The 56317-nt window shown below is 74.0% G+C and carries 51 protein-coding genes and 1 pseudogene (1 of these 52 cut by a window edge); 33 read left to right on the top strand and 19 right to left on the bottom strand.

The window, feature by feature from the left end; genetic code table 11:
* From dnaJ to ACWEQL_RS07495, 3 genes are all read left to right on the top strand, one after another.
* Window positions 1–789, top strand: partial view of a molecular chaperone DnaJ gene (gene dnaJ / locus ACWEQL_RS07505; protein WP_452149245.1) — the 3' portion only. The gene continues 351 nt to the left of window position 1, outside the view; only the last 789 of its 1140 coding nucleotides appear in the window; its start codon lies beyond the left edge, outside the window; the stop codon is at window positions 787–789.
* Window positions 790–876: 87 nt separating this feature from the next.
* Window positions 877–1626: a 16S rRNA (uracil(1498)-N(3))-methyltransferase gene (locus tag ACWEQL_RS07500; RefSeq protein ID WP_452149244.1), complete on the top strand. Its 750-nt coding sequence runs from the start codon at window positions 877–879 to the stop codon at window positions 1624–1626.
* A 149-nt stretch (window positions 1627–1775) separates the two neighbouring features.
* On the top strand, window positions 1776–5021 hold the full coding sequence (locus ACWEQL_RS07495) for a S41 family peptidase (protein ID WP_452149243.1): 3246 nt from the start codon (window positions 1776–1778) through the stop codon (window positions 5019–5021).
* A 104-nt stretch (window positions 5022–5125) separates the two neighbouring features.
* Here ACWEQL_RS07495 and ACWEQL_RS07490 read toward each other — a convergent pair whose 3' ends face one another.
* A complete protein-coding gene (locus tag ACWEQL_RS07490) occupies window positions 5126–5452 on the bottom strand; it encodes a hypothetical protein (RefSeq protein WP_452149242.1) in 327 nt (108 codons plus the stop codon).
* On the opposite strand from ACWEQL_RS07490, the gene ACWEQL_RS07485 reads away from it, so the two are divergent.
* The 11 genes from ACWEQL_RS07485 (at window position 5441) to era (ending at window position 12991) form a co-directional block, all read left to right on the top strand.
* Window positions 5441–5845, top strand: a complete 405-nt coding sequence (locus tag ACWEQL_RS07485) for an RDD family protein (RefSeq protein ID WP_452149241.1) — start codon at window positions 5441–5443, stop codon at window positions 5843–5845. The two genes, ACWEQL_RS07490 and ACWEQL_RS07485, sit on opposite strands and share 12 nt — an antisense overlap.
* A 64-nt stretch (window positions 5846–5909) precedes the next feature.
* On the top strand, window positions 5910–6263 hold the full coding sequence (locus ACWEQL_RS07480; protein ID WP_452149240.1) for a histidine triad nucleotide-binding protein: 354 nt from the start codon (window positions 5910–5912) through the stop codon (window positions 6261–6263).
* A 2-nt stretch (window positions 6264–6265) separates the two neighbouring features.
* Window positions 6266–7183 (top strand): ribonuclease Z, encoded by a 918-nt coding sequence (locus tag ACWEQL_RS07475; protein ID WP_452149239.1) that lies wholly within the window; start codon window positions 6266–6268, stop codon window positions 7181–7183.
* Between the two features lie 217 nt (window positions 7184–7400).
* The gene (locus ACWEQL_RS07470) at window positions 7401–8519 is read left to right on the top strand and encodes a PhoH family protein (protein ID WP_452149238.1); all 1119 of its coding nucleotides are present in this window, start codon (window positions 7401–7403) and stop codon (window positions 8517–8519) included.
* Window positions 8520–8533: 14 nt separating this feature from the next.
* Window positions 8534–9028: an rRNA maturation RNase YbeY gene (gene ybeY, locus ACWEQL_RS07465; RefSeq protein ID WP_452149237.1), complete on the top strand. Its 495-nt coding sequence runs from the start codon at window positions 8534–8536 to the stop codon at window positions 9026–9028.
* A 12-nt stretch (window positions 9029–9040) separates the two neighbouring features.
* Entirely contained in the window at window positions 9041–10369 is a 1329-nt protein-coding gene (locus ACWEQL_RS07460) for a hemolysin family protein (RefSeq protein ID WP_452149236.1), read from the top strand.
* A 66-nt stretch (window positions 10370–10435) separates the two neighbouring features.
* On the top strand, window positions 10436–10672 hold the full coding sequence (locus ACWEQL_RS07455; protein ID WP_452149235.1) for a hypothetical protein: 237 nt from the start codon (window positions 10436–10438) through the stop codon (window positions 10670–10672).
* 27 nt (window positions 10673–10699) lie between these two features.
* Complete coding sequence (locus ACWEQL_RS07450; protein ID WP_452149234.1) at window positions 10700–11239, top strand: DUF4383 domain-containing protein; 540 nt, start codon at window positions 10700–10702, stop codon at window positions 11237–11239.
* A 57-nt stretch (window positions 11240–11296) separates the two neighbouring features.
* Window positions 11297–11650 (top strand): cytidine deaminase, encoded by a 354-nt coding sequence (locus tag ACWEQL_RS07445; protein WP_452149233.1) that lies wholly within the window; start codon window positions 11297–11299, stop codon window positions 11648–11650.
* Between the two features lie 171 nt (window positions 11651–11821).
* Complete coding sequence (locus tag ACWEQL_RS07440) at window positions 11822–11983, top strand: hypothetical protein (protein WP_452149232.1); 162 nt, start codon at window positions 11822–11824, stop codon at window positions 11981–11983.
* Between the two features lie 75 nt (window positions 11984–12058).
* On the top strand, window positions 12059–12991 hold the full coding sequence (gene era / locus ACWEQL_RS07435; protein ID WP_452149231.1) for a GTPase Era: 933 nt from the start codon (window positions 12059–12061) through the stop codon (window positions 12989–12991).
* A 39-nt stretch (window positions 12992–13030) separates the two neighbouring features.
* On the opposite strand, the gene ACWEQL_RS07430 is transcribed toward era, so the two are convergent.
* Complete coding sequence (locus ACWEQL_RS07430; protein ID WP_452149230.1) at window positions 13031–13297, bottom strand: protealysin inhibitor emfourin; 267 nt, start codon at window positions 13295–13297, stop codon at window positions 13031–13033.
* A 68-nt stretch (window positions 13298–13365) separates the two neighbouring features.
* Window positions 13366–14388, bottom strand: coding sequence for a M4 family metallopeptidase (locus tag ACWEQL_RS07425; RefSeq protein WP_452149229.1), 1023 nt, complete (start codon window positions 14386–14388; stop codon window positions 13366–13368).
* A 365-nt stretch (window positions 14389–14753) separates the two neighbouring features.
* On the opposite strand from ACWEQL_RS07425, the gene leuA reads away from it, so the two are divergent.
* The 4 genes from leuA (at window position 14754) to ACWEQL_RS07405 (ending at window position 19174) form a co-directional block, all read left to right on the top strand.
* Window positions 14754–16550 (top strand): 2-isopropylmalate synthase, encoded by a 1797-nt coding sequence (gene leuA, locus ACWEQL_RS07420; RefSeq protein WP_452149228.1) that lies wholly within the window; start codon window positions 14754–14756, stop codon window positions 16548–16550.
* 229 nt (window positions 16551–16779) lie between these two features.
* Window positions 16780–17472: a TerB family tellurite resistance protein gene (locus ACWEQL_RS07415; RefSeq protein ID WP_452149227.1), complete on the top strand. Its 693-nt coding sequence runs from the start codon at window positions 16780–16782 to the stop codon at window positions 17470–17472.
* Between the two features lie 111 nt (window positions 17473–17583).
* The gene (gene recO, locus ACWEQL_RS07410; RefSeq protein ID WP_452149226.1) at window positions 17584–18330 is read left to right on the top strand and encodes a DNA repair protein RecO; all 747 of its coding nucleotides are present in this window, start codon (window positions 17584–17586) and stop codon (window positions 18328–18330) included.
* Window positions 18331–18334: 4 nt separating this feature from the next.
* Complete coding sequence (locus ACWEQL_RS07405; protein ID WP_452149225.1) at window positions 18335–19174, top strand: isoprenyl transferase; 840 nt, start codon at window positions 18335–18337, stop codon at window positions 19172–19174.
* Between the two features lie 89 nt (window positions 19175–19263).
* Here ACWEQL_RS07405 and ACWEQL_RS07400 read toward each other — a convergent pair whose 3' ends face one another.
* Genes ACWEQL_RS07400 through ACWEQL_RS07385 form a run of 4 tightly spaced genes read right to left on the bottom strand, consistent with a single transcriptional unit; the run spans window position 19264 to window position 22371 of the window.
* On the bottom strand, window positions 19264–19674 hold the full coding sequence (locus tag ACWEQL_RS07400; RefSeq protein ID WP_452149224.1) for a Fur family transcriptional regulator: 411 nt from the start codon (window positions 19672–19674) through the stop codon (window positions 19264–19266).
* A gap of 35 nt (window positions 19675–19709) precedes the next feature.
* Window positions 19710–20642, bottom strand: coding sequence for a metal ABC transporter permease (locus ACWEQL_RS07395; protein WP_452149223.1), 933 nt, complete (start codon window positions 20640–20642; stop codon window positions 19710–19712).
* Window positions 20639–21403, bottom strand: coding sequence for a metal ABC transporter ATP-binding protein (locus tag ACWEQL_RS07390; protein ID WP_452149222.1), 765 nt, complete (start codon window positions 21401–21403; stop codon window positions 20639–20641). The genes ACWEQL_RS07395 and ACWEQL_RS07390 overlap by 4 nt, the downstream gene beginning before the upstream one ends.
* 17 nt (window positions 21404–21420) lie before the next feature.
* Window positions 21421–22371, bottom strand: coding sequence for a metal ABC transporter substrate-binding protein (locus tag ACWEQL_RS07385; RefSeq protein ID WP_452149221.1), 951 nt, complete (start codon window positions 22369–22371; stop codon window positions 21421–21423).
* 224 nt (window positions 22372–22595) lie between these two features.
* Here ACWEQL_RS07385 and ACWEQL_RS07380 point away from each other — a divergent pair, with 224 nt between their 5' ends.
* Window positions 22596–23978 carry a glycine--tRNA ligase gene (locus ACWEQL_RS07380; protein ID WP_452149220.1) on the top strand — a complete coding sequence of 461 codons (1383 nt, stop codon included), beginning with the start codon at window positions 22596–22598 and terminating at the stop codon, window positions 23976–23978.
* 88 nt (window positions 23979–24066) lie between these two features.
* Here the strand turns inward: ACWEQL_RS07380 and ACWEQL_RS07375 are convergent, their stop codons facing one another.
* From ACWEQL_RS07375 to ACWEQL_RS07355, 5 genes are all read right to left on the bottom strand, one after another.
* Window positions 24067–25284 (bottom strand): hypothetical protein, encoded by a 1218-nt coding sequence (locus ACWEQL_RS07375; RefSeq protein WP_452149219.1) that lies wholly within the window; start codon window positions 25282–25284, stop codon window positions 24067–24069.
* 194 nt (window positions 25285–25478) lie between these two features.
* Window positions 25479–26057, bottom strand: coding sequence for an NADAR family protein (locus tag ACWEQL_RS07370; protein WP_452149218.1), 579 nt, complete (start codon window positions 26055–26057; stop codon window positions 25479–25481).
* A gap of 50 nt (window positions 26058–26107) precedes the next feature.
* The gene (locus tag ACWEQL_RS07365; RefSeq protein WP_452149217.1) at window positions 26108–26536 is read right to left on the bottom strand and encodes a PIN domain-containing protein; all 429 of its coding nucleotides are present in this window, start codon (window positions 26534–26536) and stop codon (window positions 26108–26110) included.
* A complete protein-coding gene (locus ACWEQL_RS07360) occupies window positions 26533–26808 on the bottom strand; it encodes a hypothetical protein (RefSeq protein ID WP_452149216.1) in 276 nt (91 codons plus the stop codon). The genes ACWEQL_RS07365 and ACWEQL_RS07360 overlap by 4 nt, the downstream gene beginning before the upstream one ends.
* 179 nt (window positions 26809–26987) lie before the next feature.
* Window positions 26988–28475, bottom strand: coding sequence for an MFS transporter (locus ACWEQL_RS07355; RefSeq protein WP_452149215.1), 1488 nt, complete (start codon window positions 28473–28475; stop codon window positions 26988–26990).
* Window positions 28476–28576: 101 nt separating this feature from the next.
* Here ACWEQL_RS07355 and ACWEQL_RS07350 point away from each other — a divergent pair, with 101 nt between their 5' ends.
* Window positions 28577–29482, top strand: a complete 906-nt coding sequence (locus tag ACWEQL_RS07350) for a helix-turn-helix transcriptional regulator (protein WP_452149214.1) — start codon at window positions 28577–28579, stop codon at window positions 29480–29482.
* Window positions 29483–29886: 404 nt separating this feature from the next.
* Here the strand turns inward: ACWEQL_RS07350 and ACWEQL_RS07345 are convergent, their stop codons facing one another.
* Window positions 29887–30399 carry a hypothetical protein gene (locus ACWEQL_RS07345; protein ID WP_452149213.1) on the bottom strand — a complete coding sequence of 171 codons (513 nt, stop codon included), beginning with the start codon at window positions 30397–30399 and terminating at the stop codon, window positions 29887–29889.
* A 134-nt stretch (window positions 30400–30533) separates the two neighbouring features.
* On the opposite strand from ACWEQL_RS07345, the gene ACWEQL_RS07340 reads away from it, so the two are divergent.
* From ACWEQL_RS07340 to ACWEQL_RS07310, 7 genes are all read left to right on the top strand, one after another.
* Entirely contained in the window at window positions 30534–31898 is a 1365-nt protein-coding gene (locus tag ACWEQL_RS07340) for a histidine kinase (protein WP_452149212.1), read from the top strand.
* Window positions 31886–32530, top strand: a complete 645-nt coding sequence (locus tag ACWEQL_RS07335; RefSeq protein ID WP_452149211.1) for a response regulator — start codon at window positions 31886–31888, stop codon at window positions 32528–32530. The genes ACWEQL_RS07340 and ACWEQL_RS07335 overlap by 13 nt, the downstream gene beginning before the upstream one ends.
* Window positions 32527–33357, top strand: a complete 831-nt coding sequence (locus tag ACWEQL_RS07330) for a DUF4097 family beta strand repeat-containing protein (protein WP_452149210.1) — start codon at window positions 32527–32529, stop codon at window positions 33355–33357. The genes ACWEQL_RS07335 and ACWEQL_RS07330 overlap by 4 nt, the downstream gene beginning before the upstream one ends.
* A 110-nt stretch (window positions 33358–33467) precedes the next feature.
* A complete protein-coding gene (gene dusB, locus ACWEQL_RS07325) occupies window positions 33468–34649 on the top strand; it encodes a tRNA dihydrouridine synthase DusB (RefSeq protein WP_452149209.1) in 1182 nt (393 codons plus the stop codon).
* A gap of 563 nt (window positions 34650–35212) precedes the next feature.
* The gene (ppdK, locus tag ACWEQL_RS07320) at window positions 35213–37921 is read left to right on the top strand and encodes a pyruvate, phosphate dikinase (protein WP_452149208.1); all 2709 of its coding nucleotides are present in this window, start codon (window positions 35213–35215) and stop codon (window positions 37919–37921) included.
* A 317-nt stretch (window positions 37922–38238) separates the two neighbouring features.
* Complete coding sequence (locus ACWEQL_RS07315; protein WP_452149207.1) at window positions 38239–38709, top strand: hypothetical protein; 471 nt, start codon at window positions 38239–38241, stop codon at window positions 38707–38709.
* Window positions 38709–39029, top strand: a complete 321-nt coding sequence (locus ACWEQL_RS07310) for a transcriptional regulator (protein WP_452149206.1) — start codon at window positions 38709–38711, stop codon at window positions 39027–39029. Before ACWEQL_RS07315 ends, ACWEQL_RS07310 begins: the two co-directional genes overlap by 1 nt.
* 19 nt (window positions 39030–39048) lie before the next feature.
* On the opposite strand, the gene ACWEQL_RS07305 is transcribed toward ACWEQL_RS07310, so the two are convergent.
* The gene (locus tag ACWEQL_RS07305) at window positions 39049–40119 is read right to left on the bottom strand and encodes a hypothetical protein (RefSeq protein ID WP_452149205.1); all 1071 of its coding nucleotides are present in this window, start codon (window positions 40117–40119) and stop codon (window positions 39049–39051) included.
* 109 nt (window positions 40120–40228) lie between these two features.
* Between ACWEQL_RS07305 and ACWEQL_RS07300 the strand changes: the two are divergent.
* Window positions 40229–41059: pseudogene (locus ACWEQL_RS07300) on the top strand (ADP-ribosylglycohydrolase family protein); the annotation flags it as partial.
* Between the two features lie 277 nt (window positions 41060–41336).
* Here ACWEQL_RS07300 and ACWEQL_RS07295 read toward each other — a convergent pair.
* On the bottom strand, window positions 41337–42251 hold the full coding sequence (locus ACWEQL_RS07295) for a GNAT family N-acetyltransferase (protein ID WP_452149204.1): 915 nt from the start codon (window positions 42249–42251) through the stop codon (window positions 41337–41339).
* Window positions 42252–42911: 660 nt separating this feature from the next.
* Between ACWEQL_RS07295 and ACWEQL_RS07290 the strand changes: the two genes are divergently transcribed.
* A complete protein-coding gene (locus tag ACWEQL_RS07290; protein WP_452149203.1) occupies window positions 42912–43856 on the top strand; it encodes a PAC2 family protein in 945 nt (314 codons plus the stop codon).
* A gap of 245 nt (window positions 43857–44101) precedes the next feature.
* The gene (locus ACWEQL_RS07285) at window positions 44102–45091 is read left to right on the top strand and encodes an SGNH/GDSL hydrolase family protein (protein ID WP_452149202.1); all 990 of its coding nucleotides are present in this window, start codon (window positions 44102–44104) and stop codon (window positions 45089–45091) included.
* A 145-nt stretch (window positions 45092–45236) separates the two neighbouring features.
* Here ACWEQL_RS07285 and nirD read toward each other — a convergent pair whose 3' ends face one another.
* The 4 genes from nirD to ACWEQL_RS07265 all read right to left on the bottom strand — a co-directional run bounded on the left by nirD (window position 45237) and on the right by ACWEQL_RS07265 (window position 51704).
* The gene (gene nirD, locus ACWEQL_RS07280) at window positions 45237–45623 is read right to left on the bottom strand and encodes a nitrite reductase small subunit NirD (RefSeq protein ID WP_452149201.1); all 387 of its coding nucleotides are present in this window, start codon (window positions 45621–45623) and stop codon (window positions 45237–45239) included.
* Window positions 45620–48181 (bottom strand): nitrite reductase large subunit NirB, encoded by a 2562-nt coding sequence (gene nirB / locus ACWEQL_RS07275; protein ID WP_452149200.1) that lies wholly within the window; start codon window positions 48179–48181, stop codon window positions 45620–45622. The genes nirD and nirB overlap by 4 nt, the downstream gene beginning before the upstream one ends.
* Window positions 48178–49428 carry an NAD(P)/FAD-dependent oxidoreductase gene (locus tag ACWEQL_RS07270; protein ID WP_452149199.1) on the bottom strand — a complete coding sequence of 417 codons (1251 nt, stop codon included), beginning with the start codon at window positions 49426–49428 and terminating at the stop codon, window positions 48178–48180. Before ACWEQL_RS07270 ends, nirB begins: the two co-directional genes overlap by 4 nt.
* A gap of 209 nt (window positions 49429–49637) precedes the next feature.
* Complete coding sequence (locus ACWEQL_RS07265) at window positions 49638–51704, bottom strand: molybdopterin oxidoreductase family protein (protein WP_452149198.1); 2067 nt, start codon at window positions 51702–51704, stop codon at window positions 49638–49640.
* 160 nt (window positions 51705–51864) lie between these two features.
* Between ACWEQL_RS07265 and ACWEQL_RS07260 the strand changes: the two genes are divergently transcribed.
* The 3 genes from ACWEQL_RS07260 to dnaG all read left to right on the top strand — a co-directional run bounded on the left by ACWEQL_RS07260 (window position 51865) and on the right by dnaG (window position 56008).
* On the top strand, window positions 51865–52602 hold the full coding sequence (locus tag ACWEQL_RS07260; RefSeq protein WP_452149197.1) for a sirohydrochlorin chelatase: 738 nt from the start codon (window positions 51865–51867) through the stop codon (window positions 52600–52602).
* A 146-nt stretch (window positions 52603–52748) separates the two neighbouring features.
* On the top strand, window positions 52749–54056 hold the full coding sequence (locus ACWEQL_RS07255; protein ID WP_452149196.1) for a deoxyguanosinetriphosphate triphosphohydrolase: 1308 nt from the start codon (window positions 52749–52751) through the stop codon (window positions 54054–54056).
* 41 nt (window positions 54057–54097) lie between these two features.
* Window positions 54098–56008, top strand: a complete 1911-nt coding sequence (gene dnaG, locus ACWEQL_RS07250; protein ID WP_452149195.1) for a DNA primase — start codon at window positions 54098–54100, stop codon at window positions 56006–56008.
* Window positions 56009–56317 lie beyond the last annotated feature (309 nt).

Here is a 56317-nt window from a genome sequence, read left to right as displayed (position 1 = left end):
ATGATCCGCCTGGAGGTGACCCTGGAGGAGGCCGCCTTCGGCACCACCAAGGAACTCCAGGTCGACACCGCCGTCACCTGCACCACCTGCAGCGGCGAGGGCGCCGCGCCCGGCACCTCCGCGCAGACCTGTGACATGTGCCGCGGCAAGGGCGAGGTCTCCCAGGTCACCCGGTCCTTCCTGGGCCAGGTCATGACCTCCCGCCCCTGCCCGCAGTGCCAGGGCTTCGGCACCGTGGTGCCGACCCCGTGCCCGGAGTGCGCCGGCGACGGCCGGGTCCGCGCCCGCCGCACCCTGACCGTCAAGATCCCGGCCGGTGTCGACAACGGCACCCGCATCCAGCTGGCCGGCGAGGGCGAGGTCGGCCCCGGCGGCGGCCCGGCCGGCGACCTGTACGTCGAGATCGCCGAGACCACCCACACCGTCTTCCAGCGCCGCGGCGACGACCTGCACTGCACGGTCACCATCCCGATGACGGCGGCCGCGCTCGGCACCCAGGTGCCGCTGCAGACCCTGGACGGCCTGGAGGAGGTCGACATCCGGCCCGGCACCCAGTCCGGCCAGTCGATCCCGCTGCACGGCCGGGGCATCACCCACCTGCGCGGCGGCGGCCGGGGCGACCTGATAGTGCACGTCGAGGTGCAGACGCCCACCAAGCTCGACCCCGAGCAGGAGGAGCTGCTGCGCCGGCTCGCGGTGCTGCGCGGCGAGGAGCGGCCGGCCGGCCAGTTCGCGCCGGGCCAGCAGGGCCTGTTCTCCCGCCTGAAGGACGCCTTCAACGGCCGCTGACGGCCCCCGCGGCGCCCGGCGCCCCCGCGACCCGCGGGGTGGCCGGGCGCCGTCGTTCCACCGCCCGACCAGCCCCCGAGGAACCCCATGACCGCGCCCGTGTTCGTCGTCGAGACCGAGCGGATCGCCACCGCCGCCCCCGGCGCGGTGATCCGCCTGGACGGCCCGGAGGGGCGCCACGCGGCCGCCGTGAAGCGGCTGGAGCAGGGCGAGGCGGTCACCCTCGCGGACGGGCACGGGCTGGGCGTGGACGGCCTCGTGGCGGCCGTGCACGGCAAGGACGCCGTCGAGGTGACCGTGGCCGCCGTCCGCCGGGAGCCCGAGCCGGGCCCGCGCCTGGTCGTCGTCCAGGCGCTGCCCAAGGGCGACCGCGGCGAGCTGGCCGTGGAGACCATGACCGAGGTCGGCGTGGACGTGGTGATCCCCTGGGCGGCCTCCCGCTGCATCACCCAGTGGAAGGGCGAGCGCGGCGCCAAGGCGCTCGCCAAGTGGCGGGCCACCGCGCGGGAGGCCGGCAAGCAGTCCCGCCGGCTGCGCTTCCCCGAGGTGCGTGAGCTGATGACCACCCGGCAGCTGGCCCCCCTGCTGGCCGGGGCCGCGTTGGCCGCGGTGCTGCACGAGGAGGGCGGCGCGCCGCTGGCGAGCGCCGCGCTGCCGGTGGCCGGGGACATCGTCCTGGTGGTCGGCCCCGAGGGCGGGGTGTCGCCGGAGGAGCTGGCCGCCTTCGCCGGGGCCGGCGCCGCGCCGTACCGGCTCGGGCCGTCCGTGCTGCGCACCTCCACCGCGGGCGTCGCCGCCGGCGCGCTGCTGCTGGGCCGCACCGGCCGCTGGGGCTGACGCCCGGGAGCGCGGGCGGGACGCGGGCGACCCCGGCCGGGCCCCAGCCGGCCCCAGTCGGGCCCCAGCCGGGACACGGGTAGCCCGTGCGGGTTCGCCCTCGCCGAAATACGGCGCGCGCCGTGGGTGCGCCTGCCTAGATTGGCGGCGTGAGCGAATCCCTGAGCACCGATGCCCCCGGCACCTCCGTCGGCGCCTACCTGCGCCACCCGCACCTGCACGGTGACCTGGTCACCTTCGTCGCCGAGAACGACGTCTGGCTCGCCCCGCTGGACGGCGGCCGGGCCTGGCGGCTGACGGCCGACCAGGTGCCGGTCCGCCGCCCGAGGTTCTCCCCGGACGGCCGGCACATCGCCTTCACCTCCACCCGGGACGGCGCCCCCGAGGTGCACGTCGCCCCGGTGGACGGCGGGCCCTCGCGCCGGCTGACCCACTGGGGCAGCCACCAGACCCAGCTCCTCGGCTGGACCCCGGACGGCCGCCCGGTCGCGGTCACCACCGCCGGCGAGGCCACCCTGCGCCGCACCTGGGCGAACGCCGTGCCGCTGGACGGCGGCCGGCCGGAGCGGCTGCCGTACGGGCCGATCGGCGGGCTCGCCCTGGAGCCGGGGGGCGACCGCGCGCTGCTGCTGTCGGCCTTCGGCCGGGAGCCGGCCTGGTGGAAGCGCTACCGGGGCGGCCAGGCGGGCAAGCTCTGGATCGGCACCGAGGAGTTCACCCGGGTCCACGCCGACCTGGACGGGCACCTGGAGTCGCCGATGTGGGTCGGCGGCCGGATCGCCTTCCTCTCCGACCACGAGGGAGCCGGCCGGCTCTACTCCAGCCTCCCGGACGGCAGCGACCTGCGCCGCCACTCCGACGCGCCGGACGGCTTCTACGCCCGCGGCGCCACCACCGACGGCACCCGGGTGGTCTGGCACGGCGGCGGCGACCTGTGGCTGCTGGACGACCTCGACGGCGCCGAGCCCCGCCGCCCCGACGTCCGGCTGGCCGGCCCCCGGGGCGGCCGCCGCCCCCGCCCGGTGTCCGCCGCGCACTGGCTGGAGACCGCCGTCCCCGACCGCACCGGCCGGGCCGGCGCCGTCGTGGTGCGCGGCGGCGTGCACTGGCTGACCCACCGCGAGGGCCCCGCCCGGGTGCTGGACGAGACCCCCGGCGTACGGGCCCGGCTGGCCCGGGTGGTGCCGGGCGAGGACGGCGCCCAGGGCGTGCTCTGGGTGACCGACGCCGAGGGCGACGACGCCCTGGAGTACGCCCCCGAGGTGCTCGGCGCCGAGCGCCGCCGACTGGCGTCCGGCCGGCTCGGCCGGGTGCTGGGCCTGGCGGTCTCCCCGGACGGCAAGCAGGCCGCGGTGGCCGCGCACGACGGCCGGGTGCTGCTGGTGACGCTCGCCGACGGCGCCGTGCACGAGCTGGCGCACAGCACCGACGGCGAGGTCAGCGGGCTGGTGTTCAGCCCCGACTCGGCGTGGCTGGCGTGGTCGCGTCCGACCCTCGGCCCGTGGTCGCTGCGCCAGATCATGCTGGCCAACCTGGCCACCCGGACGGTCGGCGAGGCCACCCCGCAGCGCTTCGTGGACACCTCGCCCGCCTTCACCTCGGACGGCAAGCACCTGGCGTTCCTGTCGCTGCGCAACTTCGACCCGGTCTACGACTCGCACGTCTTCGACCTGTCGTTCCCCAACGGCTGCCGCCCGTACCTGATCACGCTGGCCGCCGACACCCCGTCGCCGTTCGGGCCGCTGCGGGCCGGGCGGCCGGTCGCCGGCGAGGAGGACGAGCCCAAGGGCCGCAAGTCGGAGGGCGAGGAGGGCGGCACGGACGGCCCGCCCGCCACCCGGGTGGACCTGGACGGCATCGCCGACCGGATCGTGCCGTTCCCGGTCGAGGGCGGCCGCTTCGGCACCCTGAAGGCGGTCAAGGACGGCGTGCTGTGGACCCGCGTGCCGCTGCTCGGCGAGCTCGGCGACGAGGCGGCCTCGCTGGAGGACGAACGGCCCCGCCCGACGCTGGAGCGCTTCGACTTCCGCAAGCGCCGCGCCGAGGAGCTGGTGGCCGGGCTGGACTCGTTCGCGGTCAGCGGCGACGGCGGCCGGATCGCCGTGCTGGACGAGGGGCAGCTGCGGATCGTCCCGTCCGACCACAAGGCCTCCGGCGACGACGACGAGATCGACGTCGACCTCGACCGGCTGCGGGTCACCGTCGACCCGGCGGCCGAATGGCGGCAGATGTTCGACGAGAACGGCCGCCTGATGCGGGACAACTTCTGGCGGGCCGACCTCGGCGGCTTCGACTGGGCCGGCGCGCTGGCCCGCTACCGCCCGCTGGTCGAGCGGCTCGGCTCGCACGACGACCTGGTGGACCTGCTCTGGGAGGTCCAGGGCGAGCTGGGCACCTCGCACGCCTACGTGGCCGGGCACGGCCACGGCGCCGAGGCGGCCCGCCGGCAGGGCATGCTCGGCGCCGACCTGGTCAAGGACGGCGACCACTGGGTGATCGGGCGGATCCTGCCCGGCGAGTCCTCCGATCCCCGGGCCCGCTCGCCGCTGGCCGCGCCCGGCGCGGCCGTCCGGCCCGGGGACGCCGTCCTGGAGGTCAACGGCCGCCCGGTCGACCCGGTCACCGGCCCGGCCCCGCTGCTGGCCGGCACCGCGGGCCAGCCGGTCGAGCTGACCGTGGCCGGCAAGGACGGCACCGACCGCCGCCACCCGGTGGTCGTCCCGCTCGCCGACGAGGAGCCGCTGCGCTACCACGACTGGGTGACCGGCCGGCGGGCCGCCGTCCGCGAGCTGTCGGGCGGGCGGCTCGGCTACCTGCACATCCCGGACATGCAGGTGGCCGGCTGGGCGCAGATCCACCGCGACCTGCGGGTGGAGATGGCCAGGGAGGGCGTGATCGTCGACATCCGGGAGAACCGCGGCGGTCACACCTCCCAGCTGGTGATCGAGAAGCTCGCCCGCAAGATCATCGGCTGGGACCTCGCCCGCGACATCGCCTCCCACGTCCCGTACCCGGCGGACGCGCCGCGCGGCCCGGTGGTCGCGCTGGCCAACGAGTTCTCCGGCTCGGACGGCGACATCGTCAACGCCGCCGTCCAGGCGCTCGGCATCGGCCCGGTGGTCGGCACCCGGACCTGGGGCGGGGTGATCGGCATCGACAGCCGCTACCACCTGGTCGACGGCACCCTGGTGACCCAGCCCAAGTACGCCTCCTGGTTCGAGAACTACGGCTGGGGCCTGGAGAACCACGGCGTCGACCCGGACGTCGAGGTGCCCTGCGCGCCGCACCAGTGGGCGGCCGGCGAGGACCCGCAGCTCGCCGAGGGCGTGCGGATCGCCCTGGCGGCCCTCGCGGAGCGTCCCGCCCTCACCGCGCCCGAACTGCCCGCGGTGTAGGGCCGGGTGACGCGACGGCGGGGGCCGGACCGGCCGGCCCCCGCCGCCCCCGTAGGATGCGGGGCTGTTCTCGATCGACAGCAGCACGACCGCAGCACGGGGGATCACCGATGGCACAGGGCTACCCGCCGCCCGCCCAGTACGGGCACCAGCCGCAGCAGCCGTACCCGCCGCAGTACGGGCAGCAGCCGTACCCGCCGCAGCAGGGTCACGGGCAGCCGCAGTACGGACAGCCGGCGTACGGGCAGCAGCAGGGTCACGGGCAGCCGCAGCCGTACGGGCAGCCGTCCCAGTACGGACAGCCGGCGTACGGTCAGCAGCCGTACCCGCAGCACCCGCAGCACCCGCAGCACCCGCAGCACGCCCAGCACGCGCAGCACCCGCCGGGGCCGGCCGTCCGGAACCAGGAGATGCCCGGGGTGCCCGAGCACGCCGACGACTTCTGGTGCTACCTGGGCGCCTTCCTGGACGGGCTGCTCGCGATCGTCGTCGGTCTGAAGACGGCTCAGGCGCTCACGGGGGAGGGCGGCTCGTTCGGCGCGTACGTCGGCACGGCGGCCGGCGTCGCGCTGGCCACCTCGTTCGTCAACCACGTGGTGCTCACCCGTCTGACCGCCTTCAGCGTGGGCAAGTTCCTGCTCGGCAGCCGGGTGGTGCGCCCCAAGACCCGCCGGACCCCGCTGGTGCGGCACCTGTTCAAGCGCTGGCTGCTCGGCTACGTGATCATCCTCAGCCTGGTCATCGACGACATGCCGGACTCCGAGGAGGCCTGCGGTGTGCGGATCGTCCGCCGCAGGGCCCTGCGCGCCGCCCGGCTCGGCTAGGCTGCCGCCGACACGACGATCACCATCCGTGAACGACCGACGATCACCGCGCGAGGAGTAGCCGATGGCCGGCGAGCCGCAGTCCGACTGCCTGTTCTGCAAGATCGTGGCGGGGGAGATCCCGGCGACGGTGGTCCGGGAGAGCGAGGGCACCCTCGCCTTCCGCGACATCAGCCCCAAGGCCCCCACCCACATCCTGGTCGTGCCCAAGGTGCACTACCCGAACGCCGCCGAACTGGCCGCCGCCGAGCCGAAGATCGCCGGTGAGCTGCTGGCCGAGGCGGGCGCGGTGGCCGAGGGCGAGGGCGTCACCGACTACCGGCTGATCTTCAACACCGGTGCGGGCGCGGGCCAGACCGTCTTCCACGCCCACGTCCACGTGCTCGGCGGCAAGCCGATGACCGAGGACATGGTCTGACCTTGTCCCAGCGCGAACTCGTCGTCCTCGGCACCGCCAGCCAGGTGCCCACCCGGCACCGCAACCACAACGGCTACCTGCTGCGCTGGGACGGCGAGGGCCTGCTGTTCGACCCCGGCGAGGGCACCCAGCGCCAGATGCTGCACGCCGGGGTCTCCGCCACGCAGATCACCCGGATCGCCGTCACGCACTTCCACGGCGACCACAGCCTGGGCCTGGCCGGGGTCATCCAGCGGATCAACCTGGACCGCGTCCCACACCCGGTGGACGTCTACTTCCCGGCCTCCGGCGAGGTCTACTTCGAACGGCTGCGGCACGCCACCGCCTTCCACGAGACCGCGGTGCTGCGCCCCCGTCCGATCGAGGAGCCCGGCCCGCTGCCCGCCCCCGGCGCCCGCTTCGCGCTGGACGCCGTCCGGCTCTCGCACCCCGTCGAGTCCTTCGGCTACCGCCTCACCGAGCCCGACGGTCGCCGCCTGGTGCCGGAGCGGCTGGCCGCCCTCGGCGTCGCGGGCCCGGACGTCGGCCGGCTCCAGCACCAGGGCGCCCTGGAGCTGGACGGGCGCCGGATCACCCTGGACGAGGTCAGCGAGCCCCGGCCCGGCCAGCGCTTCGCCTTCGTCATGGACACCCGGCTCTGCGACGGCGTCCACGAGCTCGCCGAGGGCGCCGACCTGCTGGTCATCGAGTCCACCTTCACCGACGCCGACGGCCACCTCGCCGAGGACCACGGCCACCTCACCGCCGGACAGGCCGCCAAGGTCGCCTCCGAGGCCGGTGCGCGCACCCTGGTCCTCACCCACTTCTCGCAGCGCTACCCCGACCTCACCCAGCACCTCGCCGAGGCCCGCGCCCACTTCGACGGCGAGATCGTGGTGGCCGAGGACCTCGCCCGGGTACCCGTACCCCCGCGGCGCTGAACGCGGCGCTGAACGCGGACGGACACCGGGCGCGTACGGGCACCGCGGGAGCGCGCGAAAACCGCTCGCGCCCGCGGCCCGCTCTGCCCCAGCATCGACGGGTGCGGCGTCGCCGCCCGCCACGGCGATCACGCCCGCGGCGTACCCTGGTGACCCCGGACCGACCGAGCGGCACCACGAGACACGGATGGGATGAGGCAGGCCCCAGCGCCGACCTATGAGTGACACATCGCAGACCCGTACCAACGGACAGTCGCGTCCCGAGCCGGCCGACGACGGCCGCACCAGCGCCCGGATCGTCATCCCCGAGAAGCACCCGATGGTCACCCTGCTCGGCACCGCGGACTCGCTGCTCCGGGTGATCGAGCGGGGTTTCCCCGCCGCCGACATCCACGTCCGCGGCAACGAGGTGACCGCCACCGGGGAACGCGCCGAGGTCGCCCTCGTCCAGCAGCTCTTCAACGAGATGATGCTGGTGCTGCGCACCGGCCAACCCCTGACGGAGGACTCCGTGGAGCGCTCCATCGCCATGCTCCGCAGCGCCGTGGACGACCCGGACAGCCCGGCGCCGTCCCAGGTGTTCACCGCGAACATCCTGTCCAACCGGGGCCGGACCATCCGCCCCAAGACCCTCAACCAGCAGCGCTACGTCGAGGCGATCGACCGCCACACCATCGTCTTCGGCCTCGGCCCGGCCGGCACCGGCAAGACCTACCTCGCGATGGCCAAGGCCGTCCAGGCCCTCCAGGCCAAGGAGGTCAACCGGATCATCCTGACCCGCCCGGCCGTCGAGGCGGGGGAGCGGCTGGGCTTCCTGCCCGGCACCCTCTACGAGAAGATCGACCCGTACCTGCGCCCGCTGTACGACGCGCTGCACGACATGATGGACCCGGACTCCATCCCGCGCCTGATGGCCGCCGGCACCATCGAGGTCGCGCCGCTCGCCTACATGCGCGGCCGCACCCTCAACGACGCCTTCATCATCCTCGACGAGGCCCAGAACACCTCGCCCGAGCAGATGAAGATGTTCCTCACCCGCCTCGGGTTCAACTCCCGGGTGGTCGTCACCGGCGACACCAGCCAGATCGACCTCCCGGGCAGCACCCGCAGCGGCCTGAAGGTCGTCCAGGAGATCCTGGCCGACGTGCCCGACATCCACTTCTCCGTCCTCACCAGCACCGACGTGGTCCGCCACAAGCTGGTCGGCCGGATCGTGGACGCGTACGAGCGCTGGGACGCCCGGCAGGAGGCCGAGGAGAACGCCCCCGCGGCCCGCAAGCCCGCCCCGCGGCGCAGCTCTCGCGCACCCCGACAGTCCCATCGCACCGAAAGCTGAGTAACCAGCCCGTCATGTCGATCGACATCGCCAACGAGTCCGGCCGGGACGCCGACGAGGAGTCCATCCTCGACGTCGCCCGCTACGCCCTGGACAAGATGCGGATCCACCCGCAGTCCGAACTGTCCGTGATCCTGGTGGACAGCGCGGCCATGGAGGAGCTGCACATCCAGTGGATGGACCTCCCGGGCCCCACGGACGTGATGTCCTTCCCGATGGACGAGCTGCGCCCCGGCAAGGAGGGCGAGGAGCTGCCGCAGGGCCTGCTCGGCGACATCGTGCTCTGCCCCGAGGTCGCCGAGCAGCAGGGCAAGGCGGCCCCGTCCCAGCACTCGATGGACGAGGAGCTGCAGCTGCTCACCGTCCACGGGGTGCTGCACGTCCTCGGCTACGACCACGAGGAGCCCGACGAGGAGGAGGAGATGTTCGCCCTCCAGAAGCGGATCCTCGACGGCTGGCGGGCCGGCCGGGGCCTCGGCGGGATCTCGCCGGCCCCCACCACCCACTGAGGCCCGGCGCCCGTGAGTGAGGGGAGTACGAGCTTCATCGTCGGTGCCGTGCTGCTCGTGGGGCTCGGCTGGCTGGCCGCGTGTGCGGAGGCAGGCATCTCGCGGGTCTCCCGGTTCCGGGCGGAGGAGGCCGTCCGGGCCGGCCGTCGGGGGTCGGCCCGGCTGCTGACCCTGGCCTCGGACCCGATCCGCTACCTCAACCTGGCCACCCTGATCCGGGTGGCCAGCGAGATGGCGGCGGCGGTCCTGGTCACCGTGGTGTGCGTGCGCAACCTGGACACCACCTGGCAGGCGGTGCTGCTGGCGTTCGGCGTGATGGTGCTGGTCTCGTTCGTGGCGGTGGGGGTCTCCCCGCGCACGATCGGCCGCCAGCACCCGCTGACCACGGTCACCGCGGCCTCCTTCGTGCTGCTGCCGCTGGCCCGGATCCTCGGGCCGATCCCGCGGCTGCTGATCCTGCTCGGCAACGCGCTGACCCCCGGCAAGGGGTACAAGGAGGGGCCGTTCGCCTCCGAGGCGGAGCTGCGGGCCCTGGTGGACCTCGCCGAGAAGGACGACCTGATCGAGGACGAGGAGCGCCGCATGGTGCACTCGGTCTTCGAGCTCGGCGACACCATCGTGCGCGAGGTGATGGTGCCGCGCACCGACCTGGTGATGATCGAGCGGCACAAGACCGTCCGGCAGGCGCTGACCCTGGCGCTGCGCTCCGGGTTCTCCCGGATCCCGGTGGTCGGCGACAACGAGGACGACGTGGTGGGCATCGTCTACCTCAAGGACCTCGTGCGCCGCACCCACATCAACCGGGACGCCGAGGCCGAGGAGATCGGCGGGGTGATGCGCCCGGCGGTCTTCGTCCCGGACTCCAAGCCGGCCGCCGACCTGCTGCGCGAGATGCAGCAGATGCGCTCGCACGTGGCGATCGTGATCGACGAGTACGGCGGCACGGCCGGCCTGGTGACCATCGAGGACATCCTGGAGGAGATCGTCGGTGAGATCACCGACGAGTACGACCGGGAGATGGCGCCGGTCGAGGACCTCGGGGACGGCTCGTTCCGGATCACCGCCCGACTGCTGGTCGAGGACCTGGGCGAGCTGTACGGCATCGCGATGGAGGACGAGGACGTCGAGACCGTCGGCGGCCTGCTCGCCAAGCACCTGGGCCGGGTGCCGATCCCCGGCTCGTCCTGCGAGATCCCGCTGCCGGAGGAGGCGCCCACCGAGCTGGTGGCGATCCGGCTGACCGCCGAGTCCTCGGCCGGCCGGCGCAACCGGATCGGCTCGATGGTGGCCGCCCCGGTCCGGAAGCCCTCCGAGGAGGAGCCGGACGGGCCCGCGGAGTGAGACCCGGTGACGGCGCCCGGTCCGGCCGAGTTGCCGGGCCGGGCGCCGTCGTCCGACCATGAGGTCATGACTCATCTACTGCGCGCGGAGTACGGCCCGCGGGGCCGGACGGGCGGGGTCAAGACCTGGCACGTGGTCCGGGACAACGATCCCTCGACGGCGATGTGCGGGCGGACCATGGGTGAGGACGCCGAGAACGAGAGCGAGGACGCCTGGGGGAAGACCGAGCGGCCCTGCTGCCAGCAGTGCGGCTCGCTCTACCTGCACGAGGCGCCGTTCCTCCCGGCGGACCACCAGGCATAGCGTTCCAGGACCATGGTGGAGGTCACCATGAAGCTGCAAGACGAACTGCCGGTCGACCACAAGCTGGCCCAGGTGTACCGGATCGGTGCCGGGCTCGGAGGGGTGTTCCTGCTGGTCTTCGGGTGCCTCGGCCTGGCCGGCCATCCGACCTTCCTGAACACCTCCGGGGACGAGGTCGCGGGGATGTCGACCAACGGGGCGCTCAGCATCCTGTCCCTCGTGGCCGGCGGCGTGCTGATCGTCGGCGCGCTGATCGGCGGGAACATCGCCTCCAACATCAACATGTCGGTCGGCGTGCTGTTCATCCTCTCCGGCTTCTACGGGCTCACGGTGCTCGGCCGGCCGGACGCGAACATCCTCAACTTCCGGATGTCCAACGTGCTGTTCGCCTTCATCTTCGGGTTCGCCGTGCTGACGTTCGGCATGTACGGCAGGGTGAGCAGCCACCTGCCGCACGACAACCCGTACTGGCGCAAGCGCACCGGGGAGGAGCAGGCGCTGCCGTCCGGTCCGAAGACCTTCGTGAAGGTGATGAAGCCCGGGCCGCCCAACCCGATCGGCCACTGATCCGACCCGATCGGCCACTGATCCGGGCCCCGATCCGGGGCGCCTATGCTCAGCGGCATGAGTGACATCGTCGAGCTCGACCCCGAAGACAAGAAGATCATCACCCTGGCCCGCTCCGCCCGCGCCCGCAACGGCGTCCCGGAGGGGGCCGCGGTGCGTGACGAGACCGGCCGCACCTACGTGGCCGGCACGGTGGCGCTGGACTCGCTGCGGCTGAGCGCGCTGCGCACGGCGGTGGCGATGGCGGTGGCCAGCGGCGCCCGTTCGCTGGAGGCGGCCGCGGTGGTCGGCGAGGCGCGGGAGCTGGCGGAGGACGACCTGGCGGCCGTCCGGGACCTCGGCGGCGCCGGCACGCCGGTGCTGCTGGCCGGTCCGGACGGGGTGCTGCGGCTGACCGCCGAGGCGCGCTGAGGCCCGGCGCCGGGCGGGCTCCGAACGGGCCCCGGCCGGCCGCCGCGGTGGCCGTGCCCATGGCCGCGCCCGTGGTCGTGGCGGGCGTCCGGGTGGGAGACCCGGGCGCCTTCCGCCGTCTGTCGGGCGGATAATCTCACCGGGGAGTGTGGCGGTGAGGGGGGCTGGGAGATGGGGCCGTACGCGTTCTTCGCGGGACTGCTGCTCGGGATCATGGGCATGGGCAAATGGCAGGAGACCGGCTCGCCGTTCTGGCTCTGGGGATCGGTCGCCTTCCTGCTGATCGTGCTGGTCTCCGGGCTGAGCGCCGCGTTCGGCGGCAAGAAGGAGTGAACGCCGGACGGTGACCCGGGGCGGCGACCGGCGGGCGGTCGGTTCCGCTCCGATCGATCAGGGAGAATGGGGCCCATGAGTGCCCCTTCCCCCTCCCCGTACCGCTCCGGCTTCGCGTGCTTCGTCGGCCGGCCCAACGCGGGCAAGTCGACGCTGACCAACGCCCTGGTGGGGACGAAGGTCGCGATCACCTCCGACCGCCCGCAGACCACCCGGCACACCGTGCGCGGCATCGTGCACCGCCCGGACGCGCAGCTCGTCCTGGTCGACACCCCCGGGCTGCACAAGCCCCGTACCCTCCTCGGCGAGCGCCTCAACGACCTGGTCCGCAGCACCTGGGCCGAGGTCGACGTGATCGGCTTCTGCCTGCCCGCCGACCAGAAGCTCGGCCCCGGCGACAAGTTCATCGCCAAGGAGCTCGCCGAGATCCGCAAGACCCCCAAGGTCGCCATCGTCACCAAGACCGACCTGGTCGACTCCAAGCGGCTGGCCGAGCAGCTGATCGCCGTCCACCAGCTCGGCGAGGAGCTGGGCTTCGAGTGGGCCGAGATCATCCCGGTCTCGGCGGTCGGCGACAAGCAGGTCGAGCTGGTCGGCGAGCTGATCGCCAAGCTGCTCCCGGAGGGCCAGCCGCTCTACCCGGACGGCGACCTCACCGACGAGCCCGAGCAGATCATGGTCGCCGAGCTGATCCGCGAGGCCGCGCTGGAGGGCGTCCGGGACGAACTGCCCCACTCGCTCGCGGTGGTGGTCGAGGAGATGCTGCCGCGCGAGGGCCGCCCGGCGGACCGTCCGCTGCTGGACATCCACGCCAACGTCTACATCGAGCGGCAGAGCCAGAAGGCGATCGTCATCGGCGCCAAGGGTTCACGGCTCAAGCACGTCGGCACCACGGCCCGCAAACACATCGAGGCGCTGCTCGGCACGCCGGTCTACCTCGACCTGCACGTCAAGGTGGCCAAGGACTGGCAGCGCGACCCCAAGCAGCTGCGCAAGCTCGGCTTCTGAACCGGCCCCCGGCGGGGGCGCGCGGCGGGCGGGAGCCCGTCACGCGCCCTCGCGCAGCACCAGCGAGACCAGCTCCCGCTGCGACTCGGTGAGCTTCGGGTCCGCGCAGTGCACCGTCCGGCCGTCGACGGTGATCTCGTAGTGGAAGCCGTCGGGCACCCCGTACGAGGGCGCCCGCAGCCCGCCCGCCACGGCCTCGCGGGCGAGGGCGTGGACGTGCGGGGCGTCCGTGCGCTCGGCGGTGTCGAGCTCCGCGCGGAGGACGATTCCCGCGAAGCCGCCGGTCCGGGTCACCTGGATACGCATGGTGTCCATGGTGCTACGCAGGGATGGGGTTTGCCGGGGTTTTCCCCGACCTTTGCCTTAAGCGGCCCTCAACCCGGGCTGATGCCCACCTGCGCCCAGGCCGCGGTGACCGTGTCGGCGAGCGCGCGGTCCTCCGGGTAGCGGGTCCGGGCCGCCGCCACGGTGGCCCGGGCGAAGAGCGTGAAGCCCGCGTTGGCGGTGATCCGCCGACCGGTCAGCGCGTCGTACCAGATCCGGCCGGCCCGCTCCCAGGCCGGTTCGTCGAGGGCGGTGGCGAGCCGGTAGAAGGCGTGGTTCGGTATGCCGGAGTTGATGTGCACCCCGCCCGCGTCCTGGGTAGTGCGCACGTAGTCGCGCATGTGGGCCGGCTGCGGGTCCTTGCCGAGCCGGGGGTCGTCGTACGCGGTGCCGGGCGCCCGCAGCGAGCGCAGCGCCGAGCCCTGCACCCCGGGGGCGAGCAGTCCGGCGCCGATCAGCCAGTCGGCCTCGCTCGCGTCCTGCCCCAGCGCGTACTGCTTGACCAGGGAGCCGAAGACGTCGGACATCGACTCGTTGAGCGCGCCGGACTGCCCGCGGTACTCCAGGCCGGCGGTGAACTGCGTGACGCCGTGGGCGAGTTCGTGGCCGATGATGTCGAGCGAGACGGTGAAGTCGTTGAAGATCACGCCGTCGCCGTCGCCGAAGACCATCCGGGAGCCGTCCCAGAAGGCGTTGTCGTAGCGGTGCCCGTAGTGGACGGTGGCCTCCAGGCGCATCCCGTAGCCGTCGATCGAGTGGCGCCCGTACGCCTCCTCGAAGAGCCGGTGGGTGGCGCCCAGGCCGTCGTAGGCGCGGTTGGCGGACTCGTCCGGGCAGGCCGGCTCGCCCTCGGAGCGGACGGTGCGCCCGGGCAGCTGCTCGGTGTGGCCGGTGTCGCAGACGATCCGCTCCAGGCGGGTCGAGCCGGACTGGGGGAGCATCGCGGCCAGCCGGGCCGTGCGGTGCACCGAGTCGAGGGCGAGGGAGCGGGTGGCGGGCGGGTGACCGTCCTCGGCGAGGCGGTCCAGGATGTACGGCGGGACGATCGCGCAGAGCGGCGTGTCTGCTGTCATGTCGCCCAGGGTGAGGCATTCATGACGTGTTGTCATCAGTGCGGACGGGGGCGCGTGGGCGCCCTCGGAGGTTCGCGGCGTGTCCACGGCGCCGTCTCAAGGAGTGGAAACGTCGCGCGGTTCACTTCGGGGTCGCGCTGCGCTGGGTTACGCTGGGAGACATCATGCGTCACGGGCTGCTTCTTCTTAGCTGCCGCGTCGAGGGCCTGTAGTCCATCAGGGGCCGGCTCCCTCGCCGCGGGGACTGTGCTGCGCGTATGTAACGGGCGATCCGTCGACGGATCGCGAGCGGCAGCAGGCCGGCCTGTCGGGTGTCCACTCCGCCCCGACCAGCCCCGCATCACAGGAAGACGAGAGTCAACTCCATGACCGAGCAGAGCTCCGCCGTGTCCATCCCCGCCGCCCGCGCGTTCGTCGACCGTCCGACCCCGATCACCGCCGCCTCCGTGCGCCAGCGCCCCTCGGGCATGCCGTTCCACCGCTACGTGCCCTTCGGCACCGTCGACCTGCCGGACCGCACCTGGCCCGACCAGGTGATCACCAAGGCCCCGCGCTGGCTGTCCACCGACCTGCGGGACGGCAACCAGGCGCTGATCGACCCGATGTCCCCGGCCCGCAAGCGCAAGATGTTCGACCTGCTGGTGGGCATGGGCTACAAGGAGATCGAGGTCGGCTTCCCGTCCTCCGGCGCCACCGACTTCGCCTTCGTACGGTCGCTGATCGAGGAGGGGGCGATCCCCGAGGACGTCACCATCTCGGTGCTGACCCAGGCGCGCGAGGACCTGATCGAGCGCACCGTGCAGTCCCTGAAGGGCGCGCCGCGCGCGACCGTCCACCTGTACAACGCGACCTCCCCGCTGTTCCGCCGGGTCGTGTTCAAGGGCAGCAAGGACGACATCAAGGCGATCGCGGTCGACGGCACCCGCCTGGTGATGGAGTACGCGGAGAAGCTGCTGGGCGAGGAGACCGTCCTGGGCTACGAGTACTCGCCGGAGATCTTCATCGACACCGAGCTGGACTTCGCGCTGGAGGTCTGCGAGGCGGTCATGGACGTCTGGCAGCCCGGCGAGGGCCGCGAGATCATCCTGAACCTGCCGACCACGGTCGAGCGCTCCACCCCGAACGTCTACGCCGACAAGATCGAGTGGATGTCGCGGAACCTGTCCCGCCGCGAGTTCGTCTGTCTGTCCACCCACCCGCACAACGACCGCGGCACCGGCGTGGCCTCCGCGGAGCTGGCCGTGATGGCCGGCGCCGACCGCGTCGAGGGCTGTCTGTTCGGCCAGGGCGAGCGGACCGGCAACCTGGACCTGGTCAACGTCGGGATGAACCTGTTCTCCCAGGGCGTCGACCCGATGATCGACTTCTCGGACATCGACGAGATCCGCCGCACCGCCGAGTACTGCAACCAGATGCCGGTGCCCGAGCGCCACCCCTACGCCGGCGACCTGGTGTACACCTCCTTCTCCGGCTCGCACCAGGACGCCATCAAGAAGGGCTTCGACGCCCTGGAGGCGGACGCGAAGGCGGCCGGCGTACCGGTCGGGCAGCACACCTGGGGCGTGCCGTACCTGCCGATCGACCCCAAGGACGTCGGCCGCAGCTACGAGGCGGTCATCCGGGTCAACAGCCAGTCCGGCAAGGGCGGCATCGCGTACGTCCTGAAGAACGACCACAAGCTGGACCTGCCGCGCCGGATGCAGATCGAGTTCTCCCGGATCATCCAGGCCAAGACCGACGCCGAGGGCGGCGAGGTCTCCCCGGCCGACATCTGGGCGGTCTTCCAGGACGAGTACCTGCCGACCACCGACAACCCGTGGGGCCGCGTCTCGCTGAGCGGATCGCGCACCCTGACCACCGAGGACGGCCGGGACGCGCTGACCGCCGAGGCCGTCGTGGACGGCGTCAAGGTCGCCCTGCAGGGCCACGGCAACGGTCCCGTCTCCGCCTTCGCCGACGCGCTGGCCCAGATCGGCGTGGACGTCCGGGTGCTGGACTACAGCGAGCACGCGCTGAGCGAGGGCGGCGACGCCCAGGCCGCCGCGTACGTGGAGTGCGCGGTGGACGGCAGGGTGATGTGGGGCGTCGGCGTCGACGGCAACACCGTGCTGGCCTCGCTGAAGGCGATGATCAGCGCCGTCAACCGCTCGCAGCGCGGCTGACCCCCACGAGTGGACCACGGCGGGCCGCCCTCCGGGGCGGCCCGCCCCGCTGTCCGGCCGGGGTGTGGCCTGCGCCACATTTTTCTCCGTTGGGGGTGCTGACACGTGCCCTTAACCGTGGCAACATCGACGCACCGGAGAACCGGGCCGGTGGGACGGTCCGGGTTCCGGTCGCGTGACCTGCCCATGGTTGTGGCAGGCCGCCTGCCATGTCTGGGGAGTTGGCGCCGTGACAGGGTTGTGGGGTGTCCGCCCGCGGTGGCGGACTGACGTTCTCGGTGACTTCTTCTGTCCAGGCTGCGGCGGAGACCGCAACTACCGCCGGCAGCACGGCCGGCGGTGGCTGCGGATCCTCGGCACCCCGGTGCTGCCGCTCGGCCCGGTCCTCGGCTGCGTGCAGTGCACCTTCTGCCACGGCCGCTACGGCGTCGAGAGCCTGGAACAGCCCACCTGCGTCCGCCTGACCGGGCTGCTGCGCGACGCGCAGTACACCGTCGCGCTGGCCATGCTGGCCGCCGGCGGCACCGGTCACCGCAACGCCCGCGAGGCGGCCTGCGGGGTGGTCCGGGAGGCCGGCTTCGACGACTGCGGCGAGGCCCAGGTCCTCGCGGCGCTCGCCGCGCTCTCCGGCCTCGGCGGCGAACTCTACGACGCCCACGAACTGGGGGCACCTCCCGGCCGGAGGCTGGGGGAGGCCGGCGGCCTCGCCGTCGAACTGCACGCCGCGCTCGAACCGCTCGCCCCCCACCTCGCCCGGCAGGGCCGCGAGCGGCTGGTGCTGCTCGGCGCCCAGATCGCCCTCTCCGACGGCCGCTACCTCCCGCAGGAGCGCGAGGCGCTGGCCGCCGTCGGACGCTGCCTGGACCTGCCGCAGGAGCGCGTCGCCGCGCTGCTGGAGGCGGCGACCCGCGCCCCGCGCTGACACCCGCCGATACCGTCCGCGGTGCCCGGGCGGGCCGTCACGGGTGGCGGGTCGGCGAGGGCGGGGGCTGGGGGACAATGGTGGGATGTCCACACTGTTCGAGGTCCGCCGATGAGCCTCTTCCGGGACGACGGCGTGGTGCTGCGGGCGCAGAAGCTCGGCGAGGCCGACCGGATCATCACCCTGCTCACCCGCCAGCACGGCAAGGTGCGCGCGGTGGCCCGCGGGGTGCGCAAGACCAAGTCCAAGTTCGGCGCCCGGCTGGAGCCGTTCTCCCACGTGGACGTGCAGTTCTTCAGCCGGGGGAGCGAGCTGGTCGGCCGCGGCCTGCCGCTCTGCACCCAGGTGGAGACCATCGCCCCGTACGGCGGGTCGATCGTCACCGACTACGGCCGCTACACCGCCGGGACGGCCATGCTGGAGACGGCGGAACGGTTCGCCGAGAACGAGGGCGAGCCGGCCGTGCAGCAGTACCTGCTGCTCGTGGGCGGACTGCGCACCCTCGCCGCCGGGCTGCACGAGTCCCACCTGGTGATGGACGCCTTCCTGCTGCGCTCGCTCGCGGTCAACGGGTACGGCGCGAGCTTCACCGACTGCGCCAAATGCGGTCTGGAGGGGCCGAACCGGTTCTTCTCCCTCCAGGCGGGCGGCGTGCTGTGCGCGGACTGCCGAGTGCCCGGTTGTGCCGTACCCTCCCCTGAGACACTGGTACTGCTCGGGGCGCTGTTGTCAGGGGACTGGCGGACGGCCGACGCCTGCGAGCCGCGGTACTGGCGGGAGGGCAGCGGCCTGGTCGCGGCCTATCTGCAGTGGCACCTGGAGCGGGGCATCCGCTCGATGAGATACGTGGAGAAGTGAGCACATGGCAGCGCGACGGCTCTTCGGCGGCGGCAAGCAGCGGACGTACGTCCCCCCGACCCCGCACCCCAGCGGCGCCCAGCCCCCGAAGATCCCCGGCGAGCTGGTCCCCAACCACGTCGCGATCGTCATGGACGGCAACGGACGCTGGGCGAAGGAGCGCGGCCTGCCGCGCACCGAGGGCCACAAGATCGGCGAGAGCGTGGTGCTGGACGTCCTGCGGGGCGCGATCGAGCTCGGCGTGAAGAACATCTCGCTGTACGCCTTCTCCACCGAGAACTGGAAGCGCTCGCCCGACGAGGTGAAGTTCCTGATGAACTTCAACCGGGACGTCATCCACCGCCGCCGCGACGAGATGGACGAGATGGGCGTCCGGGTGCGCTGGGCCGGCCGGATGCCCAAGCTGTGGAAGAGCGTCGTCCAGGAGCTCAAGGTCGCCGAGGAGCAGACCAAGGGGAACGACGCCGTGACGCTCTACATGTGCGTCAACTACGGCGGCCGGGCCGAACTGGCGGACGCCGCCCAGGCGATCGCGGCCGACGTCGCGGCCGGCCGGCTGGACCCGAAGAAGGTCAACGAGAAGACCATCGCCAAGTACCTGTACCACCCGGACATGCCGGACGTGGACCTCTTCCTGCGCCCCAGCGGCGAGCAGCGGACGTCCAACTTCCTGCTCTGGCAGTCCGCGTACGCCGAGTTCGTGTTCCAGGACGTGCTCTGGCCGGACTTCGACCGCCGCGACCTGTGGCGGGCCTGCGAGCAGTACGCGATGCGCGACCGCCGCTTCGGCGGCGCGATCCCGAACGAGGTGCCGGCCCCGGGCGGGCTGCCGGCGCAGCGCTGAGGCCGGCCACGCCGGAACGGCCGCAGGGCCCGCGGGACGACGTCCCGCGGGCCCTGCGCCGTGTGCTCCGTGCCCCGTGGGCAGGTGCCTCAGACCTTGCGCGCGCACTCCGAGCAGGCGCCGAAGATCTCCAGGGTGTGCGCGATGTCGCTGAACCCGTGCTCGGCGGCGACCGAGTTGGCCCAGCGCTCCACGGCCGGGCCCTCGACCTCGACGGTGGCGCCGCAGTGGCGGCAGACCAGGTGGTGGTGGTGCCCGCTGCTGCAACGGCGGTAGACGGCCTCGCCGTCGGCGGTGCGCAGCACGTCCACCTCGCCGGCGTCGGCGAGGGACTGCAGGGTGCGGTAGACCGTGGTCAGGCCCACCGAGTCACCCCGGTGCTTGAGCAGGTCGTGGAGCTCCTGCGCGCTGCGGAAGTCCGCGATCTCGTCCAGGGCCGCCGAGACGGCGGCGCGCTGCCGGGTCGAGCGGGCGCGCGGCGACTGGCCTGCGGTGGTCACCGTGGGTCCTCCTGGGGGTGTCGGCGTCTCGCACCTCATTGTGCCAGCCCCGCCCCGTGCACCGGTTCGGTCGCGTCGGAACCGGTCGGCCGGGGCAGTTGGACGTCGCACACCCGCGGCCCGGTGTCGGCGGCCGCGCGGTGCCGGCGGCGGGCCAGCGGGGTGGCGATCGCGGTGAACACGGCGAAGAGCACGATGGCGAGCAGCACGATGCTCGGGCCGGGCGGCAGCTCGGTCTCGAAGGAGGTGGTGACGCCGGTCAGCGAGACGATCACGCCGATGGCGATGGCGCCGGCCTGGGTGGCGGCGAAGGAGCGGGTGAGCTGCTGGGCCGCCACCACCGGGACCACCATCAGGGCGCTGACCAGCAGCAGCCCGACCACCCGCATCGCGACCGTGACGGTGACCGCGGCCATCACCGCGAGCAGCAGGTTGAGCAGCCGCACCGGCACGCCGGTGACCTTGGCGAAGTCCTCGTCCTGGCAGATCGCGAAGAGCTGGCGGCGCAGGCCCACGGTGACCGCGATCACCACGGCGCCGAGCACCGCGATGGTGACCAGGTCGGCGGGGGAGACGGTGAGGATCGAGCCCCACAGGTAGCTCTCCAGCGCGGTGGCCCCGCCGCCCTTGGAGGCCTTGGAGACCAGCAGCTTCCCGCAGGCCATACCGCCGTAGAAGAGCAGGGCGAGGGCGATGTCGCCGCGCTGGTTGCCGCGCGAGCGGACCAGCTCCATGGTGACGGCGCCGGCCACGCAGACCAGCACGGCCATCCAGACCGGGCTGGTCTGGAAGACGAAGCCGAGGCCGACGCCGGTCAGTGCGACGTGGCCCATGCCGTCGCCCATCAGCGCCTGGCGCCGCTGCACCAGGTAGATGCCGACGGCGGGGGCGGTGACGCCGACCAGTACGGCGGCGAGCAGCGCCCGCTGCATGAAGTCGTAACTGAGCATCTCGGTCAGGTCGATCATGCGAGCAGCCTCGGCGGGGTGTGGTCGGCGTGCGGGTGGACGTGGTCGTGGCCGGGCAGGGCGTGCAGACCGGTGTTGGGCACGGGCGGGCCGTCGTGGGCCACGCAGCCGTCGCGCAGCACCACCGCGCGGTCGATCAGCGGCTCCAGCGGGCCGAGTTCGTGCAGCACCAGCAGGACGGCGGTGCCGCGGTCCACCTCGGCGCGCAGGGTGTCGGCGAGCACCTGCTGGCTGGCGGCGTCCACGCCGGCCATCGGCTCGTCCATGATCAGCAGCTCGGGGGCGCCGACCAGGGCGCGGGCGATCAGCACCCGCTGCTGCTGGCCGCCGGAGAGGTCGCTGACGCCGTCCCGGGCGCGGTCCAGCATGCCGACGGTGGCCAGCGCGCGGTCCACGGCCTCGCGGTCCTTGCGGCGGAACGGCAGCAGCCGGTGCTGGGGCAACCGTCCGGTGGAGACGACCTCGCGCACGGTGGCCGGGACGCCGGAGGCGGCGGTGGTGCGCTGTGGCACGTACCCGATCCGGTGCCAGGCGCGGAACCGGCCGAACGGGGTGCCGAACAGCTCCAGTTCGCCGCGCTCCAGCGGGACGGCGCCGATCACGGTCTTGACGGTGGTGGACTTGCCGGAGCCGTTGGCGCCGAGCAGGGCGACCACCTCGCCGGCGCGGACCGTGAGGTCCACGCCGCGCAGCACCGGCCGGCCGCCCTGCGAGGCGACGGCGTTGCGGAGGCGGACGGCCGGTGGTGTGTCGGTGTTCATCGGGTGCTGTGGTCCCGTCAGCTGGTGGCCCCGAGGGCGGCCTGCAGGTTGGTGAGGTTCTGCTTCATCACGGACAGGTAGTCGTCCTTGGCCGGGTCCTTGACGCCCTCCAGCGGGTCGAGGACGGCGGTCTTCAGGCCCAGGTCCTTGGCGACCGTCTCGGCCAGCTTGGGGCTGACCAGGGTCTCGAAGAAGATCGTGGTGACGTCGTTCTCCCGGGCCGCCTTCTGCACGTCGGCGAGGCGGGCCGGGGTGGGCTCGGACTCGGGGTCGACGCCGTTGATGGCGACCTGGGTGAGGCCGTAGCGCTCGGCGAGGTAGCCGAAGGCGGTGTGGCTGGTGACGAAGGTCTTGGTCTTCGTGTTCCGCAGGCCGTCCTGGAACTCCTTGTCCAGGGCGGTGAGCGTGCCGACCAGCTCCTCGGTGTTCTTCCGGTAGTCGGCGGCGTGCGCGGGGTCGGCCTTGGCGAACTCGTCGCCGACGCTCCTGGCGACCGCCGCGTACCGCGTCGGGTCGAGCCACAGGTGCGGGTCGCCGGCGGCCCCGTCGTGGTCGTGGCCGTCGCCCTCGGAGTGGCCCTCCGCGAGGTGGTGGTCGACCAGCGGGCTGGCGGCGGTGGCGTCGATCCGGTGCTTGGAGTGGGACTGCTCCACCGCCTTGTCGACGGACGGCTGGAGGCCCTTGAGGTAGACGATCGCACCGGCCTTCTGCACGGCGCCGATCTGCTTGGCGGTGAGCTCCAGGTCGTGCGGCTCGACGCCGGCGGCGGTGAGCCCGGTGACCTTGACGTGCTCGCCGCCGATCCGCGAGGCGAGGAACTCCATCGGGTAGAAGGACGCGACGACGTTCAGCTTGCCGTCCGTGCCCTTGGCGCTGCTGTCGCCGCCGCACGCCGTGAGGAGCAGCGAGGCGGCGAGGGCGGTGGCGGTCAGGGCTATGGAGGCTCGTGCGCGTCGTCGGATCATCATGACAACCATTCTCATCTTAGATGGAAATGATTGTCAAATCACTCGGACGGCCGAATGGTGGGGATCCTGCGGGTGAGCTGTGCGAGTCGTACGGTGGCCGCGGCTCCTTCACGGTCCGGTCGGAACCGATTTGAATCACGTACCCGTATGGCCGGTAATCTGAGGTATTCGGGTACGCGCAACCAGCCGTGCCCTGACCGCGCCGTCGTACTGAAGAGAGCACTGTGGCCGCCGACAAGATCGAGACGATCGTCAGCCTGAGCAAGCGCCGTGGCTTCGTCTACCCCTGCAGCGAGATCTATGGTGGCACGCGTGCCGCCTGGGACTACGGGCCGCTGGGCGTCGAGCTCAAGGAGAACATCAAGCGCCAGTGGTGGCGCGCGATGGTCCAGGCGCGGGAGGACGTCGTCGGACTCGACTCGTCGGTCATCCTGGCCCGCGAGGTCTGGGAGGCCTCCGGCCACGTCGCGACCTTCAACGACCCGCTGACCGAGTGCCTCTCCTGCCACAAGCGCCACCGGGCCGACCACCTGGAGGAGAAGTACGAGGCCAAGCACGGCTACCCGCCGGCCAACGGCCTCCAGGACATCAACTGCCCCGACTGCGGCACCAAGGGCTCCTTCACCGAGCCCAAGGAGTTCTCGGGCATGCTGAAGACCCACCTCGGCGTCACCGAGGAGGCCGGCGGCCTGGCCTACCTGCGCCCGGAGACCGCGCAGGGCATCTTCACCAACTTCAGCGCCGTGCAGACCACCTCGCGCAAGAAGCCGCCGTTCGGCATCGCCCAGGTCGGCAAGAGCTTCCGCAACGAGATCACCCCCGGCAACTTCATCTTCCGGACCCGCGAGTTCGAGCAGATGGAGATGGAGTTCTTCGTCAAGCCGGGCGAGGACGACGAGTGGCACGAGTACTGGCTCCAGCAGCGCTGGGACTGGTACGTCGGCCTCGGCCTGCGCACCGAGAACATGCGCCTCTTCGAGCACCCGAAGGAGAAGCTCTCCCACTACGCCAAGCGCACGGTGGACATCGAGTACCGCTTCAACTTCGGCGGCCAGGAGTTCTCGGAGCTGGAGGGCATCGCCAACCGCACCGACTACGACCTGTCCGTCCACAGCGAGCACTCCGGCAAGGACCTCAGGTACTTCGACCAGGAGTCCGGCGACCGGTACTTCCCGTACGTCATCGAGCCGGCGGCCGGCCTCAACCGCGCCATGCTGGCCTTCCTGCTCGACGCCTACTTCGAGGACGAGGCGCCCAACGCCAAGGGCGTCATGGAGAAGCGCGTCGGCATGCGGCTGGACCCGCGCCTGGCCCCGGTCAAGGTCGCGGTGCTGCCGCTGTCGCGCAACGCCGACCTCTCGCCGAAGGCCCGCGGCCTGGCCGCCGACCTGCGCACCGCCTGGAACGTCGAGTTCGACGACGCCGGCGCGATCGGCAAGCGCTACCGCCGCCAGGACGAGATCGGCACGCCGTTCTGCGTCACCGTCGACTTCGACACCCTCGAGGACAACGCGGTGACCGTGCGCGAGCGCGACACCATGGCCCAGGAGCGCGTCTCGCTCGACCAGGTGAAGTCCTACCTGGCCGCGCGACTGATCGGCTGCTGAGTCCGGTACGTCGGGGGAGCCCCCGTGCGCCTTCGGGTGTGCGGGGGCTCTCTGCTGTCGTGGGGGCGTGACGTCGGTCGGTCGGGGGCTACATCGGCTGCGGGGGCTGCTGGCGCCGGTTCCACCAGGAGCGGCGGGGGCCGGCCGGGGTGACCGGCAGGTCGGCCGAGCGCAGCGCGGCCAGCGTGGTGCGGTGGCGGGCCTGGTCGGCGAGCAGGGCGGTCAGCAGCTCGTCGTACAGCTCGCGGTGGCCGAGCAGCGCCGTGGCGGTGCGCACCAGGTCGCCGGGCGGGCGCAGCGCGGGCAGTTCCCGCAGCAGGACGGAGGCCAGCGGCGCCGGGAGCGCGGTGGCCAGGTCGGCGAGCTCGCCGACCTGGCGCCCGGCCGCCTGGCGCAGCAGCGTGCGGACGTCCACGCCGCGGCCCGAGCCGTGCAACCCGGCTGCCAGCGCGGCGAGTTCGGGTATCGGGGCGGAGCCCCACTCCCAGAGCAGGGTGGGCCCGTCGGCGTGCTGGCCGGCGTCCTCCAGGGCGGCCAGCAGGGCGGGCAGCGCGGTGGCCGGGTAGCTCCACAGCGTGTGGAACAACGCGGCGGCCTCCTCGGCCAGTTCGGCCTTCCGTAGCTCGGCCAGGGTCCGCGCGGCCTGCCGCGGGGCGGCCTGGGCGGCGGCCCGGACCAGCTGCGCGGCGGCGCCCTGCGGTCCGCGCCGGCCGAGCAGCCCGGCGAGGTGGGCCACGTCGGCCGGGGCCAGCAGGGTGGCGGCCTGGGTGAGCAGTTCGGCGAGTTCGCGGGTGGCGGCGTGCTGGTGCAGGGTGGCCACCCGCTCGGCCATGGCGGCGAGTTCATTGGCGCTGCGGCGCCGGGGCGGGGCGGGGGGCTCGGGCGGTGCGACCGGTGCGGGCGGCGCGACGGGTGCGGGTGCGGCGGCCGGGGCCGGCGGCGGTGCCGCGGCGGCCGGGGCCTCCGGGCGGCGGGGGTGGGCGTCCGCCGGGGAGCCGGTCGCCTGCCGGGGGATGAGGTCGCGCAACCGGCCCTCGGCGGAGTGGAGTTGGTCGCTCAGCTCCAGGCAGCGCGTGCCCAGCCCCTCGCGCAGCGTGCGCGCCTGGGTCAGCTGCCGCAGCAGCCCCTCCTCCGGGGCCGGGCCGGCCTGGCGCACGGCGTCGGCCAACCGCCGCTCCCGCACCGTGGCGTACTGCCGGGCGCGCAGCAACTCGTCGAGCTCGGAGCGCAGTTCGGCCACGTCCTGCTCCGTGTGGCCGACCGGATGGGTGCGTTGGTCCGCTTGTGTGGTCCGCATGGTGATCATCCCGCCGTTTGTGTGCCTGACCCTGACATCTGGTCATCCTGGCGTCGTAATACGGCCGGAGCGTTACATCCGTACGTCCACTGGTTGGCAACTCGCGTCCGGGAGGGCGCACCCGGCCCTCCCGGCACTCCCGGCGAGCGGCACGGCGGCGGCCGCGCGGGGCGATCGGGGTGCCTATCGCGCTGTCGGGGCGGTCACCCGGCGAGCCGGGTGCGGGTCTCCATCAGGGCGAAGCCGAGCAGGTTCTCCCCGCGCCAGCTCGCCGGGTGCTCCGCACGCTCGTCGTCCGCCGCCAGCCCGATGCCCCAGATCCGGTCCATCGGGCTCGCCTCCACCAGGACCCGCCCGCCGGTGCCGAGCAGGTACTCCCGCAGCGCCTCGTCCTGCCCGAACTTGGCGAGGTTGCCCTCGACGACGAGCTCGAAGCGTCCGGCCGTCCACACCGCGTCCCGGAAGCCGCGGACCTGCCGGCCCAGCTTCTTCGCCTCGGCGGGGGACTTCGCGGCCAGGATCCGCGGCACGATCGCCTCGTCGCCGAACATCCGCGCCTTGCCCGCCATCATCCAGTGCTCGGCGGTGGCGTACCGCACCCCGTCCACGGTGAAGGCGGACGGCCACCACTGGCTGAGCGATCCCGGCCCGATCGAGCCGTCCCGCTGCGGCCGGTGTCCCCAGAACATCAGCCACCTGGGCCTGGCCCCGGCCGCCACCGCCGCCACCAGGTCGGCCCGGTTGCGGGCGTCCAGCGGGTTCCCGATCTCCACGTTCGTCATATCGTCATGCTGACACAAAGGGGTGGCCGGCGGCCAATGAATTGATCCCGCTACCCCTGGTACTCCCACGGGTTCAGCGTGAGGGCGCCCGTACGGGCGAGGTGCTTGATGTTGCGGCTGGCCACGGTCCAACCGTTCGCGATCGCAGTCGCGGCGATCAATGTGTCGGGCGGATCGACGGTCGATCCCGCGCGTTTGAGCGTGCGGTGCACATCGAGGTAGGCGCGGGCCTCCACCTCCCCGATGGCGGCGATCCGGCCGTGGTACTCGTGGCGGATGCCATGAAGGGCCAGTTCGAGAACGCCTCGGCGTACCGGGTCCGACACCAGCGCGACGCCCGCCTCGATCTCGGCGATGGTGATGACGCTCAGGAACAGGTCGGGAGCCGGGATCGAGCGGATCCAGGCGAGGACGGCCGGTGCGGGCCTCGGCCGGCTGGTGAGCTCGGCGACCACGTTCGTGTCGAGAAGGTAGATCACTCGCCGTTCGCCGTGTCGTCGTAGGAGCGGTCTCCGAAGTCCAGCCCGTCGAAGGGCGTCGACAGCAGGTGATCGACGAAACCGTCGCCGCCGAGGGTCGCCCAGCGGTGGATCATCTCGGGCAGGGCGGCGATGTCGGTGTCCGCGAGTTCGGCGTCGAAGTGCTCGGCCTGTTCGGGGGCCAGGGCTTCGCGGATCTCCCGGATGGTCCTGAGCGGGTGGGATTCGGGCGGGCGGTGCGCCGGGAGTGGCAGGTCCGAGGCGGTGCTCATGATCAACTCCTCCACGTCGAGTCCCGTGCGGTTCCCCTTCGGCCACCAGCCTAGCCGCGCGGTGCCCGCGCGGCGGGAACGATCGGGCGGATCGACCGGTGGTGACGGCAGGTGCGCGGGACCGACCGGTCCCGCGCACCTGGTGACCGAGGAAAGATCGTCATCCTTCGGCCGCGCTGTCAGCCGATGGTGCGGGGCAGGCGGGTGGTGAGGAGGAGGACGGTGAAGGAGCCCAGCAGCTGGAGGGCGAGGCAGAGGACGAGGGCGCGGTCCTGGCCGAGGGCGGGGGCGAGCGCCAGGTACAGCGTGCCGAGGGTGGCGACGCCGAGGGCGAGGCTGGCCTGCTGGCCGGTGGCGAGGACGCCGCTGCCGACGCCGGCGCGGTCGGCGGGCACCTTGGAGAGGATGACCCGGAAGAGCGGGGTGCCGATGAGGCCCTGCCCGATGCCGGCGAGCGCGACGCCGGGGGCCATCCGCAGCGGGGTGAGCCCGGGCCAGTCGGCGAGGACGGTGAGGGCGAGGGTGGCCAGGCCCGCGGCCTGGACGACGGCGCCGGCGGTGAGGACCCGGCTGCCGAAACGGCCGATCAGCCGCGGGCCGGCGAGCGAGGCGCAGAAGTAGCCGACGGCCATCGGGACGAGGGCCCAGCCGGCCGCGACCGGCCCGAGGCGCAGGCCCTGCTGGAGGGAGACCGCGATGACGAACATGAACCCGCCGAAGCCCGCGAAGTAGGGGAGGGCGATGCCCAGCCCGCGCCGCATCTCGGGGATCCGCAGCAGGGACGGCGGGACGAGCGGGTCGCCGCCGCGGCGCTCGGTGCGGTGCTCGACGAGGGCGAAGGCGGCCGCGAACACCGGGAACAGGCCGAGCAGCAGCCAGGACCAGAGCGGCCAGCCGGCCGCGCGCCCCTCCATCAGCGGGATGAGCAGCGCCAGCACGGCGGCGGTCAGCAGCAGGGTGCCGGGCACGTCCACCCGGGCGGCCCGGGCGGCGCGGCTCTCCGGGACGTACCGCAGGGCGAGCACCAGGGCGAGCAGGGCGAACGGGACGTTCAGCAGGAAGACCGAGCGCCAGCCGGTGCCCCACGGGTCGGCCGCGATCAGCATGCCGCCGGCCACCTGGCCGACGACCACCGAGATGCCGCCGACCGCGCCGTAGAGGCTGAGGGCCCGGCCGCGCCGGGCACCGGTGGTGGTGGCGGTGATGGTGCCGAGCACCTGGGGGATCAGCAGGGCGGCCGAGGCGCCCTGGGCGGCGCGGGCGGCCACCAGGGTCCAGGCGCCGGGGGCGAGCCCGCAGGCCAGCGAGGTGAGGGCGAAGGCGGCGGCGCCGAGGACGAAGAGCCGGCGGCGGCCGAGGATGTCGCCGAGGCGTCCGCCCAGGACGAGCAGGACGGCGAAGGCGATGCCGTACCCGGCGGCCACCAGCTCCAGGACGGCGGGCCCCGCCGCGAGCTCGTGGTCGATGGTGGGCAGGGCGACGTTGACGACGAAGAAGTCGAGGAACGGGAGGAAGGCGCCGAGCAGGACGGTCAGCAGGCCGGCGGTGCCCAGGGTACGGGCGGCCGGGGAGTCGGGGGCCGGGCCGGCGGTGGGTGCGGGGGCCTGGACGGGTGGCGCGGGGCGGGTGGCGGCGCCGGGGCGGGGGGACACGAGGTTCTGGGTCACGGACACCACGATGGGCCGCCCGGCAACCTGGTACCAGAGTGTGCTTATCCGGGTATGAGAAGTACCTGGCAACAGGTTTGTCGGTGCCTCATGCTGGGGGGATGAGCCTCACCACCGCCCTCTCCCCGGAACCCCTCCCGGTACCCGCGACGGCACCCGTCCCGGCACCCGTCACGGCGTCGGCCGACACCCGGCGGCACGAGCTGGCGGCCTTCCTGCGCAGCCGCCGCGAGCGGATCGCGCCGGAGCAGGTCGGCCTGCCGCCGACCGGCCGCCGCCGGACGCCCGGGCTGCGCCGCGAGGAGGTGGCGCAGCTCGCCGCGGTCGGGGTGACCTGGTACACGTGGCTGGAGCAGGGCCGGGACATCCAGGTGTCCGTCCAGGTGCTGGACGCGGTGGCGCGGGCGCTGCAGCTGGACCCGGCCGAGCGGGCGCACCTGTTCGTGCTGGCCGGCGCGGACGACCCGTCACCGGTGGTGGAGTGCCTGACGGTGACCCCGGCGATCCGGCTGGTGCTGGAGCGGATGTCGCCGTACCCGGCGGCGGTGGTCAACGCCCGCTACGACGTGCTGGCGCACAACCCGGAGTACGCCCACCTGGTGGGCGACCTCGACGCGCTGCCCTTCGAGGACCGCAACCTGATGTGGATGGCGTTCACGCCCTCGCGCTTCCGGGACGTCCTGGTCGACCACGAGACCGAGCGCGAGGGCATGGTGGCGCGGTTCCGTTCGGGGATGGCCGACCACAGCGCGGAGCCGGCCTGGAAGGCGCTGCTCGCCCGGCTGCGCAGGGCCTCGCCGTTCTTCGAGGAGGCCTGGGGCCGGCACGACGTGGCCGCCCCGGGCAACGGGGTGAAGCGCTTCCTGATCCCCGGCGTCGGGCTGCTGCACTGCGACTACACCAGCTTCTGGCTCGGTCCGCGCCCCAGCACCCGCCTGGTCGCCTACACGCCGCGGGACGAGGAGACCCGGGAGCGGATGGAGCTGCTGCGCGGCGGGCCGCGGTAGCGGCCGCCGGCCTCCCCGCGCCAGCGCCAGGCACAGTGCGGCCAGCGGCAGTTCGGCGGCGAAGGCCATCAGCAGGGCGGCGAGCAGCGGCAGGCCGGGCGCGGCGGTGGCGACGTCCACCAGGGCGTCGGCGGTGAGCAGCACGGCGGCGGACCGCGCGGGCCACCGGACGGCCGGGCTCCGGCGGCGCAGCAGGTGGTCGGTGGAGAGCAGCGCGGCCAGCTCCAGGGTGTCCAGCACCGCCCAGCCGGTCTCGTGATCGGCGATCAGCAGCGCGAGCCAGGGCACCAGCGCGATCGCGGCGAGCGCGGGGACCCGCTCGGCCCAGGCCGGCGGCGCCGGGAGGACGCGGAGCGCCGGCACCCCGTACGGCGAGGGCGCGGCGGGCAGCGCCAGGACCGCGCTCACGCGGCGCCCGCCGTGCGCGGACGGGCGGCGCGCATCAGCCGGGCCCGCTCGCCGGGGCCGCCGTCCCGGGGCAGCACCCGCACCTCGTCGAAGGGGCCGCGGGCCCGGGCCAGCCAGAACTCGCCCGCGACGGTGAGCACCTCCCCGGCGGCCACCGGCGCCCTGCGGCCGGCGCCCAGGCCCAGCCGGGCCGGCAGCCGCAGCCGTGCGACGGCGAACCCGACCGCCGGCGCCCGCCCGTCCTGCGGCAGCCGGCCCCAGGCGAGCGCGTGCACCGACCCGCCCGCGGGCCCGTACGCCTGCCGCGCCCCGCCCAGCAGCACCGGGGCGAGCCGGGTGGCGGCCAGGACGTCCACCAGCTCGCCGTGCTCGTACAGCTCCAGCGCCGGGCGGCGCAGCTGCGTACGGGCGCTGCGCACCGACCACGGGCTGCCGGGGGCGAGCGGCAGCGGCCCCTCGCAGAGGCGGCGGGCGGACGGCGGGGCGGGCTGGGAGCCGGTGCTGGTCATGCCGTCAAGCCTGTCGTCCGGCGCGGCCGGTGTCGGTAGCGCGGCGCACCGACTCGGGGTGTAGCCAGCTACACCCCCGGACCTGTCACCCCCTTCATGGTGACGGTCGATCACCGCGCCCTAGGCTGTCGCGGGTGTCCCCCACCGACCAGCGCGAAGCCGACCGGCCCGGCGCCGAAAGGCCCTCCGGCGGCCCGCGAGATGCCGACCGGCCCGGCGCCGAGAGGCCCGACGTCGGCCGCGACGACGCCGACCGCGCCGACGCCGGCCCGCTGCGCGTCGGCCTGCGCCGCGCGCTCGCCGGGGCCGTCGCCCGTCCGCCGTGGTCGGCGGCCGTCCGGCGGGACACCTGGTTCGTCGCCACCGGCATCCCGCTGGCGCTGCCGGTGTGGCTGGCGGTGACCTGGCCGTCGGTGTCCGTCCCGGTCGTGGTGGCCCTGCTGTTCGCCCTGCGGGCGCTGACGGCCGCCCAGCGCAGCCGGCTGCGGGCGCTGCGCGGGGTGGAGATCCCGCCGCTGCTGCGCCGTCCCGACGCGCCGACCGGGCTGCTGACCCGGCTGCGGACCGGGGTGAGCTGGCGGCAGATCGGCTACCACCTGGCGGCCGGCCCGACGCTCGCGGCCGGCGCGCTGGGCGTGCTGTACGCGTGGGGCGCCGGCCTGGTGATGACCACCGTGCACGGCTGGGCCTGGCTGGTGCCCCGGTACGGGCACGGTAAGCAGGCATGGCAGGCCAACGCGCCGCTGATCACGCTGGGCGGGGTGCTGCTGCTGGCGGTCCTGCCGTGGGTGGTGTCGGCGCTGGCCCGGCTGGACGAGCTGGCGGCCCGGCGGCTGCTCGGCCCGGGGCTGGCCGAGACCCTGGAGCGCCGGGTCGAGGAGGTCACCGAGAGCCGGGCCGGGCTGGTGGACGCGGTGGACGCCGAGCGCCGCCGGATCGAGCGCGATCTGCACGACGGCGCGCAGCAGCGGCTGACCTCGCTCGCCATGAACCTGGGCCTGGCCCGGCGCACCCTCAGGGACGTCCCGCCCGAGGCCATGCAGGTGATCGTCGAGGCGCACGAGGAGGCGCAGGCCGCCATCGACGAGCTGCGCGACCTGGTCCGCGGCCTGCACCCGGCGGTGCTGGAGGACCGCGGCCTGGACGCGGCGCTGTCCGGGATCGCCGCGCGGGCCCCGCTGCCGGTGCGCCTGGACGTCGCGCTGGCCGAGCCGATCGCCCCGACCGTCGAGGCGGTCGCCTACTTCACCGTGTCCGAGGCGCTGACCAACGTCGCCCGGCACGCCCGCGCCTCCCGGGTCGAGCTGTCGGTGCGTACCTCCGGCGGGCGGCTGCGGCTGGTCGTCGGCGACGACGGGGTCGGCGGGGCGGACGCCTCGCGCGGCACCGGGCTGAGCGGGCTGCGCAAGCGGGCGGCCTCGGTCGACGGCACGCTGTCCGTTCTCAGCCCCCTCGGGGGGCCCACCACCATCACCGTGGAGTTGCCGTGCGTGCTGTGATCGCCGAGGACTCGGTCCTGCTGAGGGCGGGTCTGGTCAAGGTCGTGGAGGCGGTGGGCTTCGAGGTGGCCGCCGCCGTCGGCGACGCCGAGGCGCTGTTGGCCGCGGTCGAGGAGCACCGGCCCGGGGTGGTGGTGGCGGACGTGCGGATGCCGCCCGGGTTCTCGGACGAGGGCGTGCGGGCCGCGCTGCTGATCCGCCGGCAGTGGCCGGAGGTGGCGGTGCTGCTGCTGTCGCAGTTCGTGGAGGAGCGGTACGCCGCCGACCTGCTGGCCACCAACACCAGCGGGGTCGGCTACCTGCTCAAGCAGCGGGTGGCCAACGTGGACGACTTCCTGGACGCCCTCCAGCGGGTGGCCGACGGCGGGACGGCGCTGGACCCGGAGGTGGTCGCCCAGCTGCTGGTGCGCCGCCACCGCGACCCGCTGGAGCGGCTGACCCCGAGGGAGCGGGACGTGCTGGGGCTGATGGCGGAGGGCCGTTCCAACACGGCGATCGCCGCCTCCCTCAAGGTGAGCGACAGCGCGGTGGCCAAGCACATCAGCTCGATCTTCACCAAGCTGGACCTGCCGCCGGCCGACGACAGCCACCGCCGGGTGCTCGCGGTGCTGCGCTTCCTGGAGGTCGGATGACCGCCGACGCGGGGGACACGGCCCGGAAGGCCGCCCGGACCGCGGCCGCCCCGCGTGAGCGGCGGCTCTGGCGGCTGCTCGGCGTCGCCGTGGTGGTGCCGCTGGTGCTCCTCGGCGGGGTGCAGACCTGGGGGACGGTGGTCCAGCAGCGCACGGTGTCGACCAACACGTACGTCGTGCCGGTCGGCCGGGTGGAGCTGGACACCGGCAGCGCGGCGGTGCGGATCACGGCGGGCCAAGGCGACCGGGTCACGGTGCGGCAGAACCTGGACTGGCTGGTGCGCAAGCCGATGATCGACGTGACCTGGCAGGGCCCGGTGCTGACCGTCCGGGCGCGCTGCCCCCGGGTGCTGCCCGTACTGGGGCTGGGCTGCGGGGCGCTGATCGAGCTGGAGGTGCCGGCGGCGACCGCGGTGTCCGGGGCGAACACCTCGGGCAGCGTGCACGTCGAAGGGCTGAGCGGGGACGTCCGGCTGGAGACCACCTCCGGGTCGGTCAAGCTGGTCGGGGTCTCCGGCGAGGTCTCGGCGCGGACCACCTCGGGCCTGGTGCAGGGCTCGGACCTGCGCTCGCAGCGGGCCGAGGCGAGTTCCACCTCGGGTGCGGTGGAGCTGGGGTTCGCCGGTCCGCCGCGGGCGGTCGACGTCGGCACCACCTCGGGCCGGATCGCGCTGAGCGTCCCGCGGGGCGAGCGCTACGCCATCTCCGGCCAGCAGGGTTCGGGCGGCTGGCGCATCGACCCGGCGCTGGGCGACGCGACGAGCTCCCGCAGCATCAGGGTGCGGACCACCTCCGGCGCGGTGGTGATCGAGCCGCCCGGACGCTGAGGGGGCCGGAATCCGGGGGCGATACGGGACGGACCGGGAGGATCCGGGCGCCGCCCGGGGTGGGGGACAATGAAGAGTCCCGAACCCCTCCGCAAAGAGGTCATCCGCGCATGACAGCCACGCCCGACACCGTGACCACCGCCGAGCCGGCCGGCGCCGAGTTCGCGCCGCTCACCATCGGCCCGATGCAGGTGTGGCCGCCCGTCGTGCTGGCCCCGATGGCGGGCATCACCAACGCCCCCTTCCGCACCCTGTGCCGGGAGCAGAGCGGCGGCAAGGGCCTGTACGTCTCGGAGATGATCACCACCCGGGCCCTGGTCGAGCGCAACGCCAAGACCATGCAGCTGATCAGGTTCGACCCGAGCGAGAAGCCCCGCTCCATCCAGCTGTACGGGGTGGACCCGGTGACCGTCGGCAAGGCGGCCCGGATGATCGCGGACGAGGGCCTGGCCGACCACATCGACCTCAACTTCGGCTGCCCGGTCCCCAAGGTGACCCGCAAGGGCGGCGGCTCGGCGCTGCCGTACAAGCGCAACCTGCTGCGCGACATCCTGCGCGAGGCCGTCTCCAACGCCGGCGACCTGCCGGTGACCATGAAGATGCGCAAGGGCATCGACGACGACCACCTCACCTTCCTGGACGCCGGCCGGATCGGCGCCGAGGAGGGCGTGTCGGCGATCGCGCTGCACGGGCGCACCGCCGCCCAGCACTACGGGGGTACCGCCGACTGGTCGGCGATCGCCCGGCTGCGGGAGTCCGTCCCGGCGCACATCCCGGTGCTCGGCAACGGGGACATCTGGTCGGCGGACGACGCGGTGCGGATGATGCGCGAGACCGGCTGCGACGGCGTGGTGGTCGGGCGCGGCTGCCTGGGCCGGCCGTGGCTGTTCAGGGACCTGGTCGCGATCTTCGAGGGCGAGGTGGACTACGCCCGCCCGGCCTTCGCCGACGTGGCGCGGGCGATGGTGCGCCACGCGCAGCTGCTCGGTGAGTGGATCGGGGACGAGGCGCGCGGCGTGATCGACTTCCGCAAGCACGTCGCCTGGTACACCAAGGGCTTCTCGGTGGGCTCGGAGCTGCGGGTGAGGCTGGCCAACTCCTCCTCGCTCGACGAGTTGGCCGAAACCCTGTCGCTGGTGGAGCAGACCCAGTCCTGGCCGGCCGGTGCGGACGGCCCGCGCGGGCGGACCAGCGGCAACAACCGGGTGGTCCTGCCGGAGGGCTGGTTGGACGATCCGTACGACTGCGCCGTTCCGAGCGCAGACGCCGAATCGGACACCTCCGGCGGATGATCTGTACTCGGTGGCGAAATGGCACCTGAGGGTGCCACTGCCACCACGTCACAGCCCTCTTGTCCTTTTCGGACAAGAGGGCTCCTTTTCGGCGTCCGGAGGTCACGGAACGAGCGCGTCCGTGGACACTGTGCGACGATCGGCCGATGGGGACTACGTACAACTGGTGAGATGCGCCCGTGACGCTTGCCACATGCGGTGATCGTCGCGGGCCCCGAGGGCGACGATTTGGACAGGTCGGCGGTGAATCGCTTCCCGAAGGGGCCCGGCCGGGATCGGCCGATCGGGATGCAGGAAATCAAGCCGGGGCAACACGGCGGGCGGTCCGCCGCTACCCTCCGTCCGCTTCGTGTGATCTTCACGTTTCCAATCGTTCAAGACTTGAACGCTAGCTAGCGTCATCCGGACGATTTCGGCAACAGAGGTGAACGCCGTTATGTGCATTCGATCTAGCGGGTTACCAGCGGGTTAGCGCCTCGTACGGCCCATTCACGGCGCAGAAGCGCCTTCGAAATGGGTATGTTCTCCGGCGTCAGGGCAACCGCGTACGAGGAGACCGACCCGTGCCGTCCCAGCAGAAGTTTGTTTACTCCTTCACCGAAGGAAACAAGGACCTCAAGGATCTTCTTGGCGGCAAGGGCGCGAACCTGGCCGAGATGACCAACCTGGGCCTCCCCGTCCCTCCGGGGTTCACCATCACCACCGAGGCCTGCAAGGTCTTCCTGGAGACCGGTAGCGAGCCCACCTCGCTGCACGAGGAGATCTCCGCCCACCTGGAGGCCCTCGAGGCCGAGATGGGCAAGAAGCTGGGCCAGGCGGACGACCCGCTGCTGGTCTCGGTCCGCTCCGGTGCCAAGTTCTCGATGCCCGGCATGATGGACACCGTCCTGAACATCGGCCTCTCGGACACCTCGGTGACCGGCCTGGTGGCCCAGTCGGGCAACGAGCGCTTCGCCTGGGACTCCTACCGCCGCCTGGTCCAGATGTTCGGCAAGACCGTGCTGGGCGTCGAGGGCGAGCTCTTCGAGGAGGCCCTGGACGAGGCCAAGAAGGCCAAGGGCACCGTCAACGACCTGGACCTGGACGCCTCCGACCTCCGGGAACTGGTCGAGGTGTTCAAGGGCATCGTCGAGCGCGAGACCGGCCGGGCCTTCCCGCAGGACCCGCGCGAGCAGATGGACCTGGCGATCCACGCGGTCTTCCACTCCTGGAACGGCGACCGTGCCCGGCTGTACCGCCGCCAGGAGCGCATCCCGAACGACCTGGGCACCGCGGTCAACGTCTGCTCCATGGTCTTCGGCAACCTCGGCGAGGACTCCGGCACCGGCGTCGCCTTCACCCGTGACCCCTCCACCGGCCACCAGGGCGTCTACGGCGACTACCTCTCCAACGCCCAGGGCGAGGACGTCGTCGCCGGCATCCGCAACACCCTGCCGCTGTCCGAGCTGGAGAAGCTCGACAAGAAGTCGTACGACGAGCTGATGGCCATCATGGCCACGCTGGAGAACCACTACCGCGACCTGTGTGACATCGAGTTCACCATCGAGCGCGGCAAGCTGTGGATGCTCCAGACCCGCGTCGGCAAGCGCACCGCCGCCGCCGCGTTCCGGATCGCCGTCCAGCTCGTCGACCAGGGCCTGATCTCCCTGGACGAGGCCCTGATGCGGGTCACCGGCAGCCAGCTCTCCCAGCTGATGTTCCCGCGCTTCGCCCCCGACGCCACCTCCAAGCAGATCGCCTGGGGCCTGGCCGCCTCGCCCGGCGCCGCGATCGGCAAGGTCGTCTTCGACTCCTACACCGCGGTCAAGTGGTCGCGCTCCGGCGAGCAGGTCATCCTGGTCCGCCGGGAGACCAACCCGGACGACCTGGACGGCATGATCGCCGCCGAGGGCATCCTCACCTCGCGCGGCGGCAAGACCTCGCACGCGGCCGTCGTCGCCCGCGGCATGGGCAAGACCTGTGTCTGCGGCGCCGAGGAGCTGGAGGTCGACACCAAGAACCGCAAGTTCACCACCGCCGACGGCCAGGTCGTCCACGAGGGCGACGTCGTCTCCATCGACGGCGCGACCGGCAAGGTCTACCTCGGCGAGGTCCCCGTGCTCCCCTCCCCGGTGGTGGAGTACTTCGAGGGCACCCTGCACGCCGGCGCCGACGTCCAGGGCGGTCTGGTCCAGGCCGTGCACCGGCTGATGTCGCACGCCGACGGCCGCCGCCGCCTCGCGGTGCGCGCCAACGCGGACAACGCCGAGGACGGCGGGCGCGCCCGCCGCTACGGCGCCCAGGGCATCGGCCTGTGCCGCACCGAGCACATGTTCCTCGGCGAGGAGCGCCGCAAGGAGGTCGAGCGGCTGATCCTCGCGGAGAGCGACAAGGACCGCGAGCAGGCGCTCTCCACCCTGCTGCCGATGCAGAAGGGCGACTTCCTGGAGCTCTTCCAGGCGATGGACGGGCTGCCCGTCACCGTCCGTCTGCTCGACCCGCCGCTGCACGAGTTCCTGCCCGACATCACCGAGCTGTCGGTGCGCGTCGCCCTCGCCGAGGCCCGCAAGGACCCGAACGAGAACGACCTGCGCCTGCTCCAGGCCGTGCACAAGCTGCACGAGCAGAACCCGATGCTGGGTCTGCGCGGCGTACGCCTCGGCCTGGTCATCCCCGGCCTGTTCGGCATGCAGGTCCGCGCCATCGCCGAGGCCGCCGCCGAGCGCAAGCTGGCCGGCGGGGACCCGCGTCCCGAGGTGATGATCCCGCTGGTCGGCACCGTCCAGGAGCTGGAGCTCGCCCGCGACGAGTGCGAGCGGGTGCTGGACGAGGTCCGCGCCTCGACCGGCGTGCAGCTGGAGATCAAGCTCGGCACCATGATCGAGCTGCCGCGCGCCGCGGTGACCGCCGGCCAGATCGCCGAGGCCGCCGAGTTCTTCTCCTTCGGCACCAACGACCTGACCCAGACGGTCTGGGGCTTCTCCCGCGACGACGTGGAGGCCTCGTTCTTCACCGCGTACCTGGAGAAGGGCATCTTCGGGGTCTCCCCGTTCGAGACCATCGACCGCGACGGCGTCGGCTCGCTGGTGAAGCACGCCGTCGAGGCCGGCCGGGCCACCCGCCCCGACCTCAAGCTCGGCGTCTGCGGCGAGCACGGCGGCGACCCGGAGTCGGTCCACTTCTTCCACCAGGTGGGGCTGGACTACGTCTCCTGCTCCCCCTTCCGGATCCCGGTGGCGCGCCTGGAGGCAGGCCGCGCCGCCATCGAGACGGCGGGCAGCGATTCGCGCTGAGGCCCCGTGCCTCACGCGTGGTCCCATTCGCTGACCGCACCCCCTCCCGCCGGTGGCCCGGCCGGGAGGGGCGTACACCGGGGCTCGGCGCAGGAGAACCGGCGTACGTGACGAGGCCGGGGCGGGAACGGACAACGGCGTCCGTTCCCGCCCCGGCCTCCTGCCGTTCCCGGGGCGCCGCCGCGCCCTGGAAGCCGCCGTGCCCGGGCCACCCCACCCGGCCCGCCGAAAGAACTTTCCAATCCGGAAAGTAGATGCCATAGTGGAATCACGACAGCCCGGCGGCCCGCCGGCGCGTACGTCCACGAGGGGGACCCATGACCAGCTCCACGCCCGAGCCGCTCTCCGCCGCCGAGGCCCTGCGCCTCGCCGAGCAGGCCACGGCCGCCGCGCAGGTCCCGGGGGAGATGCCCGGCTGGTACGGCCCGACCTTCGCGGCGGCCTTCTCGCTGTACGGGAGCGGCATCGGCCTGTTCATCGACGCCGACCGGGCCTGGCTGAGCGGGGTCGTCGGCGCGCTGTTCGCGGCGCTGACCGGCGCGCTGGCCGCGGTCGCCGTCCGCCAGGGCGGCATCGTGCACCGCACCGCGCCCGGCACCGGTGGCCCGGTCACCCTGGCGGTGCTCGCGGTCATCGGCGCCGGGCTGGCCGGGATGCTGATCGCCCTGGCGGCCGGCGGCGGCGCGGCCGCGATGGGCGCCGCGGCCGGGATCGCGGCCGGCGCGACGTTCTGGACCGCGACCGCGCGGCTGAACACCGTCCTCAAGCGCCGCTCCGAGGCGCGCTGATGGCCGCCGAAGCGCTCGACCCGCTGCTCCAGCACCCGACCCGGCTGACCGTGCTGGCCTTCCTCGGCGGCTGCCGCGAGGCCGAGTTCTCCGCCGTGCGGGACTACTGCCAGGTCTCCGACTCGGTGCTCAGCAAGGCCGCGAGCGCCCTGGAGGAGGGCGGGTACGTCGCGGTCAACAAGGGGTACGTCGGCAAGCGCCCGCGCACCTGGCTGTCCGCCACCAAGAGCGGCCGCGCCGCGCTCGCCGACCACCTCGCCGTCCTGCAGCGGCTGGTCACCGCCGCCGAGGCCGCCGGCGCGGAGCACTCCGAGCGCTGACGGCCCCCGCCGGTGCCCCTCACCTCGCCCGGCGCCAGGTGATCCGGTCGTACGGGCCGTGCGGGCCCGAGCCCAGCAGGGCGCGCAGCCGTCCCAGCACGGCGGCCGGGTCGCGGCGCAGCTGGAGCGGGGTGGCGCGGACCACCGGCAGCCCGGCCGCGGTGAGCCGGTTGGCCCTGGCCAGGCCGCGCTCGTGGTCGGCCGGGCTCAGGTGCCAGGCGCGGGAGTCGATCTCCAGGGCCACGCAGGCGTGCGGCCAGTAGGCGTCCGGGACGGCCAGGAAGCGGCCGTCCAGGTGCAGCACCGGGTTCCACAGCGGCTCGGGGAGCCCGGCCCCGCGCAGTAGTTCGCGGGCCTCGCCCTCGGCCACCGAGCGCACCCCGGCGGCCAGTTCCTCCACCACCCGTGCCACTCCGGGCAGCGCCAGCAGCGCCGGACGCGCGGTCAGTTGGTCCAGCAGTTCGCCGAGTTCGCAGTGCCGCCGTTGCACCGCCTCGGCGCACAGCGCCCGGAACGCCCGCTGCCCGGCCTCCCGCGGCGCGAGGTCGGCCAGCGCGCGGGCGACCGTGGTGCCCCACAGCCCGTCGTCCCGTTCGAAGCCGCCCGGCATCGGCCCGGCCGCCCGGTGGATCCGTACGAAGGAGCGGTCGGCGACCCGCCGTCCGGCCGGGACCAGCACGTCGACCTCGGCCGTGTCCGCCGGGTGCCCGGCGCTCGGCAGCCCGGCGTCCGCCAGCACCGCCCGTCCGGTCAGCAGCACCTCGCCGGCCCGGGGCGCCGCGCCCTTCGGGGCCGCGTACGCCAGGGCGGCGCGCAGCCGCTGATGGGGGCTCAACCGTCCGCTCCGTAGGCAGATCACCCGGGGCAGCACCTGCTGCCAGGGGCCGCCGGGGCGCAGCCGGTGCGCGATGGTGCCGGAGGGCACGCCGAGCCGGCGCAGCTGTGCCCGGGTGACGATGTGCTGCTGGTCGGCGCCGAGCAGGTCCAAGGGTGCCAGCGGGTACGGCGCCGACCGCGGCGCCGGCGGCCGCGGCGCGGGCGGTCTCGGCGCCGGCGGGGAGGGACGGGTGGGCGGCTCGGTGCGGGTCATGCCCGGGTGCTGCCCGCCGGGGTCGGCGGTATGCGGAAGATCACCCGGCGGAGGCGGATGACGGCAATCCGGTTGACGCGGCGGCCCGCGGGCGCTGGGGTGGGGGGCGATGACGATCCCCTCCACCGATCCCGCGCTGGACGCGCTCGACGGCCTCTCGGTCGGCGACGCCCTCGGCGCCCAGTTCTTCGTCCCCGCCAACGCCGCCCACCTCGCCGCCCGCACCGCCCCGCCCGGCCCCTGGCCGTGGACGGACGACACCGAGATGGCCTGCTCGGTGTACGCGGCCCACACCGAGCGCGGCGCGATCGACACCTTCGACCTCACCCACTCCTTCGCCCGCCGCCACGACTTCGACCGCGGCTACGGCCCGGCCGCCAACCGGCTGCTGCGGCTGGTCCGCGAGGGCGGCGACGCCGCCCGCCTGGCCGGTGAACTCTTCGACGGCCAGGGCTCGTACGGCAACGGCGCCGCGATGCGGGTCGCCCCGCTGGGCGCGGCCTTCGCCGCCGATCCGGCGGGCGTCGTGCGCCCGGCCGCCGACACCGCCGTGATCACCCACACCCATCCGCAGGCGGTGGCCGGCGCGATCGCGGTCGCGGTGGCCGCCGCGTACGCGGCCCGGGCGAGGACCGCTCCGACGGCCCCGGCCGCGTTCCTGGAGGCGGTGCTGCGGCTCACCCCGGCCGGCGCCGTCCACGACGGGCTCGGTGAGGCGCTCGCGCTGCTCGGCGAGCCGGACCCGCGGGTGGCCGCGCGGGTGCTCGGCAACGGCAGCCGGACCAGCGCCGCCGACACCGTCCCGTACGCGCTGTGGTGCGCGGCCCGGCACCTGGAGGACTACCCGGCGGCGGTGTGGGAGGCGGTGGCCGCGGGCGGCGACGCGGACACGGTGGCCGCGATCACCGGCGGCGTGGTCGCCGCGCGCACCGGCCGGGCCGGGATCCCGGCCGGCTGGCTCGCAGCCCGTGAGGCGCTGCCCGACTGGGCCTTCCCCGCACCCGGCTCGGTCGCCGTCCGGCCCGGCGGCGGGTCGTGGGAGCCGCTGCTGCTGCCCCGGCCGTGTCCGGTGCCGGACGTGTGGTGGAGCGAGCGGCAGTGGCAGCGGGTGCGGGCCGGGCTGCGTCCGGCGGCGATGGAGCAGAGGTGGGCGTCCTACACCGCGGAGGGCGTGCTCCACCTGCACCGCAGCTGGACGGGCTTCGCGATCTGGGAGGTCACGGTGGCGCCGGTGCGGGGCGGCGGCCGGCGGCCGGTGTCGGCGCTGGTGGAGACGCATCCGGACCGCTTCCGCGACGCCGGTGACGGGGAACTGCTGGCCACCGTCCTCGGCCTCGCCGCCCGCGGCTACGGCCGGGGCTGACCCCCGTACGGGCCTCGCGGCCACGGCGGCGGGCCGGGATCAGCCGCCCGCCGCCACCGCCGTGTCTAAGGCACTCCTGGTTGATCGCCTGGTTGATCGCCGGGTCCGGCGCGCTGGGCGAGGTGGCCGCGGCGATCCGCAGCTCGATGATGTCGCGCACGGCCGGCCACTCGGCGTCCAGGATCGAGTAGAACGCGGTCGAGCGGACGACCCCGTCCAGCCCCCGGGAGTGGGCCCGGCGCACGCCCTCCGAGGTGGCGCCGAGCCGCTCGATGGCGGCGCGTGAGCGCAGGTTGCGGGCGTCGGCGCGCAGCGAGATCCGCTGGACGCCCCACTCCTCGAAGGCGTGGCGCAGCATCAGCAGCTTGGCCTCGGTGTTGATGCCGGTGCCCTGGGCGCGCGGGGAGAGCCAGGTGTTGCCGATCTCGGCGGCGTCGGGCACCGCGGTGGCCGGGTCGCCGAACGGCACGCCGGGCACCGGAGGCCACACCATCGGGCCCTTCCAGTAGTCGAGCTCCAGGAAGCGGGTGGAACCGACCACCCGCCCGTCGCTGAGGCTCACCGTCGCGAACGGCAGCGACTTGCCCGCCTCCCGGTCGGCGAGGGCGCGCGCGATGTAGTCGCGGGCCGCTTCCAGGCCGTGCGGGACGGGGGTGAAGGCGTAGGTCGTACGGTCCTCGGCGCCGGCCATGGCGAGGGCCTCGGCGTGGTGCGCGGCGAGGGGCTCCAGCCGCACGGTGCGGCCGGTGAGGATGACAGGTACGGGCACGGAAACCTTCGGTCCTTCGGCGGTCGGAGGAGCCCCGCACCGGGGTACCGGTGGGAGGGGCGGAGGGACGTTTCGCCCCGGCTCCGTGCGGTGCCGCCCGTGCCGGTGCGCGCCGGGGCTCCGGCGGGCGGGCGGGGACGGCGGCCCGGAGGCGGGCAGCGCGGGTGCCGGAACGGACGCGGGTCCACGGACCGGTCCGGCGGGGATGAGCGAGGGGACAGTGTGCGTCCGCGAGATGGCCGAGGAGTGAACGAGAGCGCGAAGGGAAGCAGGCGGCCAGGTGAAGGCAAGATGCGTCGTGGGTGGCTGTCCGAGCACCGGTCCGGGACGTGATCGACGGCGTTACGGTACGACGTGACGACGACGCGACGATGCGAGGCAGCGAGAGGACGATACCCGCCAGAAGCCGGTGCGTCACTTCGCGGCACGCGAATGGGGGCGCGCGGCGGTCGGACGTACGCCGAGAATGCCGTTCACAGGGGTGTGACCAGGGGTTTTGCGGGTGGGTGCGATCATGGAACGGATCGGCCCGGGGGCGGGGAATTCCGGCGGGCCCCGGCACGCTGGACAGAACGGGAGCCGGGGCGGCCGGCGCCCGTGCCGGCCGCGACGACCGGGGCCGGACGTGACGACGAGTAGAGATCGGGGTGTGGGTGCGCGGTGCGTGATCCCCAGTCGCTGTACGAGCTGGATCAGCAGGGCGTGGCCGCCGTGGCCGCGGCGAACGCGGCGCTGCGCGACACCGGCGCCGGGCTCGTGCTGCTGCACCACTTCGAGGGCTTCATGGACGCGGGCGAGGCCGGCGGCCAGGTGGTGGCGCACCTCCTGGAGAACGGCGAGCCGGTGACGGTGGCCCGCTTCGACCACGACCGCCTGGTCGACTACCGCGCCCGCCGGCCCACCATGGTCTTCGACCGCGAGCGCTGGTCGTCCTACGAGCCGCCGGAGATCCTGCTGCGCCTGGTGCACGACGCGGCCGGCGCGCCGTTCCTGCTGCTCAGCGGCCCCGAGCCGGACGTCGAGTGGGAGGCCTTCACCACCGCCGTGCGGCAGCTGGTCGAGCTGTTCGAGGTACGGCTGACGCTGGACTTCCACGGCATCCCGATGGGCGTGCCGCACACCCGCCCGGTGGGCCTGACCCCGCACGGCACCCGGCTGGACCTCGCCGCCGGGTACCCGGTCTGGTTCGAGCAGGCCCAGGTGCCGGGCAGTGCCCAGGCGCTGCTGGAGTACCGCCTCGGCGAGGCCGGCCACGACGTGCTGGGCTTCGCGGTGCACGTGCCGCACTACGTGGCCCGCTCCGCCTACCCGGCGGCCGCGGTGCTGATCCTGGAGGCCGTCCAGTCGGCCACCGGGCTGGTCCTGCCGGGCACGCCGCTGCGCGAGCGGGTCGGCGAGGTGTACGCCGACATCGAGGAGCAGCTGGCGCAGGGCGACGGGGAGCTGCGCTCGGCCATCCGGGGGATGGAGGGCCAGTACGACGCGGTGGCGGGCGCCGAGGACCGCGAGAGCCTGCTGGCCGAGCCGGTCGACCTGCCCTCCGCGGACGAGCTGGGCCGGCGCTTCGAGCAGTTCCTGGCGGAGCACGAGCGCGGGCCGGAGTAAGACCGACCGGCAATAGGGGGGTGGGTGACGCCGCACCCCTATTGCCGGTCGGTCTAAGGACGAGAACCCTTCTGACGGCCGGCCGGGAGCGCCCCGGACCGGCCGTCCGGACGTGACCGAAAACACCCCCCGGAGGCGGGAGTCATCGCGGTCCGTCGTTCGTTGGGCGGTCGGTGCTCGGGGGACGGGCTGCCGTACGGAGGACGACGACCGCTGACTCCTGCCCCGGGGGGATTCTCGTGTGGATGCACAGGCGCTCGACCACGGCCCTGACGGCCGCGCTGGCCGCGTTACTGCTGGCCGGCTGCACCGGTGACGGTGATGACCCGACCTCGGCCGCGTCCGGGGGAGGGGCCGCCCAGGCCGCTTCCCGGAAGGCCACTCCCAGCCCGACCCCGCTGCCGGTCGGCCCGTACGTGGCGCTCGGCGACTCCTTCACCGCGGGGCTGAAGGTCTCCCCGCAGGCCGGTGAGCCGGAGGGCTGCGGGCGCTCGTCCGTCAACTACCCGTCCCTGCTGGCCAAGGAGCTGAAGCTGGCGGCCGCGGAGTTCAAGGACGTCAGCTGCAGCGGCGCCCGGACCGGCGATCTGACGGGCGCGCAGAAGGTGGACGACGGCAGCAACGCGCCGCAGCTGGACGCGCTGACCCCGGCCACCCGGCTGGTGACGCTCGGGATCGGCGGCAACGACGCCGGCTTCATGGAGGTCGTCGCCCAGTGCGCCGAGGAGAACGTGCTGGACGCGGTCAAGGGCCTGTTCACCGACGGCCGGGGCGAGGCGCCCTGCCGCGAGCACTACACCTCGGGCGACGGCGCGGCCGGTGACGAGGTGCAGCGCAAGGTGGAGGCGGCGGGCGAGCGGCTCGGCCAGGTGCTGACGGAGGTCAGGCGGCGCTCCCCGCAGGCCCGGGTGTTCGTGGTGGGCTACCCGGCCCTGCTGCCGGCCGACCCGGTCCGCTGCGTGCCGGTGCTGGGCCGGACGGTGGTCCCGGGCGACCTCGCCTTCCTGTCGGAGAAGCAGCAGCAGCTCAACGCGATGCTCAAGCGCCGGGCCGAGACGGCCGGGGCGACGTTCGTGGACCTCGCGGGGCCGTCCGCCGGGCACGACATGTGCGCGGGCGAGCCGACGCGCTGGGTGGAGCCGCCGTTCCCGGCCCCGGGCCTGGCCGGCATCCACCCCAACGCCAGGGGCCACGAGGGCGCGGCCAAGGCGGTGCTGAAGGCCGTCCGGCCCTGACGCAGGTCCGGCCCTGACGCGCGTCCGGTGCCGGGCGGGGAACGGGGGGACGACGGAGGGGCCGCCCGGGGGAGCACCTCCCCGGACGGCCCCGGTCGTCGCGCCCCGGGGACGGCCCCCGACCGCCCCGGGACGCGGCGCGCCCTCAGACCAGGCGCAGCTCGTACACCTCGATCCGGACCTCCGGGTCGTCCAGGCACTCGCCGGTGGAGAGGTCGAAGCGCTGCTTGAGGAGCGGGGAGGCGACGTAGACCCTGCCGTCGGCGGTGGAGCCGAGCAGGCCGCGGGAGAGCACGTACGCGCCGGTGAAGGGGTCCTGGTTGGCCACCGCGTAGAGCCGGTCGTGGCGGTCGCGGAACACCGCGGCCTGGCGGTCGTCCGGCAGCAGGACGGCGACGCCGCGGCCGTGGCCGAGCCGCTCCGGGTGGCAGACCGGGATCCAGGCGCCGTCGGCGAGCAGCTCGATCCGGACGGTGCCGGCGTCGACGGAGGCGGAGGCGGCGGGGGCGGGGGCGGTGGCGAGGGTGCTCATCGGACGGTCTCCAGAACGGGGGAGGGGATGGTCAGGAGGAGGGGCCGGATCTGCTCGCGCTCGGGGGTGAACCGGATGCTGGGGTCCTCGATGCCGGGCGCGTTGACGAAGGAGACGAAGCGGGCGAGCCGGTCCGGGTCGGCCAGCGTGGCGGCCCATTCGTCCTGGTAGTCGGCGACGTGGCGGGACATCAGCGCCTCCAGGTCGGCGCAGATGCCGAGCGAGTCGTCGACCACCACGTCCCGGACGTGGTCGAGCCCGCCGTCGATCCGCTCCAGCCAGGCGGAGGTGCGCTCCAGCCGGTCGGCGGTGCTGATGTAGAACATCAGGAACCGGTCGATCAGCTTGATCAGGCCCTCGTCGTCGAGGTCCTGGGCGAGCAGGTCGGCGTGGCGCGGGGTGGCCCCGCCGTTGCCGCCGACGTACAGGTTCCAGCCGTTGGAGGTGGCGATGACGCCGAAGTCCTTGCCGCGGGCCTCCGCGCACTCCCGGGCGCAGCCGGAGACCGCCGACTTCAGCTTGTGCGGCGAGCGCAGGCCCCGGTAGCGCAGCTCCAGGTGGATGGCCATGGCGACCGAGTCCTGCACGCCGTAGCGGCACCAGGTCGAGCCGACGCAGGACTTCACCGTGCGCAGCGACTTGCCGTACGCGTGGCCGGACTCGAATCCGGCGTCGACCAGCCGGTTCCAGATCAGCGGCAGCTGGTCCACGCGGGCGCCGAAGAGGTCGATCCGCTGGCCGCCGGTGATCTTGGTGTAGAGGCCGAAGTCGCGGGCCACCTCGCCGATCACGATCAGCTTCTCCGGGGTGATCTCACCGCCGGGGATGCGCGGGACGACCGAGTAGGAGCCGTTCTTCTGCAGGTTGGCCAGGAAGTGGTCGTTGGTGTCCTGCAGCCCGGCCTGCTCGCCGTCCAGGATGTGGCCGGAGGCCTCCAGCTCGGGGGCGAGCGAGGCGATGATCGAGGCGACGGTGGGCTTGCAGACCTCGCAGCCCTCGCCGTCCAGCCGGCCGTGCCCGTCCAGCAGCTGCCGGTGGGTGCTGATCCGCTTGACCCGGACGATCTCGAACAGCTCGGCGCGGGTGTGCGCGAAGCACGGGCACAGGCCCTTGTCGACCTCGACGCCGCTCGCCTCCAGCTCCTCGGTGACCAGGGTGGAGAGCAGCTTGACGCAGGAGCCGCAGCCGGTGCCGGCCTTGGTGCACTGCTTGACCTGCGGCACGGTGGTGCACTGGTGCTCGGTGACCGCGGCCCGGACCTGGCCCTTGGTGACGTTGTGGCAGTTGCAGACCACCGCGTCGTCCGGCAGCGCGGAGCCGCCCAGCGAGACGGGGGCGGCCAGCCCGGCGGGCAGCACCAGCGACTCGGCGGGCACCGGCAGCGGCGTGCCCGTACCGGCCAGCGGGCGCAGGGTGGCGTACGCCTCGGCGTCGCCGACCAGGATGCCGCCGAGCAGCGCGCCCTCGGCGGTGACCACCAGCTTCTTGTAGACGCCGGCGCGGGAGTCGGAGTACACCACGTCGAGGGAGCCGGGCGTGGTGCCGAAGGCGTCGCCGAAGCTGGCCACGTCCACGCCGAGCAGCTTGAGCTTGGTGGACAGGTCGGCGCCGGTGAACGGCTGCGCGGCGGCGTCCGCCAGCTGCCGGGCCACCGTGGCCGCCATCTCGTAGCCGGGCGCGACCAGCCCGTACACCCGGCCGTCGACGGCGAGCGCGCACTCGCCGATCGCGAAGACGTGCTCGTCGGAGGTGCGGCAGAACTCGTCCACCGCGATGCCGCCGCGCTCGCCGACGGTCAGTCCGGCGTCGCGGGCGAGCTGGTCGCGGGGGCGGACGCCGGCCGAGAAGACCACCAGTCCGGTCTCCAGCCGGCTGCCGTCGGTGAAGCTCATCGCGGCGGCGCGGCCGTCGGCGCCGGCCTCCACCGCGCTGGTGCCGACGCCGGTGTGCACGACCACGCCCATCTCCTCGATGGTGCGCCGAAGGGCCTCGCCGCCGCCGTCGTCGACCTGGACCGGCATCAGCCGCGGCGCGAACTCCACGACGTGGGTCTCCAGCCCGAGCCCCTTGAGCGCGCCCGCCGCCTCCAGTCCGAGGAGCCCGCCGCCGACCACCGCGCCGACCTTGACCCCGTCGGCGTACGACTCGATGGCGCGCAGGTCCTCGATGGTGCGGTAGACGAAGCAGCCCTCGGTGTCGTGGCCGGGCACCGGCGGGACGAAGGGGTAGGAGCCGGTGGCCAGCACCAGGGTGTCGTACGCGAAGAGGGCGCCGCTCGCGGTGGTGACGGTCCGGGCGGCCCGGTCGATCGCGGTGGCCGGGTCGGCGAGGCGGACCTCGAAGCCGTGCCCGTCCAGGTCGGCCAGCAGCAGGTCGGTCGGCGTCTTCCCGGCGAAGTACGAGGTCAGCGCGACACGGTCGTAGGCCGGCCGGGGCTCCTCGGCGAGCACGACGACCCGGTAGCGGTCGGCGGCGCCGGCTTCGGCCAGGGCTTGCAGGAAGCGGTGGCCGACCATGCCGTAGCCGACCAGGACGACGGTGGGCTTGGTGGTGGTCATCGGGTCCCTCCGGGGGTGGTCGCGGTGCTGATCAGGTGCAGGGGGTGGTGGGGGAGCGTCAGGTCGCCCTCCCAGGTGTCGGCGAGGGTGCCGAGGGTGGTCAGGTCGCCGAGCAGGACGCCGCCGACCAGGCGTTCGTCGCCGTCCCCGCCGCGGCGGACGATCACCTTGCGGTAGCTGCGCCGGGCCGCGTCGGCGAGCCGCACCACCCGGTCCTGCGGCCCGGCGGGGTCGGTCTCGCCGAAGGCCGCGAGGTCCAGCGGGCTCTCGCCGCCGAGGGTGAGCCGGGTCAGCAGCCGGCTGCCGGTGTACGCGGCGGGGTGGCCGGCCAGCCGGCGGGCCAGCACGTCGGCCTGTTCCAGGGCGGGCCCGGCCAGGCCGTAGACGGTGCCGCGGTGCTCGGCGCAGTCGCCGACCGCGTGGATGTACGGGTCCGTGGTGCCGAGGTGGTCGTCGACCACCACGCCCTCGCGCACCGCGAGCCCGGCGGCCTCGGCGAGCCCGGTGCGCGGGCGGACCCCGACGGCGACCACCAGCAGTTCGGCGGTGAGCCGGTAGCCGTCGGCGAGTTCGACCCCGGTGACCCGGCGGTCCTCGGTCAGGACGGCCCTGGCCCGGCACTCGGTGTGCACCTCGACGCCCAGCCCGGCCAGGTGCCGGCGCAGCAGGTCGGCGGACTCGGCGTCCAGCTGCCGTTCCATCAGGTGCTCGCCCTGGTGGGCCAGCACCACCTGGACGCCGCGGGCCGCCAGCGCCCGGGCCGCGCTCACACCGAGCAGCCCGCCGCCGACCACCACGGCCTGCCGCACACCGGGCAGCCGGTCCTCGATGGCCGCGCAGTCCGCCATGGTGCGGAAGGCGCTCACCCCGGCCGGCAGGTCGCGGTGGCCGTCGTCGAACAGTCCGCGCAGCGGCGGCAGCACCGGGTTGCCCCCGGTGGCGAGCACCAGGTCGCCGTACGCCAGCTCCGAGCCGTCCGCGAGGTGCGCCAGGCGCCGCTCCCGGTCGATCCGGGTCACCAGGCCCTGGCGGCGGACCACCTGCGACGGCAGCTCCGCCAGCGCGGCGACCTCGGGCGAGTACCGCCCGGCGAGCACCTCGGCGAGCAGCACCCGGTTGTACGGCGTCCCGGGCTCCTCGCCGACCAGGACCACCTCCCGCCGCCCCTGCAGCGTGAGCTGCCGGGCCAGCCGGTGTCCGGCCGTGCCTCCGCCGACGATCACCACGCGGCTCTCGGTTGCTGTCATGCGGTAACCCTTGCGGACCCCTGTTACCCACCAACTCCCGGTCGGTTTCGGCCCCGGAACTTCCGCCTCAGCGCCCCCGGGCGACGATTGTGAGCCTCCCGGCGCCCCCCGGTAACAGGGGCGCGCGACGGGGCCCGCACGGGCGCACGACGGGAGCGCCGCCCCGGGAGGAGGGGGGCGGCGCTCCGCTCGGGGGTGGTGCCCGGCGGTCAGACCCGTTCGATCCGGACCGCGCAGGCCTTGAACTCGGGCATCCGGGAGACCGGGTCGAGCGCCGGATTGGTGTGCAGGTTGGCGTTGCCCGCGCCGGGCCAGTGGAACGGCATGAAGACGGTGTCCGGGCGGATCGCGGTGGTGAGCCGGGCGGGGGTGACGGTCCGCCCGCGCCGGCTCACCACCGCGACGTCCTCGCCGTCGCGCACCCCGAGCCGGTCGGCGAGCAGCGGGTGCAGCTCGACGTACGGGCCCGGGGCGGCGTCGTTCAGGGCCGCCACCCGGCGGGTCTGGGCACCGGACTGGTACTGGGCCAGCACCCGGCCGGTGGTCAGCCGCACCGGGTACTCGGCGTCCGGCTCCTCGGCCGGCGGCCGGTGCTGGACGGGCGTGAAGCGGGCCCGCCCGTCCGGCGTGGCGAACCGCTCCAGGAACAGCCGGGGCGTGCCCGGGTGGTCCTCGGCCGGGCACGGCCAGAACACCCCGTCCTCCTCGGCGATCCGCCGGTAGCTGATCCCCGCGTAGTCGGCCGGGCCGCCGGCCGAGGCCCGCCGCAGCTCGTCGAAGGCCTTCTCCGGGTCGGTCGGGAACCCCTCGCCGTGACCGAGCCGCCCGGCCAGCGCGTGCAGCACCTCCAGGTCGCTGCGCACCCCGGCCGGCGGGTCCACCGCCCGGCGGCGCAGGATCACCCGGCCCTCCAGGTTGGTCGTGGTGCCGCTCTCCTCCGCCCACTGGGTCACCGGCAGGACGACGTCGGCGAGCGCGGCGGTCTCGGAGAGCACCACGTCGCTCACCGCCAGGAAGTCCAGCGACCGCAGCCGCTCGGTGACGTGCGCCGAACGCGGCGCCGACACCACCGGGTTGGAGCCCGTCAGCAGCAGCGTCCGGACGTCCCGGCCCAGCGAATCCAGCAGCTCGTAGGCGCTGCGCCCGGGCCCGGGCAGGGTGTCGGGGTCGACCCCCCACACCGCCGCGACGTGCGCCCGGGCGGCCGGGTCGTCCAGCTTCCGGTAGCCGGGCAGCTGGTCGGCCTTCTGGCCGTGCTCCCGGCCGCCCTGCCCGTTGCCCTGCCCGGTGAGGCAGCCGTAACCCGCGTACGGGCGGCCCGCGTTGCCGGTGGCCAGGCACAGGTTGATCCAGGCGCTGACCGTGTCGGTGCCCTTGGCCTGCTGCTCCGGGCCGCGCGCGGTGAGCACCATCGCCCGCTCGGCGCCGCCGAACAGCGCGGCCGCCTCCCGCAGTTGGGGCAGCGGCACGCCGGTGACGGACTCCACGTGCTCCGGCCAGTGCGCCATCGCGGCGGCGCGGGTCTGCGCCCATCCGGTGGTCCGCCGGGCGATGAAGTCCTCGTCCGTACGGCCGTCGGCGATCACCAGGTGCAGCAGGCCGAGCGCCAGCGCCAGATCGGTGCCCGGACGCGGCGCGAGGTGCAGGTCGGCGAGCTCGGCGGTCCGGGTGCGGCGCGGGTCGACGACGATCAACGTGCCGCCGTTGTCCCGCAGTTCGCGCAGGTAGCGGACGAAGGGCGGCATCGTCTCGGCCGGGTTGGCGCCGACCAGGATCACGCAGCCGGTGCGCGGGATGTCCTCGGCCGGGAACGGCAGCCCGCGGTCCAGCCCGAACGCCCGGATGCCGCCGGCCGCGGCCGAGGACATGCAGAACCGGCCGTTGTAGTCGATCGTCGAGGTGCGCAGCACCACCCGGGCGAACTTGCCCAGCAGGTACGCCTTCTCGTTGGTCAGCCCGCCGCCGCCGAACACCCCGACCGCGTCCCGCCCGTGCGCGGCGGCGGTGGCGGTGAGCCGCTCGGCGATCAGGTCCAGCGCCTCGTCCCACCCGGCCGGGCGCAGCTCGCCGCCGCGGCGGATCAGCGGGGTGCTCAGCCGGGCCCCGGGCGCCAGCACGGCGGCCGCGTTGGCGCCCTTGCCGCACAGCGCCCCCCGGTTGACCGGGAACCCGGGCCGCTCCACCACCGAGACGGGCACGGGCCCCTCGACGCGGCGCAGGCCCATGCCGCACTGCAGCGCGCAGTACGGGCAGTGCGTGTCGGTGGTGTCGTCCATGCGGACACCCTGGCGCCTCGCTGTTTCACCGCCACGACCCGCGCGTTACGCGCACCGCACACGGGCCTCACAACCGGCGCGCCCCCGGGTGAGAGCCGGGAAACCGATGCTTACCGGCGGGCAACGACCGGGAAACACCCGTCGGCCACCCTTGGACGGCATGACCCCGCCGACGAGTCTCCTCAGCGCCCCGCGCGTCCTGCACTCCGCCCGCCGCCCGGCGCTGGTCCTGGTCGCCCACGGCTCCCGCGACCCGGCGGCGCTCGCCACCGTGGACCGGCTGCGCGCCCGGATCGCCGCCGCCCGTCCCGAACTCGACGTCCGCCTGGCCCACCTGGGCCTCAACGACCCGCTGCTGCCGGACGTGCTCGCCGCCCTGAGCGGTCCGGCCGTGCTGGTCCCGCTGCTGCTGAGCCGCGGGTACCACGTCCGCGTCGACCTGCCCCGCGAGCTCGCCGCCGCCCCGCAGGTGGCCGGCACGATCACCGCGCCGCTCGGCCCCGACCCGCTGCTCACCGAACTCCTCGCCCTGCGCCTGGCCGAGGCCGGCCCCGCCGCGGACGCCGTGGTGCTGGCCGCGGCGGGCTCCCGCGACCCCGCCGCCGCCACCGACACCGAGGCCCAGGCCCGGCTGCTCGCCGCCCGCCTCGGCCGGCCGGTGCTGCCCGGCTACGTCGCCGCCGGCGGCCCCTCGGTCGCCGAGGCCGTCACCCGCCTCACCGCGGCCGGTCACCGCCGGGTCGCCGTGGCCGGGTACTTCACCGCCCCCGGCGACTTCGCCCGCCTCGCCACCGCCGCCGGCGGGCACCTCCACGCCGCCCCGCTCGGCGACCACCCGCTGCTCGCCCGCCTGGTCCTCACCCGCTACGACCACGCCCGCCTGCGCACCGCCGCCTGACCGCGCCCCGGTACGGGTGCCGGACCTGTCCGCCGCGGCCCGCACGCCCCGACCCGGCGCGCGGCCGAGGGTTCACGCTCCCGTACGCGCCCCTTCGCGCGCGGCACATCCCCGGTGTCCGAGGCGCGGCGTACCGTGAGGGGCATATGGACGACACCGCGCACCGCCCCGCCGCCCCGCTCCCGTACGACCACGCGGCCGAGGCCCGCTGGGTGCCCGAGCCGGACAAGCGTCCGGGCCGCACGGCGTTCCAGCGCGACCGCGCCCGGGTGCTGCACTCCGCCGCGCTGCGCCGGCTGGCCGGCACCACCCAGGTCGTCGCCCCGATGCGCAGTGACTTCCCGCGCACCCGGCTCACCCACTCCCTGGAGTGCGCCCAGGTCGGCCGCGAGCTCGGCGCCGCCCTCGGCTGCGACCCCGACCTCGTCGAGACCGGCTGCCTGGCCCACGACATCGGCCACCCGCCGTTCGGCCACACCGGCGAGGAGGCGCTCGACCAGGCCGCCGAGGCCTGCGGCGGCTTCGAGGGCAACGCCCAGTCGCTGCGCATCCTGACCCGCCTGGAGCCCAAGCGCTTCGCCCCGCTCGACGAGGAGCCCGCCCGGCTCGCCCCCTGGCCCGGCCGCAGCGTCGGCCTCAACCTCTCCCGGGCCGCCCTGGACGCCGCCACCAAGTACCCGTGGAGCCGTGGCGCCCACCCCACCGACCCGGACTCGCCCAAGTACGGCGTCTACGCCGACGACCTGCCGGTCTTCCGCTGGCTGCGGGCCGGCGCCCCCGCCGGGCGCAAGTGCTTCGAGGCCACCGTGATGGACTGGTCCGACGACGTCGCCTACTCCACCCACGACGTCGAGGACGCCCTCCAGGCCGGCCACATCGACCCCGAGGCGCTGCGCGCCCCGAGCGAGCGCGCCGAACTCTTCAAGGTCGCCGAGCGCTACGCCCCCGACGCCGAGCCCGAGGAGCTGGCCGCCGCCCTCGACCGCCTGCTCGCCCAGGAGTGGTGGCCCCGCTCGTACGACGGCTCCGCCCGGGCCCGCGCCGGCCTCAAGGACCTCACCAGCCAGCTGATCGGCCGCTTCTGCCTGGCCGCCGAGCAGGCCACCCGGGCCCGCTACGGCCCCGGCCGGCTCACCCGCTACGCCGCCGAGCTGGTCGTCCCGCGCGAGGTGCGGCTGGAGTGCGCGGTGCTCAAGGCGGTCGCCGTCCGGTACGTGATGCAGCGCGACGAGCAGGCCCAGCTGCGCGCCCGCCAGCGGATCGTGATCGCCGAGCTGGCGTACGTGCTGAACCGGCGCGCCCCGGAGGGCCTCGACCCGGTCTTCGCCGCGCTGTACCGCGAGGCGGAGGACGACCGGGCGGCGCTGCGCGCGGTGATCGACCAGATCGCCACCCTCACCGACGCCTCCGCCCTCGCCCTGCACGCCAAGCTGGTCGGCGCGGCCTGGACGTGAGCACGCCCGGTGGATCCCCGCCGTCCCAGTAGACTTCCGGGGTGGCCGGGCGGATCAGGGACGAGGACGTGCAGGCGGTGCGGAGCGCACTGCCCATCGACGTGGTGGTCGGCGACTACGTACAGCTGACCAACGGTGGCGGCGGCGAGTACAAGGGGGTCTGCCCCTTCCACGACGAGAAGTCCGCCTCCTTCTACGTCAACCCCGCCAAGGGCGTCTTCCACTGCTTCGGCTGTCAGGAGAACGGCGACACCATCGCCTTCCTGATGAAGATCGAGCACTTCACCTTCGCCGAGGCCGTCGAGCGGATGGCCGCGCAGGCCAACATCACCCTGCGCTACGAGGAGGGCGGCTACAGCCCGCGCCACCAGCAGGGCGAGCGGACCCGGCTGGTCGAGGCGCACAAGGTGGCCGCCGCCTACTACCAGGAGCAGCTGAACTCGCCGGAGGCGGAGATCGGCCGCCGCTTCCTGGCCGAGCGCGGCTTCGACGAGCAGGCCGCGCAGACCTTCGGCGTGGGCTACGCGCCGGCCGGCTGGGAGCACCTGGTCCGCTACCTGCGCGGCAAGGGCTTCAGCGACAAGGAGATCCTGCTCGGCGGCCTGGCCTCGCAGGGCCAGCGCGGCGGCCTGATCGACCGCTTCCGGGGCCGTCTGGTCTGGCCGATCCGGGACATCGCCGGCGAGGTGGTCGGCTTCGGCGCGCGCCGGCTGCGCGAGGACGACAACGGCCCGAAGTACCTCAACACCCCCGAGACGCCGATCTACAAGAAGTCCCACGTGCTGTACGGCATCGACCTGGCGAAGAAGGAGATCGCCAAGTCGGGCCGGGCGGTGGTGGTCGAGGGCTACACCGACGTCATGGCCTGCCACCTGGCGGGCGTCACCTCGGCGGTGGCCACCTGCGGCACGGCCTTCGCCGAGGACCACATCAAGATCATCCGTCGGCTGCTGATGGACACCTCCTCCTACCGGGGCGAGACCGTCTTCACCTTCGACGGCGACGCGGCCGGCCAGAAGGCCGCCCTGCGGGCCTTCGAGGACGACCAGAAGTTCGCCGCCAAGACCTCCATCGCGGTCAGCCCCGGCGGCATGGACCCCTGCGACCTGCGCCTGGCCAAGGGCGACGACGCGGTCCGCGAGCTGATCGACAACCCGGTCCCGCTGTTCGAGTTCGCCCTGACCTCGGTGGTGGCCCGGCACCGGGTGGAGATCCCGGAGGGCCGTTCGGCCGCGCTGGAGGAGGCCGCGCCGATCGTCGCCCGGATCAAGGACCGCTCGATCCAGCACGAGTACGCCGTCCGCCTCGCCGGCATGCTCGGCATCCTCGACGAGCAGTTCGTCGTCCGCCGGGTGTTCCAGCTGGCCCGCTGGGAGCGCGAGCGCCAGCAGAACCCGCGCGCCGCCGGCGACCGCCGGCGCGGCCCCGAGCCCGCGCGCCCCCTGCCGCAGGCCCGCCCGGCGTACCGGCTCGACCCGCGCGACCCGGCCCAGTTCGTCGAACGCGAGCTGCTGAAGCTCGCCCTCCAGCACCCGGACCTGGTGAGCCCGGCCTTCGACAACTACGCCGAGGACGAGTTCCCCACCCCGCCGTACACCGCCGTGCGCCGCGCCATCGGCCAGGCCGGCGGGGCCGCGTACGGGACGACGCTGGCCGACTTCACCTCCGTGGTGCGCGAGGTCTGCCCGGACGACCAGGTGCGCTCGCTGGTCACCGAGCTCACCGTGGAGCCGGTGCGCTCCCGGCGCAAGGCGGACGCGATCTACGCCGGCGAGTTCCTGGTCAAGCTGCGGCTGCTCGCCGTGGACCGCCGGGTCGCCGAGGTCCGCGGGCACCTCCAGCGCCTGGGCAACCGGGCCGCCCCCGAGGAGCTGCACGCGGTGCAGACCGAGCTGTGGCAGCTCCAGCAGTACGGGCAGCAGCTGCGCAGCCGGGGCGCCGCCGCGCTCTGACGGCGGTGCGCCGCAGGGGAGTTCGGCGGGGGCGCGGTCGGGGTTCGTCCCAGAAAGTCCGCGCACGAGTCTCGGCCACGGAGTGTGGCGTGCCGCACACTGGTGGGCGTCCTGCCTCCGAACAGCGCGGGTCCGCCACCGTCGCGCCCGCCCGAGGGGATGCCCGTGGATCTTGCCGCGACCGCCCGTCCCACGCCGAACCCGTCCGCCGGGCCCGGCTCCCCCACCACCCCCACCGGGTCGCCCGCGGAACCCGCCGGGCCCGGCCCGTCCGGCGCGTCGGCCGAGCCCGCCGCCGACCACGGCCGG

This window comes from Kitasatospora sp. NPDC004240 (genome assembly GCF_053603215.1).
Note: the sequence above shows the minus strand (reverse complement) of the source record. Positions and strands in the feature narration are given on the sequence as shown.

Coding starts and splice junctions, on each gene's coding strand:
- ACWEQL_RS07385 (WP_452149221.1), bottom strand. CDS start 22,371: ATGATGATCCGACGACGCGCACGAGCCTCCATAGCCCTGACCGCCACC.
- dusB (WP_452149209.1), top strand. CDS start 33,468: ATGACAGCCACGCCCGACACCGTGACCACCGCCGAGCCGGCCGGCGCC.
- ACWEQL_RS07425 (WP_452149229.1), bottom strand. CDS start 14,388: ATGACAGCAGACACGCCGCTCTGCGCGATCGTCCCGCCGTACATCCTG.
- leuA (WP_452149228.1), top strand. CDS start 14,754: ATGACCGAGCAGAGCTCCGCCGTGTCCATCCCCGCCGCCCGCGCGTTC.
- ACWEQL_RS07500 (WP_452149244.1), top strand. CDS start 877: ATGACCGCGCCCGTGTTCGTCGTCGAGACCGAGCGGATCGCCACCGCC.
- ACWEQL_RS07445 (WP_452149233.1), top strand. CDS start 11,297: ATGAGTGACATCGTCGAGCTCGACCCCGAAGACAAGAAGATCATCACC.
- ACWEQL_RS07480 (WP_452149240.1), top strand. CDS start 5,910: ATGGCCGGCGAGCCGCAGTCCGACTGCCTGTTCTGCAAGATCGTGGCG.
- ACWEQL_RS07430 (WP_452149230.1), bottom strand. CDS start 13,297: ATGCGTATCCAGGTGACCCGGACCGGCGGCTTCGCGGGAATCGTCCTC.
- ACWEQL_RS07395 (WP_452149223.1), bottom strand. CDS start 20,642: ATGATCGACCTGACCGAGATGCTCAGTTACGACTTCATGCAGCGGGCG.
- ACWEQL_RS07305 (WP_452149205.1), bottom strand. CDS start 40,119: ATGACCCGCACCGAGCCGCCCACCCGTCCCTCCCCGCCGGCGCCGAGA.
- ACWEQL_RS07390 (WP_452149222.1), bottom strand. CDS start 21,403: ATGAACACCGACACACCACCGGCCGTCCGCCTCCGCAACGCCGTCGCC.
- ACWEQL_RS07330 (WP_452149210.1), top strand. CDS start 32,527: ATGACCGCCGACGCGGGGGACACGGCCCGGAAGGCCGCCCGGACCGCG.
- ACWEQL_RS07270 (WP_452149199.1), bottom strand. CDS start 49,428: ATGACAGCAACCGAGAGCCGCGTGGTGATCGTCGGCGGAGGCACGGCC.
- ACWEQL_RS07315 (WP_452149207.1), top strand. CDS start 38,239: ATGACCAGCTCCACGCCCGAGCCGCTCTCCGCCGCCGAGGCCCTGCGC.
- ACWEQL_RS07285 (WP_452149202.1), top strand. CDS start 44,102: ATGCACAGGCGCTCGACCACGGCCCTGACGGCCGCGCTGGCCGCGTTA.
- nirD (WP_452149201.1), bottom strand. CDS start 45,623: ATGAGCACCCTCGCCACCGCCCCCGCCCCCGCCGCCTCCGCCTCCGTC.
- ACWEQL_RS07260 (WP_452149197.1), top strand. CDS start 51,865: ATGACCCCGCCGACGAGTCTCCTCAGCGCCCCGCGCGTCCTGCACTCC.
- ACWEQL_RS07370 (WP_452149218.1), bottom strand. CDS start 26,057: ATGACGAACGTGGAGATCGGGAACCCGCTGGACGCCCGCAACCGGGCC.
- ACWEQL_RS07345 (WP_452149213.1), bottom strand. CDS start 30,399: ATGACCAGCACCGGCTCCCAGCCCGCCCCGCCGTCCGCCCGCCGCCTC.
- ybeY (WP_452149237.1), top strand. CDS start 8,534: ATGTCGATCGACATCGCCAACGAGTCCGGCCGGGACGCCGACGAGGAG.
- ACWEQL_RS07360 (WP_452149216.1), bottom strand. CDS start 26,808: ATGAGCACCGCCTCGGACCTGCCACTCCCGGCGCACCGCCCGCCCGAA.
- era (WP_452149231.1), top strand. CDS start 12,059: ATGAGTGCCCCTTCCCCCTCCCCGTACCGCTCCGGCTTCGCGTGCTTC.
- ACWEQL_RS07375 (WP_452149219.1), bottom strand. CDS start 25,284: ATGATCACCATGCGGACCACACAAGCGGACCAACGCACCCATCCGGTC.
- ACWEQL_RS07255 (WP_452149196.1), top strand. CDS start 52,749: ATGGACGACACCGCGCACCGCCCCGCCGCCCCGCTCCCGTACGACCAC.
- nirB (WP_452149200.1), bottom strand. CDS start 48,181: ATGACCACCACCAAGCCCACCGTCGTCCTGGTCGGCTACGGCATGGTC.
- recO (WP_452149226.1), top strand. CDS start 17,584: ATGAGCCTCTTCCGGGACGACGGCGTGGTGCTGCGGGCGCAGAAGCTC.
- ACWEQL_RS07470 (WP_452149238.1), top strand. CDS start 7,401: ATGAGTGACACATCGCAGACCCGTACCAACGGACAGTCGCGTCCCGAG.
- ACWEQL_RS07450 (WP_452149234.1), top strand. CDS start 10,700: ATGAAGCTGCAAGACGAACTGCCGGTCGACCACAAGCTGGCCCAGGTG.
- ACWEQL_RS07405 (WP_452149225.1), top strand. CDS start 18,335: ATGGCAGCGCGACGGCTCTTCGGCGGCGGCAAGCAGCGGACGTACGTC.
- ACWEQL_RS07350 (WP_452149214.1), top strand. CDS start 28,577: ATGAGCCTCACCACCGCCCTCTCCCCGGAACCCCTCCCGGTACCCGCG.
- ACWEQL_RS07440 (WP_452149232.1), top strand. CDS start 11,822: ATGGGGCCGTACGCGTTCTTCGCGGGACTGCTGCTCGGGATCATGGGC.
- ACWEQL_RS07310 (WP_452149206.1), top strand. CDS start 38,709: ATGGCCGCCGAAGCGCTCGACCCGCTGCTCCAGCACCCGACCCGGCTG.
- ACWEQL_RS07265 (WP_452149198.1), bottom strand. CDS start 51,704: ATGGACGACACCACCGACACGCACTGCCCGTACTGCGCGCTGCAGTGC.
- ACWEQL_RS07455 (WP_452149235.1), top strand. CDS start 10,436: ATGACTCATCTACTGCGCGCGGAGTACGGCCCGCGGGGCCGGACGGGC.